We start from the raw sequence: 57,671 nt of genomic DNA, 5'->3' as shown, positions 1-57,671 counted from the left end.
CCTATCCTCTCGCCCCACTCGCGAAGGCAATTTATTCGACACATCGGACCTCATTCTAGAAAGTTTCTACTTATTATACCACAGGCGAAAAATATTTTTGAAACCCAACTGTCGATTCAAATAATATTTTCTCTATAAACGTTCAACAAGCTGACAATTCTCAACCAGCCATTTTCTTTGGACAACACTCTCAACAAACCGCTGATCATGAGAAATCAAGAGCACACTTCCCTGGTATTCTTGCAAAAATTTCTCCAGAGCTTCTATGGCTGTAATATCCAGATAGTTTGTTGGCTCATCTACTATCAAAAGATTGGCATCTGATAACAAGACCTTAGCCAAAGAAAGTCGAACACGTTCACCACCAGACAGATTTGCTACCTTCTGCTGGGCTTTATTGTAAGAGAGTCCCAACATGCCCAATAAATTGAGAACCGTTACCCTATCTTGAAGCGATGTCGAGCTAGCATTCACAAAGGCTGTTTCTTCTTCATTGAGACTTGTCAAATCCTGGGAGAAATAAGCAATTTTTAATTTTGGATTGTAGTAACCTTCTAATTCTTTTGAAATCAGTTTCCGAACAAAGCTTGTTTTGCCAGAACCATTTGACCCAACCAAAGCTAGTTTATCCCCAAAAGTCATACCAAGCTGAGGAAAATCAAATAAATACTTTTCCCCAATCCACAGCTGTCCATCCTGCAAGCGAAAGAGACTGTGAAGACCAGTATCCAAGGCACCTTTCGTTTCCATCTTTACCCACGCTTCCTTTCTAGGTTGTTCAACCTTTTCCAAACGCTCCATCCGTTTTTCCAAATGCTTGGCAGTCTTGGCCATAGACTTGGCTTGACTGTCATAGGAACCCATCATGGCTTTAACCTTCCACTCGGACGATGAAACACCTTTCTTTCTCTTCTCCATCTTATGTGCCTTTGCCTGACGCTCTTGCTGGGCTTTTTTTAGTTGAGCGACTTTTTTCTGATAGGCTTCATAGGCCTGTTGCTGTTCTTCTCGCCTAGCTCGGCGACTTTCTACAAACGCCTCGTAATTCCCAGGATAAACCTGAATAGTTCCTTCTTCCAAATGCCAAATGTGACTGGCTATTTGATTGAGAAAATGCCGATCATGACTGACAACCAGTAGACTGCCACGATAGCGTTTGATTTGTTTGATTAGCTTTTCCTGGTGTTCTTGATCCAGATTGGCAGTCGGTTCATCCATGATTAACAACTGCGGTCTTTGGGCAAAAGCCTCTTGAATAGACTTCCAAACCTGTTCCCCACCTGAAAGCGAGCTCCTCTCCTGTAACTGGGGTACATAGGCCCAGTCTGTTTTTACCTCAATCTGACCAGCAAAATCCCTATCCAGTCCTAGTAAGATTTTCAAAAACGTGGACTTGCCAACACCGTTATGTCCAACCAGACCAACCTTCTGACCAGCTTGCAGGCTCAACTGCTTGATTGTAAACAAACTTCGTCCCGCAAATTCCTTCTCTAATTGAATACATTTTATCATTTCCATATAGACCTCTTTTCTTCACAAAAAGGGCTTCTATTCTTCAAAAAATGACACAAGAAAAAAGCCATGCAAAACATGACCTTTCCCTATGGAAAAGTCACACGAATAGTAAGCCCTTATGAGCAATCTTATCCCTTGTATTCTCGGTTAATATAACCTCACTACAATTTTTAAGAACGACTAATAAGTAGCTTAATTATTCATGTAACTTCACCTCACGTATTTTATAAATTTATTTTAACAAAGTTCAATGAATTTGTCAAATCTTGGTCAAAGGAGTTGCTGTATCTGGCGATGTGTCATAGACTTGAAAATCCACTCCAACCCCTAAATCAGCCTGCGCCAACTGATTAACCATGGTCATATGGGCCAATTCCTTGATATTATTTTCCTTTGACAAATGCCCGAGGTAAATCTTTTTAGTTCGATTTCCCAGCGAGCGAATCATGGCATCAGCACCGTCTTCGTTACAAAGATGGCCCTTATCTGACAAAATCCGTTGTTTGAGGTTCCAAGAGTAAGAACCCGAACGTAAGATTTCGACATCATGATTGGATTCGATCAAATAAGCATCAGCATTGGCTACAATCCCTGCCATTCGATCGCTAACATAACCAGTATCCGTCAGCATGACAAAGGACTTGTCATCCTTCATAAAGCGATAAAATTGCGGACAGGCTGCATCATGGCTAACTCCAAAGGACTCAATATCTAGGTCGCCAAAAGTCTTCATAGCACCCAATTCGAAGATATGTTTTTGAGCCACATCAATCTTGCCCAATTTGCTGTCCATAGCCTGCCAGGTCTGCTCATTGGCATAAATGTCCATACCGTATTTGCGGGCCAGAACACCGATTCCATGGATATGGTCGCTGTGCTCATGGGTCACCAAAATGGCATCAATATCATCTGGCTTGCGGTCGATTTCTGCCAAGAGACTGGTAATTTTCTTACCAGAAAGCCCCGCATCCACCAAAATTCGTTTCTTAGGCGTCTCCAAATAAAAACAATTGCCGCTGGAGCCAGACGCCAAAATACTATATTTAAAACCTACTTCCGTCATAACTCCTATTCTTCCTCAAGAGTGTCATCCCACTCATCCATAGCAATTTCCTTACTGTATGGCAAGACAATAGTAAAGGTCGAGCCGTGTCCATATTCTGACTTAGCCCAAATAAAACCCTTATGCTGTTTCACAATTTCCTTGGCAATGGCTAAGCCCAGACCTGTCCCCCCTTGGGACCGCGAACGTGCCTTGTCCACCCGGTAAAATCGGTCAAAAATCTTAGGCAAATCAGCCTTGGGAATTCCCAGCCCTTGGTCAGAGATGGAGACAATCAGCTGACTGTCCGTGGTCTTCATACTGAAAGTGATTTTTCCCCCATCCGGCGAATACTTGATTGCATTATTCAGGATATTGTCCAAAACCTGGGTCATCTTGTCCGTATCAATTTCTATCCAAATCGGACTAATCTGATAGTCTCGCACAATCGAATAAATCTTCTCAGAATCTGAATTTTTCATCTGATCAAAACGGTTGAGAATAAAGGTGACAAAGGCCGTGAAGTTAATCAATTCTAGATTCAACTCACCGACTTGATTGTCAAAACGTGACAGGCTCAGGAGATCTGTAATCATCCTCATCATGCGGTTGGTCTCATCTAGAGAAACCTTGACAAAGCTTGGAGCCACCGTTTCTGTGATAGCACCCTCGTCCAAGGCTTCTAGATAAGACTTGACAGATGTTAGAGGCGTCCGCAACTCGTGGCTAACATTAGATACAAAGAGCCGCCGCTCCCGCTCTTCCTTGGCCTGCTCAGTCATATCATGCAGGACAATAACCAGACCAGAAATCAAGCCACTTTCGCTCCGAATGGTCGCAAAATTTGCCCGAAGTGTCAGAAATTCCTGGTTTTCATTGGTGTGCTCAAGCACAATTTCCGGTGTCTGAGCCAGCAATTCACGAAAACTGTATTCCTCCTGGAGGTCCAAAACATCCAAGATATCTGATTGCGTCGCCTCCTGTACGCTCAGACCTAATTGTTTCTGGGCCATGTCGTTAATCATAATGATGCGCCCCATTCGATCGGTTGCCACAACACCATCACTCATATAAGACAAAATGGAACTGAGGCGTGTTTTTTCCTGTTCCAAATTATCATGCGTCAGACGAATCATTTCAGACAAATCGTTCAAGGAGTTGGTCATATCCGTAATTTCCGGACTACCTCTTAGATCCAGAACATCCGCATAATCCCCTTCTATGAGCGACTTAACACGTTCATTTAATTGTTTAATCTGCTTATTGTCCCGGTAATTCTCAATCAAGAGAACTGTAATGGCAATCACAAAGCCAATACTGATGACAATAAACCAGAATTCCGAGGTCGTTATCAGGTAACGCAGTTGATTAATCATTGGATTTTATAAAGTACCCGACGCCACGGCGGGTCAAGATGTATTCAGGTCGGCTTGGAATGTCTTCGATTTTCTCACGCAAACGACGAACCGTCACGTCTACCGTCCGGACATCACCAAAGTAATCATAGCCCCAAACTGTTTCCAGCAAGTGCTCGCGGGTCATGACTTGACCAATGTGTTGGGCCAGATGATAGAGCAGCTCGAACTCCCGGTGGGTCAATTCCAATTCCTTACCATGTTTTTTGGCAACAAAGGCATCGGGCAAAATCACCAGGTCTCCGATGACCAATTCCGCCTTGCCAGCCACTACAGGAATAGACTGGGTCTCTGTCAACTCGCTCCGGCGAAGCAGAGCCTTGACGCGGGCCTGCAATTCACGGTTAGAGAAAGGCTTGGTCACATAATCGTCCGCTCCAATTTCCAAGCCAATAACCTTGTCAAATTCGCTATCCTTGGCAGACAACATAATAATGGGCACATTGCTGGTTTTGCGAATGTTACGGGCCACTTCCAAACCATCCAACTCTGGCAACATCAAATCCAGAATGACAATGTCCGGAAACTCCGCTTCAAATACTTCTAAGGCCTCGCGACCATCAAAAGCTGTCACGACCTCATAGCCCTCACGGGTCATGTTAAATTTAATAATATCCGAGATGGGTCTCTCATCATCTACAACTAGAATTTTTTTCATATTACTTATACCTTTTATTTATTTCTTCTATTATATCATAACTTATCTGGAAAATTCATGTTTAAAATCTATCTCGCTATTTTATGTTATATTTTCTAACATGTTGAAATCTTAAATTGTCAGAATATACTTGACATTTAATCTTTGCAATGATATGATGCTTAGTATCGCATTAGATAAAGGAGATTCTCATGTCATTAGTATCGTTTAAGAATGTTAATAAATATTACGGCGACTACCACGCCCTACGCAATATCAACTTAGAATTTGAACCAGGTCAGGTTGTTGTACTCCTCGGCCCTTCTGGTTCTGGAAAATCCACATTGATTCGTACCATCAATGGACTGGAGTCTGTAGAAGACGGTGAATTGGTGGTACACGGCCACACCGTATCTGGTTCATCTACCAAGGAACTAGTTGCTCTCCGCAAAGAGGTCGGCATGGTTTTCCAACATTTCAACCTCTATCCTCATAAGACAGTCCTAGAAAATGTTACCCTAGCCCCTATCAAGGTTTTGGGCATTGACAAGGCAGAAGCAGAGAAGACTGCGCAGAAATACCTAGAATTTGTAAACCTCTGGGACCGCAAGAACTCTTATCCAGCTATGCTTTCTGGTGGACAGAAGCAGCGTGTGGCTATCGCCCGTGGACTGGCTATGCACCCAGAACTCCTGCTCTTTGATGAGCCAACTTCTGCCCTTGACCCTGAAACCATCGGTGATGTTCTTGCAGTTATGCAAAAATTGGCCCGCGACGGCATGAACATGATTGTTGTAACCCACGAAATGGGCTTTGCCCGTGAGGTGGCTGACCGTATCATCTTCATGGCAGAAGGCGAGGTTTTGGTGGATACGACCGACGTCAATGGCTTCTTCGACAATCCAACAGAACCACGCGCCAAGCAGTTCCTCAGCAAGATTATCAATCACGAATCAGATAAGGTTAAGATCTAGGAGGTGCCTATGGATACAAAGAAAATCAATTTATTTTTCGCCATTCGGATGCTCTTGATTGGTGTGGTCCTCCTCTTTGCTTTCAGTCAAACCAAGGTGCAGACTGAAACTCCTGCTCAAGCTGTCAGCAGCGACCAGGTCCAGGCTATCATTGACCGTGGTGTTCTCCGTGTCGGCGTCAAACAAGACGTACCAAACTTTGGTTTTAAAAATCCAGACACTGGCGAATTTGAAGGAATGGAAATTGACATTGCCCGCAAAATTGCACAAGAACTGGGCGTAGATATCGAATTTACACCAGTTACAGCACAGACCCGTGGTCCACTTCTAGACAACGAGCAGGTCGACATGGTCATCGCGACTTTCACCATCACGGAAGAACGCAAACTCCTCTATAACTTTACCAGCCCTTACTATACAGACGCTGTCGGCTTCCTGGTTAATAAGGATTCTGGTATCAAGACCTTCAAGGATTTGGACGGTAAGAACATCGGGGTTGCCCAAGGCTCTATCACACGAAAACTAATTTCTGATTTAGCTGATAAGCACGGCATTTCCGTAACCTTCGCAGAATTGGGTTCTTATCCTGAACTCTCTGTTTCTCTCCGTGCCCATCGCACAGATGCCTTCTCAGTAGACCAGTCTATCCTGTCAGGCTATATCAGTTCCCAGTCTGAGCTCATGGACTTCAGCTTCTCAGCGTCAGACTACGGCATTGTGACTAAATTATCCAATAAAGACCTTAATGATTACTTAAACGGTCTCATCGAAACATGGACAGCGGATGGCAGTCTACAGGCTATCTACGATGCCAACGGACTCAAACCTGTCACTGAAACAGATGAATAGGGAGCGGGAAAGAACTCGACTAAGGAAAAGAGGATTCGTCTGAACTCTCGAGTTTCTGGGTTCAGGCTAAAACGGACTATTCCCAGACCGTTTTACTCCCTCCCCCGCACAGCTCCAAGGTTCGGGGAACCTTTGGAGGTTGGAAATTGAACGAACACAGTTCATATCATTCGTTAGGGCTGGTTCGGAGCGTAAAACGCGAACGAAACTGCCAATCAACCACTGCGCTGAGATGTTGACTCGAACCACAGTAAGTGAGCCGAGACTCACATCCAACCACCTACTACTACACACTAGAAAGGAACGGTTATGTTTGTTTTTGCAACTAGCCCCTATGCTTGGGAAAACTGGCTGAGCTACTTCAATGATTTTCCAGTCTTTTTCCAAGGCTTCCTCTTTACCCTAGCTATTTCTATCGGTGCCTTTATCACGGCCATGCTGCTAGGAATTCTCTTCGGTAGCCTATCATCCAGCAAGAAAAAATCACTCAAATTGTTGGCCCGTATTTATGTTGAATACTACCAAAACACACCACTCTTGGTGCAATTCATGATTGTCTATTACGGTCTGCCCTTGATTTCCAACTATGTGCTCATGCCATCTATCTATTGGACAGCGGTTATCTGTGTCGGGCTTTACCACGGTGCCTATATTGCCGAAGTTATCCGTGCAGGTATCGAGGCAGTACCGACTGGTCAGACTGAGGCTGCCCTATCTCAAGGCTTTACTGCCAGCGAGACTATGCGCATCATCATCTTGCCACAGGCTATCCCAACCATTCTTCCACCATTAACCAACCAAGTGGTTAACTTGATTAAAAATACGGCCACGGTCGCTATTATCTCTGGTGCAGACATCATGTTCATGACCAAGTCCTGGTCTGCCATGAATACCAACTACATTCCAGCCTTTGCAGGCGCGGCCTTTCTCTACTTTATCATGTGTTTCCCCGTTGCTAGCTGGGGACGCCGGATTGAAGAGAAAAACAAGGCTGCCTTCAGTCATTAAGGAGGTCTATGATGAATACTATTTCAGAACTTCTCAAACCATCGACCTTCCAATTGCTCTGGTCTGGTTTGCAGCTAACTCTCTACATTTCAAGCATCTCTGTGGTCCTATCTGTCCTCTTCGGAATGATTTTGGCTATCATGCGAAATGGAAAAAATCCACTCTTCAAGTGGATTGCAACAATCTATATCGAATTTGTCCGTAACGTACCCAACCTGCTCTGGATTTTCACTGTTTTCTTGGTATTTCAGATGAAATCAACGCCAGCTGGTATTACAGCCTTTACCATTTTCACGACCGCTGCTATGGCAGAAATCATCCGCGGTGGTCTCAATGCCATTGGTCCAGGTCAAACAGAGGCTGGTTTGGCGCAAGGATTCACACCTGTCCAGATTATGATTTATATCATCATGCCACAGGCTATTCGCAAGATGTTGCCAGCCATCATTTCACAAATCGTAACGGTCATCAAGGACACCAGTTTCCTCTATTCCGTTATTGCCCTCCAGGAACTCTTTGGCTCCAGCCAAATCCTCATGGGACGCTACTTTGAGGCCGAGCAGGTCTTTGCTCTCTATCTCATGGTTGCCCTCATCTACTTCCTCATCAACTTCGCCATTTCCAGCCTATCACGCTACGTGGCTAAGTCTTGGGCAAGCAGTATTGAATAAACGTTCCTCCCAGCCAGATGGTTGGGATTTTTTGTGTTTGTTACAACTATTTTAAGAATGAATGATGATGATCTTTTACCTTGATTGTTACGAAAAAACTTGTCGACTGCACTCCAGGTCTACGAAAACCAATTCTATAGGTTCCGTCTTCCACATTAGAATAGTCAAATGTTTCGACTTTCTGTTTTAAATCAGCTAGTAATTTATCTTCCTCTACTAAGTCGTTTTCTAAACCAAGGTCCTTCTTATTAAAAAATTCAACTTCGATTACCGCCATTTCTTCCTCCATGAGCCAGTCTAAATTAATATCATAAAAACCTGCAAAAGCCCGACCATTATAGCGATTTTCCTCTACCTTTTCATAAAACTTTATCAGTTTTTCATCCTGAGTTTCAAGCCTACCATCCACTTCAAACAAAGTGAAATCTTTTTCTTCCATCAATTTAAATATCTGCTGTGCCTGATTCAGTAAATATTTACCTCTCGGCTGATGCCACATAGCTTGGTCAACGATACCATCAAATTGATACAACATTCCACTTGGACTATCATCAAAATAGGCCGTCATATTTAGTAGTCCGTTTAATGCCTCCTGTCCTTCAATTCGGTTATTGACCAAAGTATCAGAGGATTGAAGTGTAATTGACTGACCATCTATAACCTCAGTATAATCATACTCTAAAACATCCCATGGGTTACCAATGGCAATAGGACGAAATTTTGTCAACTCCACCTTACCAGTGAAACCATATGACTCCATACCCTGTTCTAGCATCATCTGATACGATATCAATTCCTCTCGACTAGCCACTTTGGGACTAAAGAGCAGCAATAGACAAAGCAACAGAATGCCAAAGAAACCAATAATTCCTAATAAAAGACCTACAATAAACTTCATTATCCTTTTCATTTAAGCACCTCTTTCCTTGACTATTATACCAAAAAAGAAGTCCTTTCGGACTTCGCTGATTTACAAAATCATTCTGCTAGTTGATAGAAAGTGACTATGTTAAAGGACAAAATAGTGCTGATAATATTCCAGATTTCTGAGCGAATGAATTTATGAGATTACGGTTACTCAGAAACAATCAACATAGATTTAATCACTTTACGGTCCGCCATATCTTGATAGGCTTGGTTAATTTCACTGAAATCATAGGTATTTGTGAAAACTTTACCAGGGTTAATCCTTCCATCCAAGACGGCTTCGAGTAATTCATTTTTGACATAGGTAGTGACCGATGCTGAACCACCGCCGAAGGAAATATTCTGTGCAAACGTCGAGCCAATCGGACGGTTATTGTAGTGAGGGATACCAACATAGCCGATACGACCGCCATTATGAAGGACCCCCAGTGCCTGTTCAATAGAAGATTCTGTACCAACGCACTCAAGGGCAGCATCCGCTCCTCCACCTAAAATTTCACGCACCTTTGCAATACCTTCCTCACCACGTTCAGCAACAACAGCAGTTGCACCCAGTTGAAGGGCTAATTTCTGACGATCTTCATAACGGCTCATCATAATGATTTGAGATGCACCTCGCATTTTAGCAGCAATAACGGCACATTGACCGACAGCGCCATCTCCAATCACAACGACCCTGTCGCCTTGTTTCACTTGTGCTACCCTCGCAGCATGATATCCTGTAGGCATGACATCTGCCAAGGCCAGTAAAGACTTCAGCAGATCTTCTGAGTAATCAGATGGCTGACCAGGTACTTTAATTAGTGCCCAGTTCGCATAGTGAAAACGTAGGTATTCTGCCTGGTAACCGTTTCCCCAGTTGGTCGGAGCTACATGATTATCACAAGTGCCGTCAAATCCAGCACGGCAGGCATCGCATTCACCACAACCATGCGTAAAGGGTACAATGACAAAATCTCCGGGATGAATATCTGTCACTTCGGGACCAACTTCTTCAACAATACCAAGTGCCTCGTGTCCAGAATTGACAGAATGACCTTCTTTACCATCCCCATGTGAGTATGACCAGAGGTCCGAACCACAAACACAGGCACGGACAATTTTTAAAATGGCATCATCCGGTGCTTGAATCGTTGGTTTATTAACCTCTTCGATAATCATTGACCCAGCTTTTTCAAAAATAGCAGTTTTCAATTTAATATTTCCTTCCAAAAATTAATGATTTGTATTTATAATTTTAGCAGGAACACCTGCAACAGTTGTATTATCAGGTACATCCTTTGTCACAACACTTCCAGCACCTACTATAGCATTTTCACCAACCGTCACCCCTGGTAATATAGTTGCTCCCGCACCAATCCAGGCATTGTTCTTAATATGGACGGATTTCAAAATTAAGCCCCGTCGCTGTGATGATTCTTGAGGGTGATTAACTGAGATAATCATAGCACGAGGACCAATCAAGACCTTGTCCTCAATAACAATCCCACCTAAATCTGTCATCATCACATCCGTATTAATAAAAACTTCCTTACCAATGGAAATATGGCGTCCGAAATCCGTTCGGAAAGGCAATGCAATTGACGTTGTATCATCCAACTTCTTACACATGATTTTTTCCAGCAAGTCACGCTTACTCGCTTCGCTTTGGACTTCTGTATTCAATTTTTCTATAAGCGGTAAGGTTTCAGCAGTAATTTCGTGAATAAGTTCATAAACAATGTCTCCTTTTTTAATGATTTCTCCTGTTTCAATGAACGATTTAATTTCTTGATGCATACTTCATACCTTATTTTAGTTACTATTTCCTTTCTGTTTTTTTTTAGATATTTTATTACAAACACAACCCATAATCAAATACTTGTTTTATGTTCTATGTATGCCTATAAGGCATGTGTTGTGGTATAATAATTCTAAAAAACACTAGGAGATAGCAATGGATATCCGTGTTCTTAATTACTTTGTCACAATCGTACAAACCAAATCTATATCTAATGCCGCCAAGGCCTGCATATCACACAGCCAACCCTTTCTCGACAAATTCGAGACTTGGAAACAGAATTAGAAACTCAGCTTTTCGATCGTGGTAGCCGAGAAATTCAGATAACCGAAGACGGGCGTTACCTTTACAATCGTGCCATAGAAATTCTATCCTTAGTCAATAAAACAGAAAATAACATCCGTAGAAACGATGGTATTTCGGGTGAACTTAGTATTGGAGCCGCGGAAAGCCAATCTCTGGATATCATGGCACGAGCCGTTAAAAAATTGACCACTACCTATCCAGAAGTTAAAGTACACATTCTTAGTGGTAACTCTGACTATGTACAAGAATATTTAGACCAAGGCAATATTGATATCGGTATAACCTTTGGTTCTTTTGATGAAAGTAAATATAATCACTTACCTCTTCCAAATGGAGATTCTTGGGGGATACTTGTTCCAAAAAATCATCCCTTAGCTACTCTTCAGACCCCAAAACTTCATGATATCATCAAATATCCACTGATAGTATCTGCTCAAGCCAATATCACCTTTGAAGAACTAGATAAAGTTGGTGATTATCGCATTGTTGCAACTTATAATCTTCTATATAATGCTGCCCTTCTTGTCAAAGCAGGTGTTGGTGTTGCACTTTGCTTGAACGGCATTGTCTTGACTGATGAATATAGCCAACTAAAATTTATAAAATTACAAGAAGGTAACCATGACCCTCTACAAGTTCTCTGGAAAAAACAAAATAATCAATCCCGGGTCGCCAATAAGTTTTTAAAAATTTTAAAAGAGATTTCTGAAACGAATGTCCAGTAAAATGACAATCAGCTTTCTAAAGAAATCTAGTCTATTCTATTTTGACAACTTGGGAGTTTTTCGCTGTCAAAAAAGAAGCCCTTTCGGACTTCTCCTTATAATTATTATTCAGCAGCTTCAGCTGGACGTGATTTGCGGGCAATATCTGCTAGGATATGGTCGACAAATTCTGCAACAGTTTGAGTTTGGGTCGCCTTACTTCCGTAGCGACGCACGTTGACTGCGTTGTCTTCTATTTCCTTGTCACCGACGATAAGTTGGTATGGAATCTTGCTAGTCTGGCTCTGACGAATCTTGTATTGCATCTTCTCGTTACGCTCATCCACATGTACACGAACACCACGGTCTTGCAATTCTTTGGCAACCTTCCAAGCGTAGTCCAAATGAGCTTCCACAGAAATCGGAATCAAGGTCACTTGAGTTGGAGCCAACCAAGTTGGGAAGGCACCCTTGTAGGTTTCAATCAAGATAGCCGTGAAGCGTTCCATAGTCGAGATAACACCACGGTGAATCATGACTGGGCGGTGCTCCTCACCATCAGCACCGATATAAGTCAAACCAAAGCGTTCTGGCAAGAGGAAGTCCAACTGAATGGTTGACAGGGTTTCTTCGTTACCAAGGGCCGTTTTCACTTGGATATCCAATTTCGGACCGTAGAAGGCAGCTTCACCCTCTGCTTCAAAGTAGTCCACGCCCATTTCATCCATGGCCCCCTTCAGCATACGTTGGGCATTTTCCCACATCTCATCGTTATCGTAGTACTTCTCTTTATCCTCTGGATCACGATAAGACAGGCGGAAACGATAGTCGTTTAGGTTGAAATCTGCGTACACATCGATAATCAACTGGAGAGCTTTTTTGAACTCTTCTTGGATTTGCTCAGGTGTGACGAAGATATGACCGTCGTTAAGCGTCATCTCACGTACACGCTGCAAACCAGTCAATGCACCAGATTTCTCATAGCGGTGCATCATACCAAGCTCGGCGATACGCACAGGCAACTCACGGTAGGAACGAACATGGTTTTTGTAAACTTGAATGTGGTGCGGGCAGTTCATCGGACGAAGCACAAACTCCTCACCGTCCCCCATGTCCATAGTTGGGAACATATCTTCTGAATAATGCTCCCAGTGACCCGAAGTCTTATATAGTTCGACAGAAGCCAATGGTGGTGTGTAAACGTGCTGGTAACCTGAAGCCAATTCCTTGTCTGTGATATAACGCTCCAAGGTACGACGGATAGTTGCACCATTTGGCAACCAGAATGGCAAACCTTGGCCAACTTCTTGACTGATCATGAAGAGATCTAATTCCTTACCAAGTTTACGGTGGTCACGTTCTTTGGCTTCTTCACGCATTTGAAGGTAAGCCTTGAGGTCTTTCTTGTCAAACCAAGCTGTACCATAGACCCGTTGCATCATTGGATTTTCGCTCTTACCACGCCAGTAAGCACCAGCCACATTGAGCAATTCAAAAATCTGGATACGACCTGTTGACGGAACGTGTGGGCCACGGCAAAGGTCAACGTATTCACCCTGGGTATAGATAGTCAAACCACCCTCGTCATCAGAGTGTTCTTGAATGAGTTCCAACTTGTATGGATCGTTTTTGAAAATCTCAAGAGCTTCTTCCTTAGTCACTTCACGGCGTTCAGAAGGGAAGTTTTCCTTGACAATCTTCATCATTTCTTCCTGAATGCGTGGCAGATCTTCATTTGAAATCTGACCAGCCACATTGTCCGTGTCATAGTAGAAACCGTCCTGAATAGCTGGACCAACGCCCAACTTGATGTCTGGGAAAAGGCGACGAGCCGCTTGGGCAAATAAGTGGGCAGCTGAGTGACGCAAGATGTCCAAAGCATCTTCATGATCAGGTGTTACGATTTCAAGCGTCCCATCCTCTTCAATGGCACGAGTAGTATCAATCAATTTACCATTGAACTTACCAGCAAGCGCCTTTTTCGCCAAAGACTTGCTGATGCTCTCCGCAATTTCAAAAGTTGTCACACCAGCTTGGTACTCACGAACAGCACCATCTGGGAAAGTAATTTTAATCATAATATAAGATATAAAGGGCGTTAAGCGGACACAGACAAAATAGGAAACAGAACGACGACGCAAGCGTCTAGTTCTCGTTTATCTTTTTGGCCCAGTCCGTAGCCCGTATTCAGTTCAACCAAATACGGAGACCCTAGTCCTTTCTATTTTTTTATTTATTTTTTAATCCCCAATAACTCTTCTTTTTGAGCTAAAAAGGTTTCCATTTCTTTTTGAATATCAATATCCAGGCGGTCAGCTAATTCGATTAACCACCAGATATTTTCAGCCATTTTATGCTCCAAGCTATAGGGCGTTTCATCATAGTAACGACCCTGCTTGGTCATAATTAGACGGTTCATGTTGCCAATATCATTGGTCAAGGCCAAGAGGTCCTCTTCAATAGACCATTCTTTGTCATGGTGCTTGAGTTCCAACTCTCTATAGGCTCTTCGCACATCTTGGCACCGTTTTAATAAGTCATCAGGTAGCATAACTACTCCTCCAAAAGAAAATACGACGCCCTCGCAAAAGGACGTCGTAACGTGGTTCCACCTTCATTCATCACCAGCTCAAAAAAACTGATGACCTCAGAATGGCGATAAGGGAACCACCCTTTTATGTTTGCATAAAATCATACCGAGTAGTGTCCATCCTATCCTCTATGCGCTCACAGCAACCGCGCACTCTCTCAAAGATTTCCTAGAATGGATAAGTCTCTAACAGTTATTATAGCAGGATTTTCGGATTTTTCAAGGATTTTTGCGAGAATTTCTAGATTTTCCAATTCCAAGCATCTTCCTCATCAAAACCCCTACTCCTACTCCGAGAAAACCTATGAGAATGTAAGGAATAACGTAGATTTCTGAGCCCTCTGCATTTGGAAAAATCAGGGCATCGACTGGCAGATAAAACAAGCCTTGTAGCAGTGGAAACCACCAGGAAAAGCCATGTTTGACAGTATAAATGATTGAAATCAGTAAAATCAAGATTGGTTGATAGACTAAAATCAAGTTAATCAACAATCCCTTGATGGTCAAGTCATCCAGCGGAGAATACATAATCAGCACCGGCACCAGATAATAGACCAGTAAAGTAGGCAAGATGTACCAAAATATTTTTCCTGAATTCTTCATTTTCATCCCTCCTAATCAAAGAAATTACGAACGGATTTGACCTGGGCAACTGATTTTCTGAGAATGCGAGCTGTGGTGTCGGTTGATTTGACAACGACCTTGGCTGGTAAGGTAACTGCTCCCTTGAGCAATACTTCTGCCACACTGTCTTGATTGGTGTGTTCCTTCTGGAAATCATGGGAAATTTTCAAATCCAGGTAATACTCAAAAACTCGGTGACCGAAATTCTTGGCGGAAATTTCATAGAGCTTTTTCTCCAGCAAGTAGGCATTCATGCTTGGCGTCGCCAAAATCGCATCAATGACCACATCTGCTATGTCCTTTTCCCGCTTAAAGAGGGTTCCAAACATCTTGTCCGTCACCAAATTATCCAAATAAGGATTCGAATGGGCTAGGATTGGAGTGCCTGATGCCAGGCTTTCCAAGAAGGTCAGACCCTGGGTTTCACTGGTAGATGCCGAGATAAAGAAATCAGCCGCTTTATAGTATAGAGCAGTATCGCTCGGCGCAATCATGCCCGTCATCTGAATATGACTGGCCAGCTGCATGCGGTCAATCATCTCCTGCAACTCTCCCGCATAAGGTCCACCACCAACGATAACCAGCTTGACCTTGGGATTTTCAGCCAAAATAGCCGGCATGGCCTTGACAAGGGCCTGAATATTTTTTTCATTGGAGATACGAGACAGGCTGAGCAGCATAGTTTCATCCTTAGCAATCCCCAGTTGCTGCCTCAGTTCATCAATATCCTCTTGGCAAATCTCAGGTCGGTCAAACTTGGCCAAATCAATTCCTGTCGGTATGACCCTTTTGGAAATAGGAACCTGATACTTATTCAGCAAATCTTCTACAATCTCGCTGGGACAGATAATCCCATCAAGGTCACGGAAGAAGGGTTTGAGGATATACTTGACCATGCTAGGGCGGATAATTTTCCCCTTAGCAATATAGTGGACGTAGTCCTCATACTGGGTATGGTAGGTATGAATAACTGGAATCCCCAATTCCTTGGCAATCAATTTCCCCAAAATCCCCAGAGAAAACTCCGTATGGGTATGAATAATATCCAGCTTGTAACGGCTGGCAATTTTCAAGGCATCCACAAAGCCAGCATAGGCCACTCGACGGTCCTTAAAGGCAAAGAAGGGCACGCTAGGAATGCGGATAATATCCCAATCCTCATAGCGGTTGACACCCTCATCAGTGGTCGTAAAAATAAATACTGCATGACCTAGTTTTTCCAGCTCCGTTTTCAGGGTCCGAATAGACGTCGCAACCCCCGAAACCTGCGGAAAATAGGTATCTGTAAACAATCCAATACGCATTTACAACTCCATGACTTGGCGATAGGCTTCTACTAGCTGGTGGGCTACATTGTCCATCGAGCGACTAACTGCCACCTGATAACCTGCCTCGCGCTTGTCTACTTTTTTATCTAAGATATTTTGAATGGATTGGACAAAATCATCGACAGTCTTGCCCAATTCGGCACTTGTTTCATCAATCCAGCCTTCATAAACTGGAATATCTCTCAGCACAACATGCTGGTGGCTGGCTAGAGCTTCCAAGACGACAATCCCTTCCGTCTCTTCATAGGATGGGAAGAAAAAGGCATCCGCTCCGCTCATTGCCCCCTGAAAAACAGCACCCTTGAAGTAACCAGGAAACTCGACATTAGGCGGATGAGCTCCTTCTACAATTTTCCGGATATAGGATGGAATCATCCATTTATTGATAGAGCCTAGCCAAATGAAGCGCACATGGGGCAGCTTTTCAGCCACCTTGACAAAATCCTCTATGCCCTTGCGGCGAAAATAAAGCCCGGCACAGACCACGACTGGTTGTCCCTCTTTAATACCGAAATAATCCCGAAAAACAGCCTCTTTGCGAGCATCTTTCTTGTACTTGTTCAAATCAATCCCATTGGACACGGCAACGATTGGAGTTGTCACCCCATAGGATTGGATGAGCTGCTTAGAATACTCTGACGGAGTAATGATAAAATCTGCTTTTCGGTACATGCTGGCCAGATATTTTCCCACAAATGGCGCCAGGCAATTGGATCCGATAAAGGAATTTTGAAAATCTTCCTTGGTCGAATGCCCGTGCAAAATGACCTTCTTTCCATGGCGTTTGGCAGCGTGCAAAAGCAACCAGGAACGTGGCCCATAGGTATTGATATGAATGACATCATAATCCCCTAAAAGGTCCGTCGTATAGGGAATTCCAGCCATGTCCAGGGCTTCCATTTGATGGTGGAGGGCCCGACCAATCCCTGATTTTTCCAGAACTGTCTTGCCTTCCAAATAGAGTAAAACTTTCATGATTCTATTATAGTTGATTTAAAAGAAAAAATATAGCGGAAACATGAAAAATCCAAGAAGACAAGGCTTAGCTTTATTCAACCTTCTACACTGATAATAAATCGAGGAGCAGAAAACCAAAAAGAAGCTGACACAAGGTCAACTTCCCATCATAATGAGTATATATTTTAGCCAAGTTCAGCTTTTTTTCTTTTCACTAAACCAAATCCAAGCATTCCCACTACAAGTCCAAGAGATGTCAAAGCATCTACTTGTCCAGTATTCGGCAATGTTTTAGCAGTTTGTCCTGAGGATTGATTGCTAACAGATTGTTCAGTGTTACCAGTTCCTTGGGATGAGATGCTGGTTTCCTCTGCTGAACCGCCAGCTGCAGCACCACCACCAACTAGATGCGAAATTGTTGGAGTAACTGTTGTTTCTTGCAAGATTTCAGTAGGTAAAATGTGACCCTGACTTAGAATGGCTGTAATGTCAAGCTCTGGTAATTCATGTGTAACGCTGTCGCCTTTTGCTGTGATAATTGAATCCTCAACCAGTGTTTCAACCTGCGGTTCGTCGACTGGAGCTACAACAACTGGCTCGTCGGCTGGTGTTATAACGGCTGGTTCGTCAACTGGCGTATCTACCTGAGGTTCCTCAACCGGAGCTTCTACCTGTGGTTCGTCTTCTGGGGTGACAACTGCTGGTTCATCAACTGGGGTCTCTTCGACTGGCGCCGGTTGACTGCCGATAATGATAACTTTGGCAATTGGTTCGATAATTGTAGTTGTACTTGTCGCTGTTACTTCGCCAGTGACTGCGTCAATTTTATAAGTTGTGGTTGTCGTCTCACTGCCGTCAACACCACCAGTCTCACTATAGTAGCCCACAGGTTTAGTAGAATCTGACTCATAGCGAGTACCATACTCGATCATCACTGTCTCAACTACCGGCTGTGTACCTTGGTAATGACTTTCTCTTCTGGTGCAACAATGACTGGAGTTCCATCGGTTGGAATGCTTGCTCACTTGAAAAATTATTGATCTGTACCGTCTCTTCCGAATAAGCATCTACAACGTGACCGAGCTCGTGAGCCATGACATAGGTTTCCCAGGTAAATTGACCTTTCTCCACATCGATAACACCACCTTTGAAACCGGCATTATTCATATTGATAGTAGCATCATATCCAAGGGTATTTCCACCAAAGCCATAGGGGTCGTCATAAATTTTGATAAGACCGTATTGTGATTTGGCGGCGTCTGGCATGGCCTGGTAGAAATTATAGAAATTATAGAAATTATCAATGGCACTATTTTTAACTGTGAAGTTGCCATAAATCTTGATCAAATCTTCCTTAGTGACCAAATCGCTACGGTTCATGTAGACATTATAGCGGTTTGTCAAACTAGCAAAGAGGTCTTTGACGCGATTTAAAGTTGCATCAGAGGCAGTTGTACTACCGATTTTTACGTAAAATTCCTCACTTCTGAGCATGATAGCCTTGGCTTCCGCATACATACAGGCCGGGATAACTGTGCCAAAAGTGTAGCGGTCACTTGGGCTAATCGCTCCCAAGACGGACGCTCGGTTAGACATGGTCACCAATTCCTGCATGACCATTTTTTGCTGTTCCAATCAAACTTGGTCGTTTCTATTGAATACAGCCATTTGTGGATTTTCCGCACGAGAATAGGCACTAGTACGAGCGTAACGCATCGTACCAACCATCGGTGAACCAAGGTCAGAAATGGTCAAATTTCTTATCGTCGTATTTGTCAGAATATCCCCGTAACCATTTGCCCATAACGTTGATTGATTGATTGATTGATAACGATCTGGTCACTTGGCTTTTCTTTTGTAAAGTCAACGCTGAACTGTGCTGTATAGTGACCTGTCGTCGCATCAAACATCTTTTGTTCAGGAGTATCATCTTGCAACTCTATAATTTTATCTCCGTCGCCTGCAGTTGCTGGCTCAACATAGGGAACATCCTCTTCAAACAGTTTTTCATTAGGAACTAATGGGAACTTAGCTGTTGCATACTCAGTACCTGGCAAAGTAGACATGGTATTGTATTGATTGTGATAAAGAATTAGCTCAGGATCTGATTCTCCTGGTACTTCCTCAACCACAAGTGGCTGTTCTACAGGAATTTCCGCTGGTGCTGGCACTTCAATTACCGGTTCTGTCTCAGTTTCAACAGAAACTTCTGCTGATATAGCCGGTTCTTGATTTTCTGTTACCGCAGGTGCTACCACCTCAGCCTGCACATCCTGGTTGCTCACCGCAACTGTTGCTGGATTTTCAGTTGGCAAACTATCGGCGTTAACAATCTGACCACCTAAAAATAGACCCACACAGACTGATGCGGCTCCTACTGAAAATTTACGAATACTAAATCGTTGCTTACGAAACAAATCTGTTTCCCTCTACATTCATCTTAAAAACTTACTGAAAGCAAGTCAGGCTCTTATATCTGGAAAAGGCCAAAGCAAAGACTAATCTGAATCAAAAATCGAAAGAATTTTTCAGCATGAACTTGTAGACACTACTTCCTGTAAAAATATAGAAAAAAGAGCATCTGATTGATACCCCTTAATCTGATTTTCTATTACTTTTCTACTTATTCTTGAGTTCAATGACCAGATCCCGAATCTGGGCAGCCAGTTCAAAGTCAAGCAACTCTGCTGCCTCCTGCATCTGAGCCTCCAGCTTCTTAATCATGGCCTTGCGTTCGTCACGGTTGAGACTGTCAAAGTCAACTACTTCTTCCGTCTCCTTGGCAACGGCCTTAGTTACACTAATCAGGTCACGGATCTCTTTCTTAATGGTCTGTGGAATGATGCCATGTTCTTCATTATAGGCCATCTGGATTTGACGGCGGCGGGCTGTTTCCTCCATAGCCTTGCGCATAGATTCGGTGACCTTGTCCGCATACATAATCACATGACCCTCAGAGTTACGAGCTGCCCGACCGATTGTCTGGATGAGCCCCCGTTCATTACGGAGGAAACCTTCCTTATCAGCATCCAAGATTGCCACCAGACTAACCTCTGGCACGTCAATCCCTTCACGCAAGAGGTTAATCCCTATCAAGACATCAAAGACGCCCAAACGCAAATCACGGATAATCTCCGTACGCTCCAAGGTCTTAATGTCCGAGTGCATATACTTGACCTTGACACCCATTTCTTTCAGGTAGTCGGTCAAGTCCTCTGCCATTTTCTTGGTCAATGTAGTAATAAAGGTCCGCTCACCCTTCTCAACACGGGCATTGATTTCACCTAAGAGGTCGTCCATTTGGCCCATGGTTGGACGGACTTCAACTTCTGGATCCAGCAGCCCGGTCGGACGGATAATCTGTTCGACAACGGTCTCTGTCTGCTCCATTTCATAGTCACCCGGCGTCGCAGATACATAGACAATCTGGTGGACATGGCTCTCAAATTCTTCCCTGCGCAGCGGACGGTTGTCCAATGCACTCGGGAGGCGGAAACCATAGTTGACCAACATCTCCTTACGTGAGCGGTCACCATTGTACATCCCCTTAATCTGCCCCATGGTCATGTGGCTCTCGTCAATCATGATGAGATAATCTTCAGGGAAAAAGTCCAGCAGAGTGTAGGGAGGCTCGCCCTCGCTTCGCCCGTCCATGTGGCGAGAATAGTTCTCAACTCCGTTGGTATAGCCCATTTCCCGAAGCATCTCGATGTCGTAGTCGGTTCGTTGTTTCAATCGCTGAGCTTCTAAGAGTTTTCCTTCTGATTCAAAGACCTTGAGCTGCTCTTCCAGCTCCGCCTGAATCTTGGCAATAGCCGTTTCCATGTGATCATCGTTGGTCACGAAGTGGGTGGCAGGGAAAATGGCCAAGTGATCCACATCGCCCAAAACCTTACCTGTCAGGCTTTCAATCTCACGGATGCGGTCGATTTCATCGCCGAAAAATTCGACACGAAAAGCGTGTTCGTCACGAGAAGCTGGGAAAATCTCCACCACATCTCCACGTACACGGAAGCGTCCCCGTTGGAAGTCGATGTCGTTGCGCTCGAACTGAATATCGACCAGAGAATTAAGCAACTGATCACGGGAAATCTCCTGACCTGGTCGCAGACTGACCACGCTGTCAGAATATTCCTTGGGCGAACCCAAACCGTAAATACAGGAAACCGAAGCCACCACGATGACATCGTTTCGCTCCAGCAGGGCTGAGGTCGCTGAGTGGCGGAGCTTGTCAATCTCATCATTGACCGAACTATCCTTTTCAATATAGGTGTCGCTGGACGGAACATAGGCTTCTGGCTGGTAGTAATCGTAGTATGACACGAAGTATTCTACCGCATTTTCTGGGAAGAATTCCTTGAACTCACTATAAAGCTGACCAGCCAAGGTCTTATTGTGGGCGATGACCAAGGTCGGCTTATTGACACGGGCAATGACCTGACTCATAGTGTAGGTCTTACCAGTACCCGTCGCCCCCATGAGAATCTGGGCTTTTTCGCCCCCCTCGATGTTATCCACCAAGGTTTCAATGGCTTGGGGCTGGTCACCAGACGGTGAATATTTTGACACTAGTTTAAATTGGTTTTCAGTATTTCGATTAATCATGGTTCTATTTTATCACAAGTCCAACATTTCATTGAAAAAATAGTTTTTCGGGGGGGGGGGTGAAAGATTAAATTTTCTCACAATTTAATAACTTACAATGTTATATTTTCTGACATATCCTTTTCATTGTTTTTGCATTAATTTTCATAATATGGTACAATGGGAAAGTTATTTTATAGATAGAAGGAGTATGGAAATGAAGAAAAAATTATTCATGCTATTGGCAAGCATTTTGCCGGTCTTCTTTATTTTTACAGGTGTTCAGGCAGATGATACGATTGATATCGTCTTTGACAATGCCTATGCACCATTTGAATTTAAAGATTCTGACCAAACTTATAAAGGATTAGATGTTGATATTATCAACGAAGTTGCAAAACGTTCAAATTGGAAAATGAATCAATCCTTCCCAGGATTTGATGCTGCTGTCAATGCGGTCCAGTCTGGTTCGGCCGATGCCCTCATGGCTGGTACGACCATTACCGAAGCCCGCAAAAAGGTCTTTACCTTCTCAGACCCCTACTTTGATACGAAGATTATCATTGCAACAACCAAGTCTAACAAGATTTCCTCCTATGAAGACCTCAAAGGTAAGACAGTTGGTGTTAAAAACGGTACTGCTTCTCAAACCTTCCTCGAAGAAAACAAGGACAAGTACGGTTTTACTATCAAAACCTTCGACACAGGGGACACGATGTACAACAGTCTTTCCACTGGCGCTATTGACGCTGCTATGGACGATGAGGCGGTTATCCAATACGCTATCCAACAAGGGCAAGACCTGAGCTTAGACATCCCTGGCGAACCAATTGGATCATTTGGTTTCTCTGTTAAAAAAGGAAGCCAATATGAGTACCTCGTTGATGATTTCAATAAGGCTCTTGCAGCTATGAAAGAAGACGGCACCTACGAAAAAATCATGAATAAATGGTTTGGTGCAGCTACCGCCTCTGCTGATACGCAGAACTACTCATCTCGCTTGAAATTATCTGGTGATGCTACTAAAAAAGCAACCCCTATCAAGTCAAGCTACACGATCGTTTCAGATTCATCATTTGCCCCATTTGAATACCAGGACGAGTCTGGTAAGTACGTCGGCATTGACATGGAATTGATCAAGGCCATTGCGGAGCAACAAGGAGTCACCATCACTATCCAAAATCCTGGTTTCGATGCAGCCCTTAACGCTGTCCAAGCTGGTCAAGCAGATGCCGTTATCGCTGGTATGTCGATTACTGACGCTCGTAAGGAAATCTTTGATTTCTCAGATGCCTACTACTCGTCTAATATCCTGCTGGCTGTTAAAAACGGCAGTGACATTGCATCCTATGAAGACCTCGAAGGAAAGACAGTCGGTGCCAAAAACGGTACAGCGTCTTACACTTTCTTGGAAAGCAACAAAGACAAGTATGGTTATACTTTGAAGGCCTTCGACGAGGCTTCTGGCATGTACGACAGTCTCAACTCTGGCTCAATTGACGCCCTCATGGATGATGAAGCGGTCCTCCTCTACGCTATTCAACAAGGTCGTGATTTCGCTACTCCAATCCCAGGTGAAAAATCTGGTGAATACGGATTTGCTGTGAAAAAAGGCAGCAATCCTGAACTGATTGAAATGTTCAACAATGGCTTGGCTGCATTGGTAGAATCAGGCAAGTACGATGAGATTTTCAACAAATACTTCAATGCCAAAGAAGAGACAACACCAAGTACAGCCACTGAAACAGTTGATGAAACCACCATTTTCGGTCTCTTGAAAAACAACTACGGTCAGCTCCTGTCTGGTCTTGGTATTACAGTTAGTTTGGCTCTCTTGTCATTTGCCATTGCTATCGTCATCGGTATTATCTTTGGTATGTTTGCGGTGAGCCCAATCAAGGCCCTTCGTGTTATCTCATCCGTCTTCGTTGATGTGGTTCGTGGTATTCCGTTGATGATTGTTGCAGCCTTCATCTTCTGGGGTATTCCAAACTTGATTGAGTCTATCACTGGTCAACAATCACCAATCAACGACTTCGTAGCCGGTACCATTGCCCTATCCCTTAACTCCGGTGCCTATATCGCAGAAATTGTCCGCGGTGGTATTCAAGCCGTTCCTGCGGGACAAATGGAGGCATCACGCAGTTTGGGTATTTCCTACGGGACAACCATGCGCAAGATTATCCTACCACAGGCTGGTAAAATCATGCTGCCAAACTTCATCAACCAATTTGTTATTACATTGAAAGATACGACCATCATCTCTGCGATTGGTCTTGTCGAACTCTTCCAAGCTGGTAAGATTATCATTGCCCGTAACTACCAATCCTTCCGTATGTATGCAATCCTTGCTATCATATACTTGGTGGTTATCACCCTCTTGACTCGCTTGGCACGTAAACTTGAAAAAGGAGGCAAATAATGGCTTTATTAAAAATCAATGTTGAAGACCTGCACAAGTCTTACGGGAAAAACGAGGTCTTGAAAGGCGTCTCTGCAAAATTCTACGAGGGGGACGTTGTCTGCATTATCGGTCCTTCTGGATCTGGTAAATCAACCTTCCTTCGTACACTCAACCTCCTGGAATCCATCACAAGTGGTCATGTTATGGTAGATGGTTACAATCTGACTGACCCTAAAACAGATGTTGATGCCTTCCGTGAAAATGTCGGAATGGTATTCCAGCACTTCAACCTCTTCCCACACATGTCCGTCTTAGAAAATATCACCTTTGCTCCTATCGAACATAAAAAATTGAATAAGGCTGAAGCTGAGAAAGTCGGCATGGAATTACTGGAAAAAGTCGGTCTAGCAGACAAGCGTGACGCTATGCCAGATAGCCTGTCCGGTGGTCAGAAACAGCGTGTAGCTATTGCCCGCGCGCTGGCTATGAACCCAGACATCATGCTCTTTGATGAACCAACGTCTGCCCTTGACCCAGAAATGGTCGGCGACGTACTCAACGTTATGAAAGACCTAGCTGAGCAAGGCATGACCATGTTGATTGTTACGCACGAGATGGGCTTTGCCCGCAAGGTTGCTAACCGCGTCATCTTTACAGACGGCGGTGAATTCCTTGAAGACGGCACACCCGAACAAATCTTCGACAACCCACAACACCCACGTCTCAAAGACTTCCTGGATAAGGTCCTGAACGTATAAAGATTAGAAAAAACCTTGCTTTGTCAAGGTTTTTTGAGTTTCTTCAAATTATTATTAGCGTCTTTTCTGGATGTAATATAAAGCCCATCTTGCCCTGATACACGGAAAGTAGAGTGAAAAGGTCGATTTCCCAGCACCGGGACTATTAATCATCATTATACTGTCACCTTGTAAGACCAGCCCTTCTCTGTTTTTTCGAGCCTGCTAAATCCCATCTTCTCAAACAGACGCTGGGAACCAATATTCCAATCATAAATTTCTCCTACTCGAATTTCTGTGAAGCCTAGCTCTTTCGCACGTTCTATCATCCGTTTTAAGACCTTGCCACCAATGCCCCTTGCCCAGCAACGGCTATCGCCGATGAAAATCGCAAAATCATCTGCCAGCAGGGTCACGTCTCCAATTGGTCTCCAACCACACTTTTCCCGAATTTCTATCCAGTAGCACTCGCCATTTTCCGATAAAAAACGGTACATCCTAGCTAATTTTTCCAAGCTATAAGCTTCTTTCACACCATCAACCAACCAGACTAGCTCCATATTTTGATGCCAGTCAAAAGCAAGCTCATATTGACCATCATAGGCACGAAGGCGTACGGTAGTATCAATTTCTAGTTGCTCTGATTGTCTTATATTCCTTATTGGCATTGCGATTTCTCCTTTTCCCTTTCATTATAGCATAAGGATGTTTTATATGTGACAAATGCTCAAATTAGGTATATAATTACTACATAGTGATATTCAGAGGAGGAATTCTTATGTCAAATGTACTTTTATTCGGAGCAAGTGGCTTTTTAGGTCAAGAAGTGATGGAAAAATTGATTGCGAGCGGTCATCAGCTAACTGCTATTACACGGTCATTTAATCCCGAAAATAGCAAAAAATTCCGTCCAGACATCGACTGGGTAGAGGCCGACCTCTATCAAGCAGATCAGTGGAAGGAATTGCTTAATGACCATACTGTTGTCATTAACTTGGTCGGTATGGTCAAAGAAGAGCCCGAAAAAGGCTTAACCTATGATAAGGTCATTCTCGGTGCTGCCAAGGTGATTGCGGATGTTATGGCTGATAAAAGTGACCACCACTACATTTACGTATCTACCCACCTCGAAGGACTTGCGACGCCAGAAGGCTACCGCAAGGCTAAAAAAGAGGCGGAGGATTATCTCTTGGCTCAATCCTTCAAAACGAGCATCGTCCGTCCTAGCATGATGTACGGTCCAGGCAAGGCAGGGACAAATGAAAGAGCCCAGGCTATTCTGGAAAAAATGGACCCTGCAAGTCCAGCTTGGGCCGGTCGACCAATTGCCGTGGAAAAGGTTGCCCAGACCATTGCTAACATTGTCAACGGAAAAACTGACCAAACCATATTCGAAAATGATGATATGGCTTGACAAATTATTCCCTATCAGATAGACTAATACTATCAAAAGAATACGAGGTAAAGGATCATGGACACAGACAAGTAATCTCTATTAAGTTTATACTTAGAGGTAGCTTGCCTGTGTCTATTTTTCCTGTTCTCCTATTCCCAAAATAGGTCTTTTTTGAGCAGGCACGCTACTGAGTAAGTAGTGTGTTTTTTCTTATAAAAGGAGGCCTTATGCTCATCACAACACAAAATCTCTCAATCCACCACCAAAAAGACCTGCGTCCACTCGTAACCGACCTCACCCTCACCATCAATAGTGGCGATAAGGTGGCTATCATTGGCGAAGAAGGCAATGGCAAGTCCAGCCTTCTCAAGACCTTGCTCAATCCAGACATGGTAGCAGACTATCTCCTGATAAGTGGCACGATTCAGCGCCACTTCACCGCACCGATCTACATCCCACAGTCTCTTCCTTTGGAAATGGCAGAGCTGACACTCAATGACTACTTCTTTTCTCAAGTAGATCTGGATATTGATTTCGGACTGCTCTATCGCTACGCCGAACAACTGGCTTTTGACAGTGACCGATTGAGCAGTGACCAATTGATTTCTAGCCTGTCCGGTGGAGAAAAACTCAAAATCCAACTCATCAAATCGCTCGCTAAGCATTCTGATATTATTTTCCTAGACGAACCGTCAAACGACCTAGACCTAGATACGCTCTCATGGTTGGAAAACTATATTGCCACTAGCTCCAAAACGATTGTCTACGTCTCACACGATGAGGATTTTCTTGCCAAAACTGCCACAAAAATTGTGCATTTACAATCTGTAAAGAAAAAAATGCTGGCCAAAACAAGCGTTCAGACCATAGATTATCAAGCCTACCGTGACCAGCGCGAGGCAGCCTACTATAAACAGGTCCAGCAAGCGCAAAACGACCGCAAGGAATTTGAAAAAGCCATGGAAAAACACCGTCGCCAAAAATCTCAGGTCCGGAATACCTTGCTCAATACCCATGATGCAACAGCTGGACGGCTAGTAGCCAAAAAGATGAAATCTGTTTTAGCTAGGGAAAAGCGCTATGAAAAACAGGCAGAAAGCATGACCAAAATGCCATTCCATGAAGATGCCATTCACCTGTTCTTCTCTGACATTCAGCCGTTGCCAGCTCACAAACAGATTATCGACGTACAGGGTGAAGAACTGTGGTGCCATGAACGCCTGTTGGTCAAAAATCTCTTCATGAAGGTCAAGGCTGGTGAAAAAGTCGGCATTATCGGAGCCAACGGTGTCGGAAAATCCAGCCTCATCAAGTTACTCTATCAGCATCTGCAAACCAGGTCTGACCTACAGCTGGGCTACATGCCTCAGCACTACGCAGATTTATTGCCATTAAGCAAAACTCCTCTCGCATTTTTAGCAGGAGAAAAGGATAAAGAGGAACAAGAGGCTGCTCTCACCTACCTGGCCAGTCTCCAATTCACCCGCGAAGAGGTTCACCATGCTATTTCCGATTTATCAGGGGGGCAACAAGCAAAATTACTGCTCTTAAAAATGGTATTGGACAAGGCCAATGTTTTACTACTAGACGAGCCCAGTCGCAATTTTTCACCCATTTCACAGCCCTACATTCGTAAATTATTATCGGATTATCAGGGGACACTTATCTGCGTCTCGCACGATCGGCGATTTTTGAGGGAGGTCTGTCATCAAGTTTACAAACTAAGCAAGCAAGGACTATACAGGCTAGACAGCATCTAAAAAAGTCTCACAGCGAGACTTTTTCAGAATACAGACAAACTAAATTCTGGATAAATAAACTGAGTAGCTCTACTAAGAAAAAACAAAAATTTAGTTTATTTTGCGAGCGGAACGAGCCCTAAGTCAGGACTTTCCGCTGTGATGAAAATGCCTGAAACGTTGTCCGTTTCAGGCATTCGGAGTATTTGAGACCTTAGGCTCAAATACTAGGTATGGAATTCCGTAGGTAGCTCAAACAGTCTGGGGGACTGTTTGAGGAGTAAACCTAGAAACAAGAAAGTTTACTACCGTCCGACATCACCTCAGGAAAGTCTGAAAAGAGATTTTGTCTACAAACTCAAAAAGTCTCACAGCGAGACTTTTTTGTATTTTTATTCAATTAGGCTGGTTCTAATCATAAACTCATTTCTAAAACAAGCCCAAGGCTGAACCATCTGCTGCCACGTCCATGTTGAGAGCCGCAGGTGCTTTTGGCAAACCAGGCATGGTCATGACATCACCGGTCAAAGCCACGATAAAGCCAGCACCTAATTTTGGTACAAATTCACGGACAGTAATATCGAAATCAGTCGGTGCCCCCAGCGCAAATGGATCATCTGAAAAACTGTACTGGGTCTTGGCCATACAAACAGGCAATTTATCCCAGCCATTCTTGGCAAATTCGGCCAATTGATTGCGGGCTTTCTTTTCAAAAACGACACCCGTTCCACCGTAAATCTGCGTCACAATCTTACTGACCTTGGTTGCCAAATCATCGTCAGACTGATAAATGGCTTGGTAGTTGGCCTGCTGTTTTTCAATGGTTGCGACTACCGTTTCAGCCAAAGCAACTCCACCGGCCGCACCGTCTGCCCAGACACTGGCAAGTTCGACAGGAACACCGATTTGACCACACAGTTCTTTGAGTGCAGCGATTTCGTCAGCTGTATCAGATACAAATTCATTGATGGCAACGACAGCTGGAATACCGTATCTCTGGATATTTTCGACATGGCGCTTGAGATTGGCAAAGCCAGCTTTAACAGCCTCGACATTCTCAGTCGCAAGGTCTGATTTTGCGACACCACCGTGCATCTTCAGAGCTCTCAGCGTGGCAACAATCACCACGGCATCAGGCGATTTTGGCAAATTCGGTGTCTTAATATCCAAGAATTTCTCTGCACCCAAATCTGCTCCAAAACCAGCCTCTGTGACCGTATAATCTGCCAAACGTAGAGCCGTCGTAGTCGCAAGGACTGAGTTACAACCATGGGCAATATTGGCAAATGGACCACCATGAACCAAAGCGGGCGTACCATAAATGGTTTGAACCAAATTTGGCTTAATCGCATCTTTGAGAATGAGAGTCAGCGCTCCTTCCACCTGCAAATCCCGAACAAAAACAGGTGTACGGTCATAGCGATAACCAATGACAATGCTTGCCAAGCGTTCTTTGAGGTCGTCTAGGTCCGTCGCCAAGCAGAGAATGGCCATAATTTCAGAGGCAACCGTAATATCAAAGCCATCTTCACGCGGTACACCGTTCAGCGGTCCACCCAGACCAACTGTGACCTTACGAAGGGCGCGATCATTTAGGTCTACCACCCGTTTCCAAATAATCCGGCGCGGATCCAAGCCCAACTCGTTTCCTTGATGCAAATGATTATCAATCAGAGCAGACAGGGCATTGTTAGCTGTTGTAATGGCGTGCATATCCCCTGTGAAATGCAAATTGATATCTTCCATCGGTAGAACCTGCGCATAGCCACCACCAGCAGCTCCCCCCTTGACACCCATTACAGGTCCAAGCGATGGCTCCCGCAAGGCAATCATGGTTTTCTTGCCAATTTTTGCCAGAGCATCTGCCAATCCAATAGTCACAGTGGACTTGCCTTCTCCAGCTGGAGTTGGGTTGATGGCTGTTACCAAAATTAACTTGCCAAGCTCATTGTCCTTGACTGCATTGATTTTATCAAAAGACAATTTAGCCTTGTATTTTCCGTATAATTCGAGGTCATCAAATCCAATTCCGACCTGCTCAACAATCTCTGTAATCGGCTTGAGTGAAACACTCTGTGCAATTTCAATGTCTGTTTTCATGCTAGCTCCCCTTAGCGAAATCTTTTTTCCAGTATATCACATCCCCTTGGAAAATCGGAAACATTTTTATGAAAAATAGTAAGAGTATTCGGATTTTGTGGCGGACTATCATTCAATAACAGTTATAGTTTGATTCCATTTTAGTAATAGTCTATTGGTCGCGAAAACTTTACGAAAAATGGAAAATTTAGTACAATATGGACATGAAAATCATCATTACATCAGGTGGAACCAGTGAAGTTATTGACCAGGTCAGGGCTATCACCAACCACGCAACAGGTACCTTAGGAAAAATCATTGCCGAACAGGCTCTGGCAAGAGGGCACGAGGTAACTTTGGTGACAACCAAGCAAGCTGTCAAGCCAACATCTCATCCTCATCTGACAATTGTAGAAATCACCAATGTAGAGAGCCTGAAAGAAACTCTTGAACCTCTTGTCAAGACCCACCAAGTCCTCATCCACAGCATGGCCGTTTCCGACTACACACCGGTCTATATGACTGGCTTGGACGAGGTTAGGGAAACAGAGGACATCACCAGCCTGCTGGAGAAGAAAAATACGGAAACCAAGATTTCATCCAAGGCTGACTACCAGGTGCTCTTCTTGAAAAAAACACCCAAAGTTATCTCCCATGTCAAACAATGGAATCCAGGCATCCAGTTGATTGGCTTTAAGTTACTGGTCGACGTGCCCAAGGAAGAACTATTTGCCGTGGCACGAGATAGCATCCAGCGCAACAAAGCAGACTACATCCTGGCCAACGACCTAGTGGACATTACTACCGACAAACATCTGGGCTACCTGGTGTCTCAGACCGAGGCTATTCCTGCGGAGACTAAGCAGGACATCGCCCAACTCATTTTAAATACCGTTGAAAAGGGGTAAGACTATGGCAAGAATTACGCTTGCGGTGACAGGATCTATTTCCGCCTACAAGGCTGCTGACATCACCAGCCAGCTGACAAAACTCGGTCACTTTGTGACAGTCCTCATGAGCCGCTCTGCTATGGACTTTATCACGCCCTTGACCCTTCAAGCCCTGTCCAAAAATCTGGTCCATACCGACCTCATGCTGGAGGAAAATCCTGCCTCTATCAAGCATATCGATATTGCCAAGGAAACGGACCTTTTCCTGGTGGCCCCTACCTCGGCCAATACTATCGCCAAGCTGGCAAACGGTATGGCAGACAATATGGTGACGGCGACGGCTCTGGCCATCCCTATCGGGGTGCCAAAATTGGTCGCTCCTGCCATGAATACTAATATGTACCTCCACCCAGCCACACAACACAATCTGAAGACCTTGACAAGCTATGGCTATGAAGAAATCAAGCCTCGGGAGGCCCTGCTTGCCTGCGGTGATTTTGGAACTGGGGCCCTGGCTGAGGTTGACATCATCATAGAGAAAGTGAGTAGAATTTTAAGTGAGAAATAAACAGTCCAATCAGGTGGCCATGACAGCCATTTTTATCGCCATTATGATCATTATCGAGGTCATCAGCCAGGCTATTTTTGCCAGTTTCGTACTTCCTGTCAAGCCAACCATTACCCACATCCCTGTCATCATTGCTAGCATCCTCTACGGACCAAAGCTGGGAGCCAAGCTAGGCGGCTTCATGGGCGTCATGTCCATTATCCGAAATTCCATTATCTTATCGCCTATGAGCTATGTCTTTAGCCCCTTGGTGGAAAACGGGAACTTCTACTCTATTCTGATTGCCCTTGTCCCACGAATTTTGATTGGGGTTACGCCTTATTATATCTACAAATGGCTGAGCAATAAGCCTGGACTGGCTATGGCGGGGCTGACTGGTACATTGACCAATACCATTTTTGTCCTGTCCGGTATTTTCATTTTCTTTGGCTCTGTCTACAAGGGCGACATTAAACTGGTCCTAGCAGGCATCGTTTCTATCAACTCCATCACGGAATTGATTGTCTCAGCCCTATTGACCGTAGCCATTGTTCCGATTTTGCAGAAAGTTGTAAAATAAATCTCAGAAAATCATGTGAAAGCATGATTTTTTTTTTTGAAAATGGTATAATGAAAGCGTTTAATAGAAAAAATTTTTTAAGGAGATATCCTATGTCTTATCAAGAAACCTATCAAACTTGGCTAGATGTTGCTGACCTGCCTGACTACCTTCGTCAGGATTTATTGGCCATGGATGAAAAAAGCAAGGAAGATGCCTTCTATACAAATCTTGAATTTGGTACAGCAGGTATGCGTGGCTATATCGGTGCTGGTACCAACCGCATCAATATCTACGTGGTGCGTCAAGCAACCGAAGGTTTGGCAAAATTGGTCGAGTCTAAAGGTGAAGAAGCTAAAAAACGTGGGGTAGCGATTGCTTACGACACTCGCCACTTCTCTCCAGAATTTGCCTTTGAATCCGCACAGGTCTTGGCAGCACATGGCATCAAGTCTTACGTCTTTGAAAGCCTACGCCCAACACCAGAATTGTCCTTTGCTGTCCGCCACTACAATGCCGTTGCAGGTATCATGGTGACTGCCAGCCACAACCCTAAAGAATTCAATGGTTACAAGGTTTACGGCGAAGATGGTGGACAAATGCCACCAGCAGATGCCTCTGCTTTGACAGACTACATCCGTGCTATTGACAATCCATTTGCAGTGGAATTGGCTGACTTGGAAGAAAGCAAGGCTAATGGTCTGATTACGGTTCTCGGTGAAGAGACAGACCGCCTCTACCTGGATGAGCTCAAGTCTATCAATATCAACAAAGACTTGATTGCTGAGCATGGTAAGGACATGAAGATTGTCTATACCCCACTTCACGGTACTGGTGAGATGTTGGCTCGTCGTGCCTTGGCTGAAGCTGGCTTTGAGTCTGTGGCAGTTGTCGAAAGCCAAGCAACAGCTGACCCAGACTTCTCAACAGTTGCCTCTCCAAACCCAGAAAGCCAGGCTGCCTTTGCACTTGCCGAAGAACTTGGCCGCGAAGTTGGTGCAGATGTATTGCTGGCAACAGACCCAGATGCTGACCGTGTCGGTGTCGAAGTCCGTCAAGCAGACGGTTCATACTGGAACCTGTCTGGTAACCAAATCGGTGCTATCATTGCTAAGTATGTCCTTGAAGCGCATAAACAAGCAGGTACCCTCCCAGCAAATGCTGCCCTTGCTAAATCGATTGTGTCAACTGAACTGGTAACTAAGATAGCTGAAAGCTACGGCGCAACCATGTTCAACGTCTTGACAGGTTTCAAATTCATCGCTGAGAAAATCCAAGAATTTGAAGAAAAACACAACCATACTTACATGTTTGGTTTTGAAGAAAGCTTTGGTTACTTGATTAAGCCATTCGTGCGCGATAAGGATGCCATTCAAGCCGTTCTGATGGTCGCAGAGATTGCTGCCTACTACCGCTCTCGCGGCATGACCTTGGCAGATGGTATCGACGAAATCTTCAAGGAATACGGTTACTTCGCTGAGAAAACCATATCTGTTACTCTTTCTGGTAAAGACGGTGCCGAGCAAATCAAGGCTATCATGGCTAAGTTCCGTGAGCATGCTCCTGAGCAGTTCAACAAGACTGACATTGCTCTCTTCGAGGACTTCGCTCTGCAAAAGGCTGTCGCTCTTGACGGAACGACAACTGAACTGACAACACCTCCGTCAGATGTGCTCAAGTACACCTTGACAGACGATAGCTGGTTTGCCGTTCGCCCATCAGGTACCGAACCAAAAATCAAATTCTACATCGCAACAGTTGGCGCAACCTTAGGTGAAGCTGAAGAAAAAATCGCCAATATCGAAAAAGAAATTACAGAATTTGTAGGATAGAAATAAGGTCACAGCTGAGCTGTGGCTTTTTCTATGGTTATATTTTAGCAACTAATAAAATCAGTTACGCCACTTCATCCGCTCGATGATTGACCGGATCAATAACTTGTGGTTGGAAGCACCGAAAAACTCAAAAAACGGCTCTATAAGACTGTAGTGGGGAAATCCCCTATAGAGATTATGGAGCCTTTTTGAGTATCAAAAAGTCCCATACGACCTATAATGAAAAGCGACGAAACTCAGATTAGAAAGGGATCGTATGGAATAGATAAACAGTCAGGGAAATGACCGTTTATCCCCGAACCAAGAAATAATAAAGCGAGGATAGTATCACAAACTTACTTGGAACGAAAGACCCCAACATCACTATTTTGGATCATGTGGACTGCACTTCTCACAAAGAAATTCTTGCCAAACTGGATTATTCAGCTATTTTTACAATCATCAACGTTTTCAAGAGCGCAACAACGGCCTTGCCCCTCTTGAAATGAGGAACAAGGCCGTCGCCTAATCTTTTTTTATTTCATTATCCACTTGACGGGGAGCTGTTCAGTCTTAAACGGATTTACGCAGGAGTTAGTTAGCGCTAACTCCTTTTATATTTTTATTATAAACCTTTGAACTTGATTTTTCAAGTAAAATACCTGGGAAATTATATGAATGCTAAGAAATATTTCCTGGGATATGTAGAGGTTTCGTGACCAATATTATATTATCCTAGCTACTTATCACCCATTTTTTCCTGCTCATAAAACGCCTGCAAGGCCTCTTGCCATGTCGGGATGACAAATCCTGTTGCCTTTGCCTTATCCAAGCTCATGGTTGAGTTGAAAGGACGCTTAGCCTTGGCTGGGAACTGGCTAGAGTCCACTGGTAATACCTTAGTGTTGGTATTCTTGAGGATCTCTGTCGCAAAGTCAAACCAAGTCGTATCTTCTACCGCATCGTTTGACAAATGATAGTAGCCAAATGCTTGCTTGGTTTCCACCAAATGTACCATAAATTCTGCCAAGGTCCGTGTCCAGGTTGGACGCCCATGCTGGTCATTGACTACTGTTAATGTGTCTCGAGTTTGAGCAAGATTTTGCATAGTGAAAACAAAGTTTTTGCCATAGTTACCAAAGACCCAAGCCGTACGCACTGTGTAGAACTTGTCTGCAAATTTCTCAACTGCTTCTTCACCCAAACGCTTGGTACGACCGTATTCAGATTGAGGATCTGGTTGATCATCTACTTGCCATTCTTGACCGACTGGCAACTCACCGTTGAAGACATAGTCTGTTGAGATATAGACAAGGGTTGCACCGTATTTGGCTGCAGCCTTGGCAATATTTTCAGAGCCCGTTACGTTAATCTTGTAGTTGAGCTCCTTGCCCTCATCTTCTGCCAAATCAACAGCTGTGTAGGCTGCACAGTGGTAAACAACGCTTGGCTTGACCTCTGCAAAGAAGGCATCTACTTTCTCTGCATCTGTGATGTCCATTTCTGCTACATCAGCGGCAACGTACTCGACACCACGTTCATCCAAGAGATAACGCAATTCTGTACCCAACTGACCATTTGCACCTGTAATTAAAATCATGTTTGCTCCTCGTTTCAAGAAAGGCTTGGGCAAAAGCCCTAGCCTTCTGTTTTTTATTTAATAACTTCCTGTGTCTTAGCATAGTTGGCTTCAACAGCTTCTTTTTCAGCCTTCCACCAGTCTTGGTTATCTGTGTACCACTGGATTGTTTCTTCCAAACCTTCAGAGAAGTTGGTAAACTGCGGTGTCCAGCCAAGCTCATCACGAAGTTTGCTTGCGTCAATAGCATAGCGTAAATCGTGTCCTGCACGGTCAGTCACGTGATCGTAAGCATCTTTTGGTTGACCCATTTTTTCAAGAATCAATTCAAGCACTTCTTTGTTGTTCTTCTCACCGTCAGCACCAATCAGGTAAGTTTCACCCATACGGCCTTTTGTCAAGATTGCCCAAACACCAGTCGAGTGGTCGTTGGTATGAATCCAGTCACGGACGTTTTTACCTTCACCGTACAATTTTGGCTTGATACCTGCCAAGATATTGGTAATTTGACGTGGGATAAATTTCTCGATGTGTTGGTAAGGACCGTAGTTGTTTGAACAGTTTGAAATGGTTGCTTTGACGCCAAAAGAACGCACCCATGCTTTGACAATCAAGTCTGAAGCAGCCTTGGTTGATGAGTAAGGTGATGATGGGTTGTAGTTGGTTTCCGCAGTGAATTTCTCACCTGGACCTTCTCCATGACCTGGCAAGTCTTCACGCAAAGGAAGATCGCCGTAAACTTCATCTGTTGATACATGATGGAAACGGATGTCGTATTTACGAGCCGCTTCAAGCAATGTGTAAGTACCGATAAAGTTGGTATGGATAAATGGGCTCGGATCGTTGAGAGAGTTGTCGTTGTGGCTTTCTGCCGCATAGTGAACAATAGCATCTGCCTTAGCAGCCAATTTGTCAACCAATTCAGCATCTGCAATGTCGCCAACAACAAGCTCCACACGGTCACCAAGAATAGCTTCCAAGTTGGCCTTGTTTCCAGCATAAGTCAATTTATCCAAGACAGTCACATGGACGTCTGGATGGTTATTGTAAACGTAGTGCACAAAGTTTGAGCCAATGAAACCAGCTCCACCAGTTACGATAATATGTTTAAATTGAGACATTTTTTTCTCCGAAAAGTTTTTTTCTTTTTTTGATAGTTTCCTTAGGTAGTGGGGACGCCAGCAACCCTTCAGTTTCATGGCTAAATTTTGGACCTAAGGTTTCAAAATTTCCCCTGCAAGATTATGTATTCTCACTACGGCGGAAACTATCGCTATTGGCTCGCAATGCTCGCCCTCTTGCATTACCAGACTACTTCAATACTTCCTTCAAGTAAGCAATCTTAGCAAAGTCTTTCTGATTGTTATTTTCTGCACGGTAGGAATCTTTTGAAGAGGCTTGGTAGATTTTCAGGTATTGTTCAAGTGTCGGTAGGTAGTAGCGAACACCTGCTGTTTCTAGTTCTTCCAAATCTTCTAGCTCTACACCAGCAAATTCAGGCAGTGAATGTAGACCTCCAAATTCAACAGATAAGCCATCTTTATGAAATTCATGTTCATGACGGTCAACCAGGACATAGCCTAGTTGGTTCATCATAGAAATCAAGGCGTCCGCCTGATAAATCCGCTCCTCGTCTGGCGCTTCCCATCCCCGTGGGTCACTGGGCACATGAATATCAAGGTCCCTTGCCTGCCAATCTCGTCCTGTCTGTCTTTCCAAACCAACTGAGCCCATTAACAAGGGAGTGATTCCTAACTTATTTAACTGCTCTGCTATTTCCAAAAAGGCTTGAAACATTAGAGGTCCTCTTTTCTCAAAGGCTTGACGTCCTTGAGGAGTGGGTGGTTTTCATCTGCTTCTGAAACTTCTGCTTCTTCGAGGTTTTCCCACTGGATGTCGAGGCTAGGGTCAGCGTAGTTGACGAAGGCATACTTAGGCTTAAGCTCCAAAGCCCAGTAGTCGTTAACCAAGTAGCTGTAAGCCACGAAATCTGACAAGACTTGGAAACCGTTGGCCACTCCGCGCGGAACGAAGATACCTTTTGAAGCATCGATAACGGTTTGGTAGGTATTACCGAAGGTCTCTCCTTCACGTAGATCGACCCAGGTTCCCAAAACCTTACCGCCGTCTGCTACTGAAATGTATTTATCCCAAGGCTCTGCGTGAAGACCACGAAGAACGTTTTTGCGGGAGAAAGAAACATTATTCTGCAATTTCCCTTCAACGAAGAAGCTTTCTGGGAAGCCAAGTGGCAACATTTTTTCCTTTTGGAAGTTCTCCTTGAACCAGCCACGGTTGTCACCGTGAACTGGAATGTCAAATTCCATCATTCCTGGAATGGCATCGACTGGGCGAGCGGCTAGTGTTTTACCGAAAAAGTTTTCTGTCATTAGGCTTCTCCAATCAAACGGAGCAAGTATTGTCCGTATTCATTTTTCTTAAGTGGTTGTGCCAATTCATATACTTGTTCTTTAGTGATATAGCCCATGCGATAAGCAATTTCTTCCAAATTAGCCACTTGAACGTTTTGCAAGCGTTGAACCGTTTCAATGTACTGTGCAGCTTCCAAGAGGCTTTCATGCGTACCTGTATCCAACCAGGCAAATCCGCGTCCCATGAGTTCCACAGACAAGTCGCCACGGTCTAAGTAAGCTTTGTTGACATCTGTGATTTCCAACTCGCCACGAGGTGATGGTTTAATATTTTTCGCGATTTCCACAACATCATTGTCATAGAAGTAGAGTCCAGTAACCGCAAAGTTTGATTTGGGAACCTCTGGTTTTTCTTCGATAGAAATGGCGTTCATGTCTGCGTCAAATTCTACCACTCCAAAGCGTTCTGGGTCCTTGACTTGATATCCAAAGACTGTCGCACCTTTTTCCTTGCTGGCTGCCCGTTGGAGCATCTTGGTCAGGCCATTTCCGTGATAAATGTTGTCACCGAGAATCAGGGCAACATTGTCATTGCCGATAAATTCTTCACCGATGATAAAGGCTTGCGCAAGTCCATCTGGACTTGGCTGCTCTGCATATTCCAAAGAAATACCCAGCTCAGAACCGTCACCCAACATATCCTTGAAGCGTGGAAGATCCTGCGGCGTGGAAATGACTAAAATCTCCTTAATCCCAGCCAACATCAAGGTTGACAACGGGTAGTAAATCATAGGTTTGTCGTAAATGGGCATGAGCTGTTTGGAAGCTGCACGCGTCAGCGGATAGAGGCGAGTGCCTGAACCACCGGCTAAAATAATACCTTTCATAGTCTTACCTTCCTGCATATAATATCAGTCCATTATACCATATTTTCAGCGTTTTTGTCATAAGGAAAAAGCCTCCGAAGAGACTTTCAAGTTTATCCAAGAGCCACGTCCAGAATCATCATGATGATGAAACCAGCCATGAGGCCCAGCGTTGCAATATCCGTATTTCCATTAGTCTGGGACTCCGGAATGAGCTCCTCGACCACGACGAAAATCATAGCACCGGCCGCAAAAGATAGGGCATAGGGTAAAATCGGTGTCATGTAGGTCACCGCCACCGCTCCAATCACAGCAGCAATAGGCTCAACAATGGCTGACATGGACCCCCAGAAAAAGGCCTTACTTCGAGTCGCACCGTCTGTCCGAATAGGGATGGCCAGGGCTGCTCCCTCAGGAATATTTTGCAGACCGATACCGACTGCTAACCCAATAGCACCTGCAAGGGCAGCAGGACTAAAGTTCGATGCTAGAGCACCAAAGGTTACCCCGACCGCCAGCCCTTCAGGGATATTGTGGATGGTTATGGCCAAAAATAGCAGAGCTGTTTTAGACAGATTTTTCCTGTCCTCCTCACCCCCACCTTCGGCCTGAGATTTGTCGTGCCCCAGGTGCAAATGTGGCACCAGAGCATCGACCAAGCGTAAAAAGATGCCTCCAAAAGCAAAACCAAGAGCTGCAGGCACCCAAGCCCAGGCGCCATAGGTCTCCTCCGCATAGCTAATCGAAGGAGCTAAGAGAGACCAAAACGAGGCCGCAATCATCACTCCAGCTGCGAAGCCCAACATGGTATCCAAGAGCCTCCGACTAATCGTTTTAAAGAAAAAAACAACCGCTGACCCTAAAATAGTACAGGACCAGGTAAAGAGCCCTCCCAACAAGGCCTGTACAACAACTGATTGTTCCATAAACCAGGTCATAGAAGAACCAACTTTCTAAATCAATATCTTAAGTTCCTCTAGCATACCCCAAATTCAGAAGAATTGCAAGCTCAGATAGTTTGGATAAGTTTTGGAACCGAAAATAGAGCAAAGGTTGTTGCCACTGCCTTCAACCTGACCCTTGCTCACTGGTATCTTTCTATTTTGGTTAAAAAAAGCACCACTAGGGTGCCAAGCATAATTTTTACAAATGTCGAAAGGGATTGGTCGACACGGTTGAAGGCAAGATTTCCACATCCCAGCCGTTTTCAGCCTTCCAGTTCTCTAGCAAATCAGCGATTTTCTTAATAAAGAGCACCTCAATGTGATGACCTGGGTCAATGGCCAAAAGGCCCTGGGTCAGCATGTCCTGACCAGTATGATAGTAAATATCACCAGTGATATAGACATCCGCATCCTTCGCAATCGCATCCTGATAGAATGAACCACCACTACCGCCACAAATAGCCACTCGACTAATATATTGCTGGGCTTGATGACCATAGGTAACCAGGCGAACCGCATCCAGACCAAAGACGGACTTAACCTTCACTGCCAGCTCCTCCAAGGTCTGCTCTGCTATGGTGCCCACACGACCAATCCCGTGACCTTCAATAGTCTCATGAAGAACGGTTGTCTCCTCTATCCCCAAGAGTTCACAGAACCAGTCATTCAGACCACCCTCGACCACATCAATGTCCGTGTGGCTGACATAGACCGCAATATCGTGCTTAATCAAATTCAGATAAATCTGATTTTCCAGCTTATCCGCCACCAAATCCTTAATCGGACGGAAAATAGGGGCATGCTTGACAATAATCAAATCCACCTGCTTGTCAATGGCCTCTGCCACTGTCGTTTCACGAATATCCAGGGTCACCATGACCCGCTTGATATCCTTTTTCAGCGTCCCGATTTGCAGACCGCTGACATCCCCTTCCATGGCTAGATGGGGCGGACAAAATGCTTGATAACGCGCGATGAGTTGACTAGCTAACATGCAAAACCTCCTTGATGTGATTGATTTTTTGGGAAATGGCAGAGCGGTCATCCTGTCTTTCCAGGGGCACTTGTTCCAGGGCATAAGTGAGCTTATCCAGCTCCTTCAACCACTTATTAACAAAGACAGCTGACTGCTGCTCCAACAAATAAGGTCCAAATCGCTCTTCTGTTGCAGACAAGCTCATCTTTCCTGGCTCCGCTACTAGGATTTCATAGAGTTTGTCATTTTCTTCCAAGATTTCCTCCGCAACAAGCTGAAAATCATGGGCGACCAGCCAACGACGGACATCATCTTCACGGTTGTTGGGCTGCAAAACCAATCGCTCAACGCCTGCTAACTTATCCTGACCGGCCTCCAAGATGTCGGCGATGAGCCTACCGCCCATGCCTGCGATAGTCACAGCAGTAATCTGGTCAACAGCTTCTACGGCCGCCAGCCCATTGGCCAAACGAACCAAAATCCTGTCCGTCTGTCCCGCCTGCTCAACGTTTTGAAGGGCAGACTGATAGGGGCCCTGGACCACTTCTCCTGCCACGGCGAAGTCAATCCTGCCCTGCTCCACCAAAAAAAGAGGGAGATAAGCATGATCACTCCCTACATCGACTAAGCGTGCTCCGGTTGGCACGAAAGATGCGACTGTTTCCAGCCGTTTTGATAATTTTGTTTCCATTTTACTCTTTCCAGAGATCCATGGCCGCCAGAAAATCGCTGGATGCAGTGACATTCTTGGGCGATGGCAAATCTCTTTCTGCATTTTTTGCCTCTACTTGAGCGACGGTGGTAATTCCCTCCCGACGCCAGTTGCGCAGAATAGCTTGAATATATTTCCAGTTGGTCTTATTGTTGAATACGGCCTCTTTGAGGGCTGCTCGAATGAGCTCAACGGAGGTCTTGTCCTCTTCAATCGTCTTCTGCAAATCCTCAATCTCAAAAGGCGACAGGAGACGGCCAAGTTCTCGCTCAAAATCACCCACAATGGTCTTCAAATCATTAGCAGGAGCAAGAATCTCCACAGCAGATTCCTTAGGCGCAGCAAATAAACCATCCAGCTTTTCCAGGGCTGGAGCTGCATCAAAAATCATCTCAATCTCACCATCTAAGATAATGGTTTTCATCTCCAGCAAGCCTGAATCCTGCAACTGTTCAATGGCCCGATTCACCTCGGCCACCGTAGCCCCAATGGCCTGAGCGATGTCGCTTGGGGCAAGGGTTTCTAATTTACTGGTATTTTGAAAATAGAAAAACTGCCAAACCAAAAAAGTCTGTGATGAGGGAAATACATCCTTAAAATGAAATAGTAAGGCAGAAGGCAGGACCAGGTGGCCCTGCTGAAATTGCTGTGAATAATTCATACTTCCTCTTTATAAACTCGCTGAAAGAGCTGATAATTCTGCGTGATTCCAGTCGTAAGGTGTTTCTTGATAGACCGCATAGTTGACCCAGTTTGTAAAGAATTGTGCTGCTGGCAAATTCCAAGACAGAGCTGGTCTGCTGGTCGGATCATCGTTTTTGAAATAATTCTCTGGCACATGGGGATTTTTCCCAGCCAGGCAATCTCGCTCATATTCCTTAGCCAGGGTGTCACGGTCGTACTCCAAATGACCAAAACTATAGACTTCGCGCAAGTCCTTGCTGGCTAGAATAGACAGGCCGACATCTGCTCCTTGGGATAGAATTTCCAGCTGTCCTAAATGAGCAATATTTTCCGCCTTGACCTCAGTATAGCGGGAATGAGGTGAGCGAAACTCATCATCAAATCCACGCATGAGGGGATTGTTTGCCCCTACTACTTCTTGGCAATAGACGCCGGACAATTTGCGATCCATCTGGTATTTTTCGACACCGTAGCGGGCATACAGTCCAGCCTGTGCCCCCCAACAAATATGCAAGGTTGAGTAGACATTTGTCTTGGACCAATCGAAAACCTGGACCAGTTCCTGCCAATAGTCCACTTCCTCAAATGGTAAATTTTCCACTGGAGCACCAGTGACGATGAGCCCGTCAAAGTAGCTATCCTTGACCTCTTCAAAGGTCTTGTAAAATTGGTCCAAGTGGTCAGCGTGAGTATTCTTGGATTCATGACTGACCATGTGCAGAAATTCCACTTCAAGCTGCAGGGGCGTATTGGCCAAAAGACGGAGCAACTGGGTCTCCGTCACAATTTTTTGGGGCATAAGATTAAGAATTAAAATCTTTATCGGACGGATGTCCTGATGGCTAGCTCGGTCGCTATCCATGACAAAGATATTCTCTTGTCTCAAAATATCTACTGCTGGTAAGGATTTTTCAATCTTGATTGGCATGGACAACCTCCTAATTATCTTATTATCTATTATAAAGCAGGTGTCCAGACAAATCAAATAGCTTAAAATTAGTACCAGTTATAGATTATAACTATACCCTTGATAGATAATCTTAATAATGCATCAAAACCTTGTAGTCGTAGTCGCCGATAGCTTCACGGCCTTTGAGGTCATCTAACTCAATCAAGAAGGCACATCCAGCAACAATTCCACCCAATTTTTCAATCATTTCGATTGTTGCTTTGACCGTACCACCAGTAGCCAACAGGTCGTCTACAATCAGGACACGTTGACCAGGTTTGATAGCATCTGCGTGCATAGTCAAGGTATCCACACCGTATTCTTTTTCATAGTCAGCCGAAATCACTTCGCGTGGCAATTTCCCTGGCTTACGAACTGGTGCAAATCCTATACCCAATTCAAAGGCAACAGGACAACCTACGATAAATCCACGCGCCTCAGGACCAACAATCATATCAATATCCTTGCTAACAGCATACTGCACAATCTCACGAACAGCATAGCTGTAGGCATTTCCATCAGCCATCAAGGGGCTAATATCACGGAACTCGATACCCTCTTTTGGATAGTCAGGAATAGTTGCGATGTAATCTTTTAAGTTCATGTTTTTCTCACTTTTTAAAAATAATTTTACTCTTTATTATACCATGATTTTATCTTTTGGCATAATCTAAATCCTATGTCTCTGGAAAATTCCTTTCGCAGTTTAGCTACCTGGGCTGCTCTGCTATTTCCACCTGAGGAAAATATTCCCTGCCGGTTGAAATAGGAATGGTTCCAGCCCGCCTTGGACTTGCGCAGTTGGAACCAGTAAATTCTAGCCGGAGACAGATAAGCCCCTGCCTTGGAACGGAGGATTTTCTTACGGTAGACAGGGTCGTGGGGACCAACCGGTTTCATGTCCAGCTGGTAGTGCCTGAGATTATTGGCCCTGGCATAGTTAAAGGAGGCACCGTTGACCTGACCATTTAAGGTCGGAGTCTCATCCAAAATCAAGGCAAAGTTCCCCTTTTCATCCAAAATAAACTCGCTGTGAAAATGGATGAGGACCTTGATGTTGAGGGGCAGGCTCTGTGTTAATTTTTCCCTGCGAAAGAGTTGCTTGTTGTGGAGGCGGGCAGATTGCCGCAGCTGGTAACTCCGGCGTGGCAAAGTAGAAAGATAGCTAGTCAAGGCCTGCCAGTCTGATTTCCCCTGCCCGTAGTGCCTGCGGACCCAATCCGCCTGCTGGTAGGAAATCAAGTAACGGAGCTGGTGAACCTGCTTAGGTAGGCTCTCATCAGGGTAAGCTAAGTCAACTAGCCGAGCAAACTCCCGCCAAAAGGCATGATGCGGAGGCAGATTTTGGTCCATCTGTCCCATTAACCAGGTCAGGTGCTTCTGCTCCAATTCCTCTGGAAATTCAAGACTGGTAATAATCTGGTCCACCAACTGAGCAGAGCTTGCCTGGTCCAAGTTTTTTCTCATTTCCTTCAAAGTCTCCGCACAGGCTAGGCTGGCAAAGGTCAACTGGTCTAGTCTCTTAGCTTGAAGAGGAATGCTACAGGTCCGACACTTACGCCAGGGTAAGAAGGGCAGACAGATAAGGACTGCCAATAATAAGACCAGCCAGATCATGATGAACCACACAGCCAATCATAAATTTCTTGGACCGTTCCCAGGGCAAAAAGCTCCTGCTGGACGACCGTTTTCTTCAGGTCTTGGTAAATCTGACTGTCCGAAATCTCCCGCTTCTGGGCATCCTTATTAACCCTCATCACCCCATCTGAAATGGTGACAAACTCCAATTCCTGGAAAATCTGAATCATCTTGACCAACAAGCTGTCCTTAATTTTCAGATAAGCAGCCAAATCCTTGAGTTTATAACGCACATCAAACTCATCAAACTGGTAAATGGTCTTATAGAGCTTGGCAAATTGCTCCCGACTCCCGTATCCATCCAAATAATATGGCTTGGCTATCTCATTTTTGAAGTAGATAGCCTCGAATTGATGTTCTTGGAAATAGCTGCGCAGACTTTCTAAATCCTCTGGCAAACTAGCTAGAGCAATGACAGGCGAACTCGTCTGCTCTGCCATGTCCACCAGAGGAACGCCAGCAGGAATCGGATGCTGTTTACTGCGAATGTTATAGAGCTGAACACCGTCCACACGCGCGTCCACCAGCATGAGCTGCAGGCTGGTATTGCCATTCCATTTGTTGACAGAAAGGGTCACAGCCAGCTCCAGATCCTTGGCCTGAGAAAATTCCAGAGCCAGATTGCCCTTACCAAAGGCAACGACGTCAAATCCGGCTGCTCCCTTACTGATCCGGAGCTTGAGGTGGGCATTGTTTTGCCCCATAGTCCGGGCAGACTCAACCTGAAAATCCTTGACATAAAAGACCGGTTTTTTGTTGTCCATGCCGTAGGGAGCCAGCTTGTCAAAGGATTTTAAAGTATCCAGGGTCAATTCCTCTAGGTCAAGCTCCTCATCAATAACCAGTGCAGATTTCTGAGACAAGTCCAGTTTATTCTCTTCGATAAAGGCCGCTAAAGTGTCCGCCAGCTGGTCTAATTTATCCACTTCCAGCGTCATGCCAGCAGCTCCAGCGTGACCGCCAAAGGCGATAAAGAGGTCCTGGTGGTCCTTGAGGGCTTGGAAAATATCAACAGCCTCCGGTGACCGGGCAGAGCCCTTGGCCCGCCCTTCCTCAATGGACAGGACAATGACCAGCTGGCCCAGCTCTTCCAAGAGACGGCCTGCAACGATCCCCAGCACACCAGGATTCCAGCCTTCCTTGGCTAGAACCTGTACAGGCCGACTGGTATCTAGCATGGTCTTGGCCTCATCATAAATAGCCTGGACAATATCCTTGCGTTCCACATTTTTAGCATCAATCATGAGGGCAATTTCATGGGCCTCTTCATCGTCAAAGCCAGTCAAGAGTTCAAGGGCTGGATTGGGGTCATCCAGGCGGCCCAGGGCATTGAGGCGGGGGGCAATTTGAAAACCGACCGTTTCTTCATCAAGGCCATCGAGCTCAATCCCAGCAATCTTCATCAATTCTTGTAGGCCAGCCCGCTCAGTTTGTTTGAGCAGAGAAAGGCCGTATTTGACCATAACCCTATTTTCATCGGTCAGGCTGACCATATCGGCTATGGTTCCAATTGCGACTAGGTCCAATAGGTCTGCATGAACCGTCTCCAAAAGTGCGCATGCCAATTTGAAGGCGACGCCACAGCCAGCCAGGTGCTTAAAGGGATAGTTGCCTTCGGGATGCTCTGGATGAACAATGGCATAAGCAGCCGGTAAAGTCGCCTGAAGGGAATGGTGGTCCGTCACAATCACATCAACACCCATCTCTTGGGCATAGGCAATAGCTTCATGACCCGCTACGCCATTGTCAACCGTAACAATGAGAGAAATCCCCTGCTGCTCAATGAAATACTTGTAGACAGACTGGTTGGGGCCGTAGCCATCGGTAAAGCGGTTGGGCAGGTAGACCTGGACCTCCGCCCCTAGCTCCTCCAAGGTCTCCTTCAAAATCGAAGCTGATGTCATGCCGTCCGCATCGTAATCACCATAGATCAGAATCTGCTCGTAGTCCTCAATGGCCCGACGAATCCGCTCAACGGCCTTGTCCATGTCATGCAGTAGATAAGGATCATGCAGGTCTTCAAGGCTGGGCTGCAAAAATTTCTGCAAATCCTCCGCTGTCTGGATGCCCCGCTCGTAGAGGAGCTTGGCTGCGATAGGGTCCAACCCTTCTTTCTTTGCCAATTTGACAAATGTTTCATCAGAAAAACTGGGCATCAATTGCCAGTCATATTGTGGTTTAATCACACTTTTTTCTCCTTAGCATCTATCTTTCCATTATACCATGTTCAAAGGAAAAAACGACAGGGAAAATCTGTCGTTTTCTATAATAAGGGGGCAATAATGCGCATAATGGCTCCGGCCAGTCGTTTGTTCCACGAATAGGTTTTGATAAAGGGCAGGAGCTTGATTTGCTGGGATTTCTTGAAGGACTGGTCAAAGTCTTCCTTGATTGCTGCTAGAACACCTGAATGGTTGTAGATATAAAGACCACACTCGAAGTTTAGATAGAAAGAACGGAAATCCATGTTGACCGTCCCCACCGTTGCCTTTTTGTCATCCACAAGGACCACCTTGGAATGGACAAAACCTGGCTGGTATTCGTAAATTTCGATGCCTGATTCTAGGTAGGTCGGAAAATCTGTCCGAGCAGCCAACATGGCTGATTTTTTATCATAGATATGAGGCAGGAGTAACTTGACCTTGACGCCGCGTTTGGCCGCGTAGGTTAGATTGTCAATCATCTCGTCATCCAAGACCAGGTAGGGCGTCATGATGTAAATGTAATCTGTCGCAGACTGAATCATGTCCAGATAGACACGTTTGGCCACCTCATCTCCATCAAAGGGATTTTCTCCGTAGGGCAGGAAGAAACCTTCGCCATCAATAGTCTCTGTCTCCAAGTCCTTGTGGGATTTGAGGTACTTGAGGTCCTCAGTCTCCCCTTTTTCGTCATAGTTCCACATCTGCAGGAACATGAGGGTAAAGTTGGCAACCGCCTCCCCCCTAATCATGATAGCAGCATCCTTCCAGTAGCCAAACCGAACGATTTTATTGATATATTCGTCCGCAATATTGACCCCACCTGTAAAGGCGACTGTTCCGTCAATAATGGCAATTTTGCGGTGGTCGCGGTTGTTTTGAATAGTGGAAAGGGCCGGGATAATCTGTGAGAATACCTTGGCCTTGATTCCAAAGGTCCGCAGCTGCTTATAGTAGGAATAGGGCAGATTGGTCAGAGAATTGGTCCCGTCGTACATAAAGCGCACTTCCACTCCCTGCTCTGCTTTTTCCTTCAAAACAGCCAGAATAGAGTCCCACATATAGCCCTGGTCCACAATGAAGTATTCCATGAAAATGTAGTTTTCTGCCTTTTTCAATTCCTCCAAAAGAGCTTCAAACTTGGCCTCCCCACTGGAAAAATACACCGCATCCGTATTAGTATGCAGGGCATAACCGACATGGTCACTCATATAGTTGGCTAGCTTGAGCTGTTCCTTATCCTCCTTGGCCAATGCCTTCATGACCTTGTCAGAAGTGCTGGAGAATTCGCGTAAGCGCTCAGCCTGTTTATAGAAATTCTTCCGATAACGCCTCGTTTCAATATTAGATTGGAGAATGAAATAAAAGAGGGCTCCAAAAATGGGAATGCCACTGACAAAGATAATCCAGGTCAGCTTAAAACTAGTATTCATTGGACGATTGATAATGGAAATGGCCACCAGAACAGAAAAAATCTGCATAATGGACCAAAATGCCGGCATATAATTGGTCGCCTCAACCACAAACCAAAAAATCAGAAAGACCGTCAGAGCAAGCAGGCTAATGACAATAAAAGTCCTCGAATAAATAATCTTCCACAGTTTTTCCATAGTCGTCTCCTAAATCTTTATACCAGTATATCACAAATCCCCTAGATTGAAAATACGAAGGAAAAAGAAGGACCGACTTACCCAGCCTGACCAGATGTCGGCCAAGTTAAAAGAAACTTTGACTACAAGCTACCGAAGTATTCTTGGACATACCATCGAAATTCCAGAAACCAACCAAGAATCCTTTAAAGCCGGATTTTATGCTGTCCTCAGGGGCATCAACCACATGGCCAGCAAGCCTGATAATTTGATAAACATGCGCCTCACCTACTATTCACGCGGTGTGAATAAGGTAGAAGATCCAAAGGCTGTGGCAGAACTGGTCGGACCAGACGGAGAAGTCGTAGGTCGTATTAAGAATGATCAACCAAAATTCTTCCCTGACTATTATGACATCCCAATGTCTCTGGAATAGAATAATGACATGGAAGAAGCCTTTAAAATGATTGACTACTTCAAGCGCAACGGCGTCCTTGTCACCGAGCTGACAGAGAATGCCGGTCCATTTAACAAGGGCGACTTGGTGGTAGATATGGCACAAGCCAAGCGTGGATTTGCCAACCACGTCCTCTACACTGGTTAAGATGAGTCCAAATGGGGGGCTATGTATGCTGAATTGGTCGTGAATTTCCCTGATATGAGAGGCTTTAAGGCGATGGCTGTCTTTGAAGAAAATCTCTTTGACGGCAAACTTGGAAGCATTACCTGGACCAAGGCCGCACGGACAAGCGACATCGACTACAAGACACCGTACTACATTGTGGCCAATACTTCCGAGTCAGCAGTCAAGGCCATCAACCAGGCGATTAAGCAAGGTCAAAAAGTCTACTTGACAGAAGCCAGCTACATTATCAAAACCGATCAATTTGTTCAACTATTGGACCAATATGCCCTCTATGGTGAACACCTCTACAAGCAACCTGTAGGCACAGAATTGAAAGCTATTAAGGTCTACGCTCCTTCACACAGCTATAGATGGGCTGGAGATTTTGCCATCCGCGCCAACACCACCTTGGTAGTGGAACGCAGGGGATTTGAAACCGTTGAAACTCCTGATGAAGCTGATGCAATCATCCTGGAATCCGAACAATTTGATGCCAGCATGTTTGGGCAGAAACCAGTCATTGTTGTCGGTGGTGCGGCTGTGCAGAAACTGGAAGAATTAGGTATTATAGAAGGCTTTAATGCAGAAATGTTTGATGGTGGCTATGACTTTGAAGGACTAATGAAGGCAGTCGTTGACGATAGTGACCCTCTGACAAGCGGATATGCCATGAACGACCTCTTCTATTCCAATTCTGGTAACTGGATTGAGGGTATCCCAGAAGGCTTCCGAACCCTGGTTAAAATTGCTGACCAAGATTATTATATCGCTGGCTGGTGGCCTGGTCATGAGGGACTGGCTAGTAAGACTGTCGCTATAGCTGGCATGTATCAAGACCAACCTATCTTTATCTATGCAGGCAATCCAACCAACAAGGTTCACCCTGTTCATTTCTTCCGCTGGGTGTCAAATGCCCTCTTCGGTAGCCAATTGGCAACTCTTGAAGATCTACCTCCAGTAGAAATTCTAGTTCCTCAGCCAAAACCAACTAGTCCAGACCAAGCCGATGATGCGCCCGCTCATCCTCTACCTATGCCTGTAACCATTCGTTTTGATAAGGCTGAAAGCAAGGAATCTTCTAGTCAACATGAAAACGAAGAAACTAGCTTGCCGAAAACAGGATCAGAGTTCAACTATTTCGCGACGGCACTGGGTAGCGTCTTATTAGTGGCTAGTTTCTATTGGAAAAAGCAACACTAAGTTGGTCACCGATTTTCACCTGGAGACAATAAAAAAATAGACCCCCAATTTTAGAAGCTGTGAATACAAGTTCTAAGATTGAAGTGCCTATATATGCAGTCTTGTCTACTGCTAAGGGACAAGGCTGCTTTTATTTACGTCAATTCATTAAAATCCCAGACATCATCAACCCAGCCTTCATAGAAATCAGGCTCATGGCAGACCATGAGAATTGATCCCTTGTAGGCTTGAAGGGCACGTTTGAGTTCGTCCTTGGCATCCACATCCAAGTGGTTGGTTGGCTCGTCGAGAACCAAGACATTGTTTTCACGGTTCATGAGCAAACAGAAGCGAACCTTTGCCTGCTCACCACCTGAAAGGACTTGAATCTGACTTTCGATATGCTTGGAAGTCAGACCGCAACGGGCCAAAGCTGCTCGCACTTCTGCCTGGTTAAGGGCTGGAAAGGCATCCCAAACGGCTTCCAGCGGGGTCTGACGATTGCCACCAGCCACTTCCTGCTCGAAATAACCCACTTCCAGGTACTCGCCGCGATCGACTGAGCCGCCCAGAGGCTGGATAACACCCAACAAGCTCTTGAGCAGGGTCGATTTCCCGATACCATTGGCACCGACAATAGCAATTTTCTGATTGCGCTCGAAGGTCAGATTAAGCGGCTTGCGGGTCAAAACACGGTCATAGCCAATTTCCAAATCAGTCGTCTGGAAGATAAAACGACTTGGCGTCCGAGCCATTTTGAAATCAAAGCTCGGTTTTGGTTTTTCAGCTTGGAGCTCGATAATTTCCATCTTGTCCAATTTCTTCTGGCGGGACATGGCCATATTCCGTGTGGCCACACGGGCCTTATTGCGGTTTACAAAATCCTGCAAATCTGCAATTTCCTTCTGCTGGCGCTCGTAAGCTGCTTCTAATTGGGCCCGTTTCATAGCATGAACTTCCTGGAACTGGTAATAGTCACCTGAATAGCGGGTCAACTGCTGATTTTCCACATGGTAGACGATGTTAATCACGTCATTTAAAAATGGAATATCATGGGAAATGAGGACAAAGGCATTCTCATAATTTTGTAAGTAACGCTTGAGCCACTCGATATGCTCGGCATCCAGATAGTTGGTCGGCTCATCCAAAAGCAAGATGTCTGGCTTTTCCAAAAGCAATTTAGCCAAAAGAATCTTGGTCCGCTGGCCACCAGAAAGTTCAGTCACATCCTTGTCCATACCATAGTCCATGACACCAAGAGCACGCGCTACTTCGTCAATTTTTGCGTCCAGCGTATAGAAATCACGACTTTCCAGACGGTCTTGGAGCTCCCCGACTTCCTCCATGAGGGCATCCATATCGGCTCCCTCATCCGCCATGGACATGTAGATATCATTGATACGCGCCTCTGTCTTGAAGAGCTCATCAAAGGCTGTCCGCAAGACATCACGGACCGAACTACCTTTTTCTAGCTTGGCATGCTGATCCAAATAGCCTGCGGTCACATAACGAGACCACTCCACCTTACCTTCATCTGGCTGGAGCTGACCGGTCACGATGGACATGAAGGTCGATTTCCCCTCGCCGTTGGCACCGATAAGTCCGATATGCTCACCTTTTAAGAGACGGAAGGAGACATTCTCAAAAATGGCGCGGTCACCAAACCCATGACTTAAATTCTTTACTTCTAAAATACTCATAATTTCCTCACAAAAGAGGCTGGAAATCCTTCCAGTCTCTGTCTCATTTCTTAATCCAAACCGATCTCAGCACGGACCACATCAGCAATGGTGTCCACGTAGTAATCGACTTCAGCATCCGTTGGTGCTTCAGCCATGACACGCAAGAGGGGCTCTGTACCACTTGGACGGACCAAGATACGCCCGTTTCCAGCCATTTCTGCTTCCATTTTTTCAATGATAGCCGCAATAGCAGGCACTTCCATTGCCTTGTCTTTCATGCTGTTTTCCACACGGATATTGACTAATTTTTGTGGGTAAATAGTCACTTCTGCTGCCAATTCAGACAATTTCTTACCAGTTTCTTTCATGATTTTGGTCAATTGCACAGCGGTCAACTGACCATCACCTGTAGTGTTATAATCCATGAGAATGACGTGGCCAGACTGCTCACCGCCGACATTGTAGGCACCTTTGCGCATTTCTTCGACAACATAACGGTCGCCGACTGCGGTCACAGCTTTTTCAATTCCCTCACGGTCCAAAGCCTTATGGAAACCAAGGTTAGACATAACAGTTGTGACAATGGTATTTTTAGCAAGTAGACCCTTGTCTGCTAGGTACTTACCTACGATATACATGATACGGTCACCGTCAACCAAGTCACCATTTTCATCTACAGCAATCAAGCGGTCACTGTCACCGTCAAAGGCCAGACCGATTTGGCTTCCTGTTTCCTTAACTAATTCTTGTAGCTGCTCAGGATGGGTTGAGCCAACACCCTCGTTGATATTCAATCCGTCTGGATGTTCTGCCATAACTGTCAATTCAGCACCCAGATCTGCAAAAACTTGGCGGGCACTGGTTGCAGCTGCACCATTGGCTGTATCCAAAGCAACTTTCATCCCTTCCAATTCCAAGCCTGTTGACACCAGGAATTGCTGGTATTTACGCAAGCCTTCTGGATAATCTACCACATCACCCAAACCTTGGGCAGACGGGCGCGGAAGTGTGTCCTCTTCAGCATCCAAGAGTGCTTCAATTTCTGCTTCCAAGGCATCGTCCAATTTAAAACCGTCACCCGCAAAGAACTTAATTCCGTTATCTTGAGCAGGGTTGTGGCTGGCAGAAATCATGACACCAGCGCTAGCTTTTTCCGTCCGAACCAAATAAGCCACACCTGGAGTTGCCAAAACGCCTAACTTGTATACATGAATGCCGACTGAGAGAAGGCCGGCAACCAAAGCCGCCTCCAACATCTGTCCAGAAATACGCGTATCACGCGCCACAAAGACACGTGGCGTATCCGTTTCGTGTTGACTGAGAACATAGCCACCAAAACGACCCAACTTGAAAGCCAATTCTGGCGTCAATTCTACGTTTGCTTCACCACGGACACCGTCCGTACCAAAATATTTACCCATTTTTCAATTTCCTCAATATGTATTTGATTTATTTCATTTCTTTTACAGTTACTTGAATATTTGTAGTTCGTTCTGACAAAACAACCGGCAATACATTGCCGTCGGCGTCAACAGCCTGAATGGTTGCCTTACCACTGTAGTCCTTGTCAAGCTCTGCCAAGTCCATGACCACTGCTTCTATGTGGTCGATTTGTGCCAAGGTATCGGCATCAGACGTGACCTTAACCGAGTCTAGGGTCACAGACACCTTGTCTATAGCATAACCTGTTTTGAGCTGATTGCTATAAACCTTTCCTTCAACTGTATAACTCCGGCTAACCTTGTAGCCAATTTTCACCTTCATCTCAGCCGGAGAAAGAGTGGCATTCAAACCAGAAGGCAGGTTGGTCACCTGCAGCTCTACCGCCCGTTGACCAATCTCAAGATTATTTAAATCTGCTGTTACATGGAAGGTCCTGGTCAGTGGATCAGATTCCCGTTGCAAAATAACCCGGTCTGAGCCAGTCAACTCTACAGTCACACTAGGCGAAAAGCCTGAAATAAAATATTTATCACTGTCATAGCTAATATCAATCGGCACATTGGCTAGTGTATAAGTGTAGGTTTCCGACTCTTTCTGCGTTGTTGCACTAGTAGCGACTAAATTATTCTTATAATTGGTCGTGGTAGCATAGAAGAAGAGCAACAAAGACAGGAGAATAGACAGGACCAAATGTCCAATCTGCTTATATTTTTCGTGCATCATCGTCCACCTAACCTCCTCAACCAAGATTTTTTGGCCGCAACTGTCGGCACAAATAGGTCACGCAATTCCTGCTCAAATTCTTCCAGGCTCAGATTATGCCTGAAAATACCATTATGGGCCGTCGAGATGCCGCCTGTTTCCTCTGAAACCACGAAAACAAAGGCATCAGAAGCCTCTGAAAGGCCGATAGCAGCCCTGTGTCGCGTACCAAATTCTTTTGAAATACCCGCACTTTCCGTCAATGGCAAGTAGGCACATGCCACAGCTACCTTTTCGTCTTTAATAATGACAGCACCGTCATGCAGAGGGGTATTGGGAATAAAGATATTGATGAGCAATTCCCGCGAAACATCCGCATCCAGAGGAATGCCTGTTGACTTGTACTCTTGCAAGGTCTGGGCCCTCTCGACAGCTACCAGGGCTCCGATTTTTCGAGGAGACATGTAGGCAACTGCCTGTACATAGGCCTGAACCAGGCTTTCTTCTGTGCTAAGATTGGCAGAAGAAAACAGCTGGGTGGTTCGACCCAATTTTTCCAATACTGAACGCAATTCCGGAGCAAAAATGATAACCGCTGCGATTACCCCATAGGTGATAACCTGGTTCATGAGCCAAGAAATAGTCTGAAGCCCAAGCAAGCTTGCAACAAGCTGGGCGACAATGAACAAGAATACCCCTCGAATAAGGGTCATAATCTTGGTCCCTGCGATCGCCTTGCTAAAATTATAAATCAAATAGAGAACGATACTAATATCGATGAGATGCAAGGCTGCCGTCCAAGGACTGGCTATCAAACTTGACCAATACCCAACATCAAATAATTGGTTTAAGTTTAACATGGATTCCTCAATACTTTCTTTCTTATTTTCTTTTTCAAATGGAAACTAGTATTTCTATTGTACCATATTTTTCCGTCTCTTCCCATGATTAGCTACGCCCTATTTCTGACTATTCTCCATTCTAGAAAATCCCAACACTTTGTGTTACAATAAATCCATGAAAATAAGTACATTACTCGGCATTGCCGCAGGAAAAACCAGCCAGTTTGTCCTCAACAAACTAGGACGTGGCACTACCCTACCTGGGAAAATTGCCCTCAAATTCGATAAACAGATTTTAGATAGTTTGGCTAAGGACTATGAAGTCGTTGTTATTACTGGAACCAATGGTAAAACTCTAACAACAGCCTTGACCGTAGGTATCCTTCAAGAAGCATTTGGAGAAATCACGACCAATACCAGTGGTGCCAATATGATTACAGGCATTACGGCAACATTTTTATCTGCCAAGAAAAACAAAAACGGCAAGAAGATTGCCGTCTTGGAAATCGACGAGGCCAGCCTGGCCCGTGTAACCGACTTTATCAAGCCTAGCTTGATAGTCTTTACCAATATCTTCCGTGACCAGATGGATCGCTACGGTGAAATCTATACCACCTACCAGATGATTTTAGACGGGGCTGCCAAGGCACCTCAGGCGACCATTTTGGCCAACGGTGACAGCCCGCTTTTCAACTCGACCAGTGTTATCAATCCAGTTAAGTACTACGGTTTTGCGACAGAAGAGCATGAGCCTCGTCTGGCCCATTACAATACTGAGGGTGTTCTCTGCCCGCATTGCCACCAGATTATCCAGTACAAGCTCAATACCTACGCTAACTTGGGTAGCTACATCTGTAACAACTGTGGCTTTTGCCGACCAGAGCTGGACTATAAGTTGACAGACTTGAAAGAAATCACCAATACTTCTTCCACCTTTGCCATTGACGGTCAGGATTATAAGATCAACATCGGTGGACTTTACAACATCTACAATGCCCTAGCAGCTGTCAGCGTAGCAGAATTTTTCGGCGTATCTCCTGAAAAAATCAAGGCAGGATTTGACAAATCCAAGGCCGTTTTTGGTCGCCAAGAAACCTTTAAGTTGGGTGATAAAGATTGTACATTGGTCTTGATTAAAAACCCTGTCGGTGCAACCCAGGCTATTGAAATGATGAAACTGGCTCCATATGATTTTAGCCTGTCCGTCCTTCTCAATGCCAACTACGCTGACGGAATTGATACCAGCTGGATTTGGGACGCTGACTTTGAACAAATCACTCAAATGGACATTCCACAAGTCTTTGCAGGCGGTGTTCGTTCGTCTGAAATTGCCCGTCGTCTCCGTGTGACTGGCTATCCTGAGAACCAGATTACTGAAACACCAAAACTAGAAGACATCATGACCTTGATTGAGCAGTCAAGCAGTCAGCAGGCCTATATCCTCGCAACCTATACGGCTATGCTGGAATTCCGTGACCTGCTGGCTCAACGCCAAGCCGTTGGAAAGGAGATGAAATAATGGTCTATACGTCATTAAAAAGTCCTGAAAAAGACTACACTTACGCTCTCCACATCGCCCACCTCTACGGTGATTTGATGAATACCTACGGGGACAACGGCAACATCCTCATGCTCAAGTATGTAGCTGAAAAGCTGGGGGCTCGTGTTCAGGTGGACATCGTTTCCCTGACAGATGAATTTGACAAGGATTTCTACGACATCGCCTTTTTCGGTGGCGGTCAGGACTATGAACAATCTATTCTTGCAAAAGATTTACCAACTAAAAAAGACAGCCTAGCAGACTTCATCGAAAACGACGGTGTCATGTTGGCTATCTGCGGGGGCTTCCAATTGCTCGGTCAATACTACATCGAAGCTGGCGGCCGCAAGATTGACGGACTGGGTATCATGGGCCACTACACCCTCAACCAGACCAACAACCGCTACATCGGCGACATCAAGATTCACAACGATGAGTTTAACGAAACCTACTATGGTTTTGAGAACCACCAAGGCCGTACCTTCCTAGCTGACAACCAAAAACCGCTGGGCAAGGTCGTCTATGGCAATGGCAACAATAAGGAAGACGGTGGCGAAGGCTTACACTATAAGAATACCTTTGGTAGCTACTTCCACGGACCAATCTTATCCCGCAATGCCAACCTGGCCTACCGCCTGGTCACTACTGCCCTCCGTAAAAAATATGGACAAGACATCCAACTTGCCAGCTACGCTGACATCCTCAGCAAAGAAGTCGCTGAAGAATACGGCGATGTGAAAAGCAAGGCAGAATTTGATAAATAAAGCAAAACCGCTTCTGATATTCAGAGGCGGTTTTGTTATTTTCTATTAACTTATATTCCCTTTAGTAACGTGTAACTTTCCAAATTTACAAAAGCGACTCATAGAATTATTTCCTCCCGTTAAATAATAGATAACTATTAAAAATAGACAATACTTGCTCATAAGTAACGGTACTTAAATTGTTTACTTTGGCGTGTTTCATTGCTTGATGAAACTGATTTTTAGTAAACAGTTGACGATATTCTCGATTGACCCATTTTGAAACAAAGTACGTATATAGCTTCCAATATTTATCTGGAACATCTGTG

General features: G+C 44.9%; 53 protein-coding genes and 2 pseudogenes (1 of these 55 running past the window's edge). 16 read left to right on the top strand and 39 right to left on the bottom strand.

The window, feature by feature from the left end; genetic code table 11:
- The 5 genes from pbp2b to yycF all read right to left on the bottom strand — a co-directional run.
- A protein-coding gene (gene pbp2b / locus ACVC7T_RS07965) for a penicillin-binding protein PBP2B (protein ID WP_447262758.1) crosses the window boundary here: on the bottom strand, nucleotides 1-54 show its 5' end (the start). The gene continues 2,034 nt to the left of window position 1, outside the view; the window shows 54 of its 2,088 coding nt (coding positions 1-54); the start codon lies at nucleotides 52-54; its stop codon lies off the left edge, out of view.
- Nucleotides 55-132: 78 nt separating this feature from the next.
- Complete coding sequence (vga(F), locus tag ACVC7T_RS07960; protein WP_447262757.1) at nucleotides 133-1,518, bottom strand: ABC-F type ribosomal protection protein Vga(F); 1,386 nt, start codon at nucleotides 1,516-1,518, stop codon at nucleotides 133-135.
- A gap of 256 nt (nucleotides 1,519-1,774) precedes the next feature.
- The gene (locus ACVC7T_RS07955; protein WP_105122703.1) at nucleotides 1,775-2,578 is read right to left on the bottom strand and encodes an MBL fold metallo-hydrolase; all 804 of its coding nucleotides are present in this window, start codon (nucleotides 2,576-2,578) and stop codon (nucleotides 1,775-1,777) included.
- Between the two features lie 5 nt (nucleotides 2,579-2,583).
- Nucleotides 2,584-3,933: a cell wall metabolism sensor histidine kinase VicK gene (vicK, locus tag ACVC7T_RS07950; RefSeq protein WP_172095089.1), complete on the bottom strand. Its 1,350-nt coding sequence runs from the start codon at nucleotides 3,931-3,933 to the stop codon at nucleotides 2,584-2,586.
- Nucleotides 3,926-4,630 carry a response regulator YycF gene (yycF, locus tag ACVC7T_RS07945; RefSeq protein ID WP_105110793.1) on the bottom strand — a complete coding sequence of 235 codons (705 nt, stop codon included), beginning with the start codon at nucleotides 4,628-4,630 and terminating at the stop codon, nucleotides 3,926-3,928. Before yycF ends, vicK begins: the two co-directional genes overlap by 8 nt.
- A gap of 191 nt (nucleotides 4,631-4,821) precedes the next feature.
- Here yycF and ACVC7T_RS07940 point away from each other — a divergent pair, with 191 nt between their 5' ends.
- From ACVC7T_RS07940 to ACVC7T_RS07925, 4 genes are all read left to right on the top strand, one after another.
- Nucleotides 4,822-5,583, top strand: coding sequence for an amino acid ABC transporter ATP-binding protein (locus tag ACVC7T_RS07940; protein WP_105110792.1), 762 nt, complete (start codon nucleotides 4,822-4,824; stop codon nucleotides 5,581-5,583).
- 9 nt (nucleotides 5,584-5,592) lie between these two features.
- The gene (locus ACVC7T_RS07935; protein WP_105160165.1) at nucleotides 5,593-6,432 is read left to right on the top strand and encodes a transporter substrate-binding domain-containing protein; all 840 of its coding nucleotides are present in this window, start codon (nucleotides 5,593-5,595) and stop codon (nucleotides 6,430-6,432) included.
- A gap of 309 nt (nucleotides 6,433-6,741) precedes the next feature.
- Nucleotides 6,742-7,440, top strand: a complete 699-nt coding sequence (locus ACVC7T_RS07930; protein WP_105110790.1) for an amino acid ABC transporter permease — start codon at nucleotides 6,742-6,744, stop codon at nucleotides 7,438-7,440.
- Between the two features lie 11 nt (nucleotides 7,441-7,451).
- On the top strand, nucleotides 7,452-8,111 hold the full coding sequence (locus ACVC7T_RS07925) for an amino acid ABC transporter permease (RefSeq protein ID WP_105110789.1): 660 nt from the start codon (nucleotides 7,452-7,454) through the stop codon (nucleotides 8,109-8,111).
- A 46-nt stretch (nucleotides 8,112-8,157) separates the two neighbouring features.
- On the opposite strand, the gene ACVC7T_RS07920 is transcribed toward ACVC7T_RS07925, so the two are convergent.
- The 3 genes from ACVC7T_RS07920 to ACVC7T_RS07910 form a co-directional block, all read right to left on the bottom strand.
- Nucleotides 8,158-9,009 (bottom strand): hypothetical protein, encoded by an 852-nt coding sequence (locus ACVC7T_RS07920; RefSeq protein ID WP_153056039.1) that lies wholly within the window; start codon nucleotides 9,007-9,009, stop codon nucleotides 8,158-8,160.
- 176 nt (nucleotides 9,010-9,185) lie between these two features.
- On the bottom strand, nucleotides 9,186-10,232 hold the full coding sequence (locus ACVC7T_RS07915; protein WP_447262756.1) for a zinc-binding dehydrogenase: 1,047 nt from the start codon (nucleotides 10,230-10,232) through the stop codon (nucleotides 9,186-9,188).
- A 21-nt stretch (nucleotides 10,233-10,253) separates the two neighbouring features.
- Nucleotides 10,254-10,805, bottom strand: a complete 552-nt coding sequence (locus ACVC7T_RS07910; RefSeq protein ID WP_394719786.1) for a DapH/DapD/GlmU-related protein — start codon at nucleotides 10,803-10,805, stop codon at nucleotides 10,254-10,256.
- A 282-nt stretch (nucleotides 10,806-11,087) separates the two neighbouring features.
- Here ACVC7T_RS07910 and ACVC7T_RS07905 point away from each other — a divergent pair, with 282 nt between their 5' ends.
- Nucleotides 11,088-11,849: a LysR family transcriptional regulator gene (locus tag ACVC7T_RS07905; protein ID WP_447262755.1), complete on the top strand. Its 762-nt coding sequence runs from the start codon at nucleotides 11,088-11,090 to the stop codon at nucleotides 11,847-11,849.
- A 104-nt stretch (nucleotides 11,850-11,953) separates the two neighbouring features.
- Here ACVC7T_RS07905 and thrS read toward each other — a convergent pair whose 3' ends face one another.
- The 9 genes from thrS to uvrB form a co-directional block, all read right to left on the bottom strand.
- Nucleotides 11,954-13,906, bottom strand: a complete 1,953-nt coding sequence (gene thrS, locus ACVC7T_RS07900) for a threonine--tRNA ligase (protein WP_447262754.1) — start codon at nucleotides 13,904-13,906, stop codon at nucleotides 11,954-11,956.
- Between the two features lie 155 nt (nucleotides 13,907-14,061).
- Nucleotides 14,062-14,379: a MazG-like protein gene (locus ACVC7T_RS07895; RefSeq protein ID WP_447262753.1), complete on the bottom strand. Its 318-nt coding sequence runs from the start codon at nucleotides 14,377-14,379 to the stop codon at nucleotides 14,062-14,064.
- A gap of 258 nt (nucleotides 14,380-14,637) precedes the next feature.
- Nucleotides 14,638-15,021 (bottom strand): hypothetical protein, encoded by a 384-nt coding sequence (locus ACVC7T_RS07890; RefSeq protein ID WP_447262752.1) that lies wholly within the window; start codon nucleotides 15,019-15,021, stop codon nucleotides 14,638-14,640.
- An 11-nt stretch (nucleotides 15,022-15,032) separates the two neighbouring features.
- Nucleotides 15,033-16,346 (bottom strand): glycosyltransferase family 4 protein, encoded by a 1,314-nt coding sequence (locus ACVC7T_RS07885; protein WP_105160159.1) that lies wholly within the window; start codon nucleotides 16,344-16,346, stop codon nucleotides 15,033-15,035.
- Nucleotides 16,347-17,345, bottom strand: a complete 999-nt coding sequence (locus ACVC7T_RS07880) for a glycosyltransferase family 4 protein (protein WP_447262751.1) — start codon at nucleotides 17,343-17,345, stop codon at nucleotides 16,347-16,349.
- Between the two features lie 167 nt (nucleotides 17,346-17,512).
- Entirely contained in the window at nucleotides 17,513-18,259 is a 747-nt protein-coding gene (locus tag ACVC7T_RS07875; protein WP_161943361.1) for an LPXTG cell wall anchor domain-containing protein, read from the bottom strand.
- Between the two features lie 7 nt (nucleotides 18,260-18,266).
- Nucleotides 18,267-18,962 (bottom strand): hypothetical protein, encoded by a 696-nt coding sequence (locus tag ACVC7T_RS07870; protein ID WP_447262750.1) that lies wholly within the window; start codon nucleotides 18,960-18,962, stop codon nucleotides 18,267-18,269.
- A gap of 140 nt (nucleotides 18,963-19,102) precedes the next feature.
- Entirely contained in the window at nucleotides 19,103-19,744 is a 642-nt protein-coding gene (locus ACVC7T_RS07865; RefSeq protein ID WP_306455666.1) for a YSIRK-type signal peptide-containing protein, read from the bottom strand.
- 202 nt (nucleotides 19,745-19,946) lie between these two features.
- Nucleotides 19,947-21,932: an excinuclease ABC subunit UvrB gene (gene uvrB / locus ACVC7T_RS07860; protein ID WP_447262749.1), complete on the bottom strand. Its 1,986-nt coding sequence runs from the start codon at nucleotides 21,930-21,932 to the stop codon at nucleotides 19,947-19,949.
- A 196-nt stretch (nucleotides 21,933-22,128) separates the two neighbouring features.
- Between uvrB and ACVC7T_RS07855 the strand changes: the two genes are divergently transcribed.
- Together ACVC7T_RS07855 and ACVC7T_RS07850 are read left to right on the top strand one after the other, a co-directional pair.
- Nucleotides 22,129-24,333, top strand: a complete 2,205-nt coding sequence (locus ACVC7T_RS07855; protein ID WP_447262748.1) for an ABC transporter substrate-binding protein/permease — start codon at nucleotides 22,129-22,131, stop codon at nucleotides 24,331-24,333.
- Nucleotides 24,333-25,073 carry an amino acid ABC transporter ATP-binding protein gene (locus ACVC7T_RS07850; RefSeq protein WP_105110775.1) on the top strand — a complete coding sequence of 247 codons (741 nt, stop codon included), beginning with the start codon at nucleotides 24,333-24,335 and terminating at the stop codon, nucleotides 25,071-25,073. The genes ACVC7T_RS07855 and ACVC7T_RS07850 overlap by 1 nt, the downstream gene beginning before the upstream one ends.
- Nucleotides 25,074-25,228: 155 nt before the next feature.
- Here ACVC7T_RS07850 and ACVC7T_RS07845 read toward each other — a convergent pair whose 3' ends face one another.
- Nucleotides 25,229-25,720, bottom strand: a complete 492-nt coding sequence (locus ACVC7T_RS07845; protein WP_447262747.1) for a GNAT family N-acetyltransferase — start codon at nucleotides 25,718-25,720, stop codon at nucleotides 25,229-25,231.
- A 110-nt stretch (nucleotides 25,721-25,830) separates the two neighbouring features.
- Here ACVC7T_RS07845 and ACVC7T_RS07840 point away from each other — a divergent pair, with 110 nt between their 5' ends.
- Nucleotides 25,831-26,466, top strand: coding sequence for an NAD(P)H-binding protein (locus ACVC7T_RS07840; RefSeq protein WP_105110773.1), 636 nt, complete (start codon nucleotides 25,831-25,833; stop codon nucleotides 26,464-26,466).
- Between the two features lie 209 nt (nucleotides 26,467-26,675).
- Nucleotides 26,676-28,208 carry an ATP-binding cassette domain-containing protein gene (locus tag ACVC7T_RS07835; RefSeq protein WP_447262746.1) on the top strand — a complete coding sequence of 511 codons (1,533 nt, stop codon included), beginning with the start codon at nucleotides 26,676-26,678 and terminating at the stop codon, nucleotides 28,206-28,208.
- Between the two features lie 408 nt (nucleotides 28,209-28,616).
- On the opposite strand, the gene ACVC7T_RS07830 is transcribed toward ACVC7T_RS07835, so the two are convergent.
- Nucleotides 28,617-30,287: a formate--tetrahydrofolate ligase gene (locus ACVC7T_RS07830; RefSeq protein ID WP_447262745.1), complete on the bottom strand. Its 1,671-nt coding sequence runs from the start codon at nucleotides 30,285-30,287 to the stop codon at nucleotides 28,617-28,619.
- A 203-nt stretch (nucleotides 30,288-30,490) separates the two neighbouring features.
- Here ACVC7T_RS07830 and ACVC7T_RS07825 point away from each other — a divergent pair, with 203 nt between their 5' ends.
- From ACVC7T_RS07825 to ACVC7T_RS07810, 4 genes are all read left to right on the top strand, one after another.
- Complete coding sequence (locus tag ACVC7T_RS07825; protein ID WP_172008754.1) at nucleotides 30,491-31,174, top strand: phosphopantothenate--cysteine ligase; 684 nt, start codon at nucleotides 30,491-30,493, stop codon at nucleotides 31,172-31,174.
- 4 nt (nucleotides 31,175-31,178) lie between these two features.
- A complete protein-coding gene (coaC, locus tag ACVC7T_RS07820) occupies nucleotides 31,179-31,724 on the top strand; it encodes a phosphopantothenoylcysteine decarboxylase (protein WP_125266237.1) in 546 nt (181 codons plus the stop codon).
- Between the two features lie 19 nt (nucleotides 31,725-31,743).
- Nucleotides 31,744-32,283, top strand: a complete 540-nt coding sequence (locus ACVC7T_RS07815; RefSeq protein WP_257118027.1) for an ECF transporter S component — start codon at nucleotides 31,744-31,746, stop codon at nucleotides 32,281-32,283.
- Nucleotides 32,284-32,375: 92 nt separating this feature from the next.
- Nucleotides 32,376-34,094 (top strand): phospho-sugar mutase, encoded by a 1,719-nt coding sequence (locus ACVC7T_RS07810; protein WP_172023101.1) that lies wholly within the window; start codon nucleotides 32,376-32,378, stop codon nucleotides 34,092-34,094.
- Nucleotides 34,095-34,815: 721 nt separating this feature from the next.
- Here ACVC7T_RS07810 and rfbD read toward each other — a convergent pair.
- The 14 genes from rfbD to cls all read right to left on the bottom strand — a co-directional run bounded on the left by rfbD (nucleotide 34,816) and on the right by cls (nucleotide 48,607).
- Entirely contained in the window at nucleotides 34,816-35,676 is an 861-nt protein-coding gene (gene rfbD / locus ACVC7T_RS07805) for a dTDP-4-dehydrorhamnose reductase (RefSeq protein ID WP_105122680.1), read from the bottom strand.
- A gap of 53 nt (nucleotides 35,677-35,729) precedes the next feature.
- Complete coding sequence (rfbB, locus tag ACVC7T_RS07800; protein WP_125266235.1) at nucleotides 35,730-36,776, bottom strand: dTDP-glucose 4,6-dehydratase; 1,047 nt, start codon at nucleotides 36,774-36,776, stop codon at nucleotides 35,730-35,732.
- A gap of 190 nt (nucleotides 36,777-36,966) precedes the next feature.
- On the bottom strand, nucleotides 36,967-37,452 hold the full coding sequence (locus ACVC7T_RS07795; protein WP_447262744.1) for a phosphoribosylanthranilate isomerase: 486 nt from the start codon (nucleotides 37,450-37,452) through the stop codon (nucleotides 36,967-36,969).
- On the bottom strand, nucleotides 37,452-38,045 hold the full coding sequence (locus tag ACVC7T_RS07790; protein WP_447262743.1) for a dTDP-4-dehydrorhamnose 3,5-epimerase family protein: 594 nt from the start codon (nucleotides 38,043-38,045) through the stop codon (nucleotides 37,452-37,454). The genes ACVC7T_RS07795 and ACVC7T_RS07790 overlap by 1 nt, the downstream gene beginning before the upstream one ends.
- Entirely contained in the window at nucleotides 38,045-38,914 is an 870-nt protein-coding gene (gene rfbA, locus ACVC7T_RS07785; protein WP_447262742.1) for a glucose-1-phosphate thymidylyltransferase RfbA, read from the bottom strand. Before rfbA ends, ACVC7T_RS07790 begins: the two co-directional genes overlap by 1 nt.
- A gap of 92 nt (nucleotides 38,915-39,006) precedes the next feature.
- Entirely contained in the window at nucleotides 39,007-39,831 is an 825-nt protein-coding gene (locus tag ACVC7T_RS07780) for a ZIP family metal transporter (RefSeq protein ID WP_105122675.1), read from the bottom strand.
- A 205-nt stretch (nucleotides 39,832-40,036) separates the two neighbouring features.
- Complete coding sequence (locus ACVC7T_RS07775; protein ID WP_447262741.1) at nucleotides 40,037-40,831, bottom strand: Nif3-like dinuclear metal center hexameric protein; 795 nt, start codon at nucleotides 40,829-40,831, stop codon at nucleotides 40,037-40,039.
- Nucleotides 40,821-41,504 (bottom strand): tRNA (adenine(22)-N(1))-methyltransferase, encoded by a 684-nt coding sequence (locus ACVC7T_RS07770; RefSeq protein WP_105160144.1) that lies wholly within the window; start codon nucleotides 41,502-41,504, stop codon nucleotides 40,821-40,823. The genes ACVC7T_RS07775 and ACVC7T_RS07770 overlap by 11 nt, the downstream gene beginning before the upstream one ends.
- Nucleotide 41,505: 1 nt before the next feature.
- Complete coding sequence (locus ACVC7T_RS07765) at nucleotides 41,506-42,186, bottom strand: DnaD domain protein (RefSeq protein ID WP_172023290.1); 681 nt, start codon at nucleotides 42,184-42,186, stop codon at nucleotides 41,506-41,508.
- Between the two features lie 9 nt (nucleotides 42,187-42,195).
- Nucleotides 42,196-43,137 (bottom strand): homoserine O-acetyltransferase MetA, encoded by a 942-nt coding sequence (metA, locus tag ACVC7T_RS07760; protein WP_172063120.1) that lies wholly within the window; start codon nucleotides 43,135-43,137, stop codon nucleotides 42,196-42,198.
- A gap of 112 nt (nucleotides 43,138-43,249) precedes the next feature.
- Nucleotides 43,250-43,762, bottom strand: a complete 513-nt coding sequence (locus ACVC7T_RS07755; protein ID WP_105110758.1) for an adenine phosphoribosyltransferase — start codon at nucleotides 43,760-43,762, stop codon at nucleotides 43,250-43,252.
- Nucleotides 43,763-43,788: 26 nt separating this feature from the next.
- The gene (locus ACVC7T_RS07750; RefSeq protein WP_447262761.1) at nucleotides 43,789-44,787 is read right to left on the bottom strand and encodes a DUF3114 domain-containing protein; all 999 of its coding nucleotides are present in this window, start codon (nucleotides 44,785-44,787) and stop codon (nucleotides 43,789-43,791) included.
- Nucleotides 44,772-46,982 carry a single-stranded-DNA-specific exonuclease RecJ gene (gene recJ / locus ACVC7T_RS07745; RefSeq protein ID WP_447262740.1) on the bottom strand — a complete coding sequence of 737 codons (2,211 nt, stop codon included), beginning with the start codon at nucleotides 46,980-46,982 and terminating at the stop codon, nucleotides 44,772-44,774. Before recJ ends, ACVC7T_RS07750 begins: the two co-directional genes overlap by 16 nt.
- Nucleotides 46,983-47,059: 77 nt before the next feature.
- The gene (gene cls, locus ACVC7T_RS07740) at nucleotides 47,060-48,607 is read right to left on the bottom strand and encodes a cardiolipin synthase (RefSeq protein ID WP_447262739.1); all 1,548 of its coding nucleotides are present in this window, start codon (nucleotides 48,605-48,607) and stop codon (nucleotides 47,060-47,062) included.
- Nucleotides 48,608-48,737: 130 nt separating this feature from the next.
- Between cls and ACVC7T_RS07735 the strand changes: the two are divergent.
- Nucleotides 48,738-50,411: pseudogene (locus ACVC7T_RS07735) on the top strand (LPXTG cell wall anchor domain-containing protein); the annotation flags it as partial.
- 134 nt (nucleotides 50,412-50,545) lie between these two features.
- On the opposite strand, the gene ACVC7T_RS07730 reads toward ACVC7T_RS07735, so the two are convergent.
- Genes ACVC7T_RS07730 through cdaA form a run of 4 tightly spaced genes read right to left on the bottom strand, consistent with a single transcriptional unit; the run spans nucleotide 50,546 to nucleotide 55,077 of the window.
- Nucleotides 50,546-52,090 (bottom strand): ABC-F family ATP-binding cassette domain-containing protein, encoded by a 1,545-nt coding sequence (locus tag ACVC7T_RS07730; RefSeq protein WP_125266226.1) that lies wholly within the window; start codon nucleotides 52,088-52,090, stop codon nucleotides 50,546-50,548.
- Between the two features lie 50 nt (nucleotides 52,091-52,140).
- Nucleotides 52,141-53,493: a phosphoglucosamine mutase gene (gene glmM, locus ACVC7T_RS07725; RefSeq protein ID WP_447262738.1), complete on the bottom strand. Its 1,353-nt coding sequence runs from the start codon at nucleotides 53,491-53,493 to the stop codon at nucleotides 52,141-52,143.
- A gap of 28 nt (nucleotides 53,494-53,521) precedes the next feature.
- Nucleotides 53,522-54,235: a CdaR family protein gene (locus tag ACVC7T_RS07720; protein WP_105122729.1), complete on the bottom strand. Its 714-nt coding sequence runs from the start codon at nucleotides 54,233-54,235 to the stop codon at nucleotides 53,522-53,524.
- Entirely contained in the window at nucleotides 54,235-55,077 is an 843-nt protein-coding gene (gene cdaA / locus ACVC7T_RS07715) for a diadenylate cyclase CdaA (protein ID WP_105110752.1), read from the bottom strand. The genes ACVC7T_RS07720 and cdaA overlap by 1 nt, the downstream gene beginning before the upstream one ends.
- Before the next feature lie 157 nt (nucleotides 55,078-55,234).
- Here cdaA and murT point away from each other — a divergent pair, with 157 nt between their 5' ends.
- Nucleotides 55,235-56,578, top strand: coding sequence for a lipid II isoglutaminyl synthase subunit MurT (gene murT, locus ACVC7T_RS07710; protein WP_447262737.1), 1,344 nt, complete (start codon nucleotides 55,235-55,237; stop codon nucleotides 56,576-56,578).
- Nucleotides 56,578-57,363: a lipid II isoglutaminyl synthase subunit GatD gene (gene gatD / locus ACVC7T_RS07705; RefSeq protein ID WP_447262736.1), complete on the top strand. Its 786-nt coding sequence runs from the start codon at nucleotides 56,578-56,580 to the stop codon at nucleotides 57,361-57,363. The genes murT and gatD overlap by 1 nt, the downstream gene beginning before the upstream one ends.
- 54 nt (nucleotides 57,364-57,417) lie before the next feature.
- Here the strand turns inward: gatD and ACVC7T_RS07700 are convergent.
- Nucleotides 57,418-57,495, bottom strand: a pseudogene (locus ACVC7T_RS07700) (rRNA adenine methyltransferase); the annotation flags it as partial.
- A partial coding sequence (locus ACVC7T_RS07695) for an rRNA adenine N-6-methyltransferase family protein (protein WP_222385212.1) occupies nucleotides 57,470-57,671 on the bottom strand: 202 nt, incomplete at its 5' end. The pseudogene ACVC7T_RS07700 and the gene ACVC7T_RS07695, both read right to left, overlap by 26 nt.

This window comes from Streptococcus sp. P25B114 (assembly GCF_053010325.1).
This window is presented reverse-complemented; position numbering and strand designations above follow the sequence as displayed.

Excerpts from the sequence above, each read along its gene's own strand:
- cls (WP_447262739.1), bottom strand. The coding sequence starts at position 48,607 with ATGGAAAAACTGTGGAAGATTATTTATTCGAGGACTTTTATTGTCATT.
- ACVC7T_RS07940 (WP_105110792.1), top strand. The coding sequence starts at position 4,822 with ATGTCATTAGTATCGTTTAAGAATGTTAATAAATATTACGGCGACTAC.
- ACVC7T_RS07770 (WP_105160144.1), bottom strand. The coding sequence starts at position 41,504 with ATGGAAACAAAATTATCAAAACGGCTGGAAACAGTCGCATCTTTCGTG.
- ACVC7T_RS07755 (WP_105110758.1), bottom strand. The coding sequence starts at position 43,762 with ATGAACTTAAAAGATTACATCGCAACTATTCCTGACTATCCAAAAGAG.
- coaC (WP_125266237.1), top strand. The coding sequence starts at position 31,179 with ATGGCAAGAATTACGCTTGCGGTGACAGGATCTATTTCCGCCTACAAG.
- ACVC7T_RS07765 (WP_172023290.1), bottom strand. The coding sequence starts at position 42,186 with ATGAATTATTCACAGCAATTTCAGCAGGGCCACCTGGTCCTGCCTTCT.
- cdaA (WP_105110752.1), bottom strand. The coding sequence starts at position 55,077 with ATGTTAAACTTAAACCAATTATTTGATGTTGGGTATTGGTCAAGTTTG.
- ACVC7T_RS07830 (WP_447262745.1), bottom strand. The coding sequence starts at position 30,287 with ATGAAAACAGACATTGAAATTGCACAGAGTGTTTCACTCAAGCCGATT.
- ACVC7T_RS07795 (WP_447262744.1), bottom strand. The coding sequence starts at position 37,452 with ATGTTTCAAGCCTTTTTGGAAATAGCAGAGCAGTTAAATAAGTTAGGA.
- rfbB (WP_125266235.1), bottom strand. The coding sequence starts at position 36,776 with ATGTCTCAATTTAAACATATTATCGTAACTGGTGGAGCTGGTTTCATT.
- ACVC7T_RS07810 (WP_172023101.1), top strand. The coding sequence starts at position 32,376 with ATGTCTTATCAAGAAACCTATCAAACTTGGCTAGATGTTGCTGACCTG.
- ACVC7T_RS07935 (WP_105160165.1), top strand. The coding sequence starts at position 5,593 with ATGGATACAAAGAAAATCAATTTATTTTTCGCCATTCGGATGCTCTTG.
- ACVC7T_RS07920 (WP_153056039.1), bottom strand. The coding sequence starts at position 9,009 with ATGAAGTTTATTGTAGGTCTTTTATTAGGAATTATTGGTTTCTTTGGC.
- thrS (WP_447262754.1), bottom strand. The coding sequence starts at position 13,906 with ATGATTAAAATTACTTTCCCAGATGGTGCTGTTCGTGAGTACCAAGCT.
- rfbD (WP_105122680.1), bottom strand. The coding sequence starts at position 35,676 with ATGATTTTAATTACAGGTGCAAATGGTCAGTTGGGTACAGAATTGCGT.
- glmM (WP_447262738.1), bottom strand. The coding sequence starts at position 53,493 with ATGGGTAAATATTTTGGTACGGACGGTGTCCGTGGTGAAGCAAACGTA.
- gatD (WP_447262736.1), top strand. The coding sequence starts at position 56,578 with ATGGTCTATACGTCATTAAAAAGTCCTGAAAAAGACTACACTTACGCT.
- ACVC7T_RS07880 (WP_447262751.1), bottom strand. The coding sequence starts at position 17,345 with ATGAAAGTTTTACTCTATTTGGAAGGCAAGACAGTTCTGGAAAAATCA.
- ACVC7T_RS07850 (WP_105110775.1), top strand. The coding sequence starts at position 24,333 with ATGGCTTTATTAAAAATCAATGTTGAAGACCTGCACAAGTCTTACGGG.
- ACVC7T_RS07720 (WP_105122729.1), bottom strand. The coding sequence starts at position 54,235 with ATGCACGAAAAATATAAGCAGATTGGACATTTGGTCCTGTCTATTCTC.
- ACVC7T_RS07845 (WP_447262747.1), bottom strand. The coding sequence starts at position 25,720 with ATGCCAATAAGGAATATAAGACAATCAGAGCAACTAGAAATTGATACT.
- ACVC7T_RS07835 (WP_447262746.1), top strand. The coding sequence starts at position 26,676 with ATGCTCATCACAACACAAAATCTCTCAATCCACCACCAAAAAGACCTG.
- ACVC7T_RS07895 (WP_447262753.1), bottom strand. The coding sequence starts at position 14,379 with ATGCTACCTGATGACTTATTAAAACGGTGCCAAGATGTGCGAAGAGCC.
- uvrB (WP_447262749.1), bottom strand. The coding sequence starts at position 21,932 with ATGATTAATCGAAATACTGAAAACCAATTTAAACTAGTGTCAAAATAT.
- ACVC7T_RS07775 (WP_447262741.1), bottom strand. The coding sequence starts at position 40,831 with ATGTTAGCTAGTCAACTCATCGCGCGTTATCAAGCATTTTGTCCGCCC.
- ACVC7T_RS07955 (WP_105122703.1), bottom strand. The coding sequence starts at position 2,578 with ATGACGGAAGTAGGTTTTAAATATAGTATTTTGGCGTCTGGCTCCAGC.
- ACVC7T_RS07790 (WP_447262743.1), bottom strand. The coding sequence starts at position 38,045 with ATGACAGAAAACTTTTTCGGTAAAACACTAGCCGCTCGCCCAGTCGAT.
- ACVC7T_RS07885 (WP_105160159.1), bottom strand. The coding sequence starts at position 16,346 with ATGCGTATTGGATTGTTTACAGATACCTATTTTCCGCAGGTTTCGGGG.
- ACVC7T_RS07815 (WP_257118027.1), top strand. The coding sequence starts at position 31,744 with ATGACAGCCATTTTTATCGCCATTATGATCATTATCGAGGTCATCAGC.
- ACVC7T_RS07930 (WP_105110790.1), top strand. The coding sequence starts at position 6,742 with ATGTTTGTTTTTGCAACTAGCCCCTATGCTTGGGAAAACTGGCTGAGC.
- ACVC7T_RS07855 (WP_447262748.1), top strand. The coding sequence starts at position 22,129 with ATGAAGAAAAAATTATTCATGCTATTGGCAAGCATTTTGCCGGTCTTC.
- rfbA (WP_447262742.1), bottom strand. The coding sequence starts at position 38,914 with ATGAAAGGTATTATTTTAGCCGGTGGTTCAGGCACTCGCCTCTATCCG.
- ACVC7T_RS07925 (WP_105110789.1), top strand. The coding sequence starts at position 7,452 with ATGAATACTATTTCAGAACTTCTCAAACCATCGACCTTCCAATTGCTC.
- ACVC7T_RS07875 (WP_161943361.1), bottom strand. The coding sequence starts at position 18,259 with ATGATCGAGTATGGTACTCGCTATGAGTCAGATTCTACTAAACCTGTG.
- murT (WP_447262737.1), top strand. The coding sequence starts at position 55,235 with ATGAAAATAAGTACATTACTCGGCATTGCCGCAGGAAAAACCAGCCAG.
- yycF (WP_105110793.1), bottom strand. The coding sequence starts at position 4,630 with ATGAAAAAAATTCTAGTTGTAGATGATGAGAGACCCATCTCGGATATT.
- ACVC7T_RS07730 (WP_125266226.1), bottom strand. The coding sequence starts at position 52,090 with ATGAGTATTTTAGAAGTAAAGAATTTAAGTCATGGGTTTGGTGACCGC.
- ACVC7T_RS07890 (WP_447262752.1), bottom strand. The coding sequence starts at position 15,021 with ATGAAGAATTCAGGAAAAATATTTTGGTACATCTTGCCTACTTTACTG.
- ACVC7T_RS07840 (WP_105110773.1), top strand. The coding sequence starts at position 25,831 with ATGTCAAATGTACTTTTATTCGGAGCAAGTGGCTTTTTAGGTCAAGAA.
- metA (WP_172063120.1), bottom strand. The coding sequence starts at position 43,137 with ATGCCAATCAAGATTGAAAAATCCTTACCAGCAGTAGATATTTTGAGA.
- vicK (WP_172095089.1), bottom strand. The coding sequence starts at position 3,933 with ATGATTAATCAACTGCGTTACCTGATAACGACCTCGGAATTCTGGTTT.
- ACVC7T_RS07825 (WP_172008754.1), top strand. The coding sequence starts at position 30,491 with ATGAAAATCATCATTACATCAGGTGGAACCAGTGAAGTTATTGACCAG.
- ACVC7T_RS07780 (WP_105122675.1), bottom strand. The coding sequence starts at position 39,831 with ATGACCTGGTTTATGGAACAATCAGTTGTTGTACAGGCCTTGTTGGGA.